The 57,671-nt window shown below is 47.2% G+C and carries 50 protein-coding genes and 1 pseudogene; 22 read left to right on the plus strand and 29 right to left on the minus strand.

Annotated features, from left to right (window positions below; translation table 11 throughout):
* Window positions 1-7 precede the first annotated feature (7 nt).
* The 6 genes from VM802_RS32455 (at window position 8) to VM802_RS27975 (ending at window position 6,191) form a co-directional block, all read left to right on the plus strand.
* Entirely contained in the window at window positions 8-160 is a 153-nt protein-coding gene (locus tag VM802_RS32455) for a peptidoglycan-binding domain-containing protein (RefSeq protein ID WP_414647136.1), read from the plus strand.
* Window positions 135-479, plus strand: coding sequence for a His-Xaa-Ser system protein HxsD (gene hxsD, locus VM802_RS27955; protein ID WP_325536986.1), 345 nt, complete (start codon window positions 135-137; stop codon window positions 477-479). Before VM802_RS32455 ends, hxsD begins: the two co-directional genes overlap by 26 nt.
* A gap of 25 nt (window positions 480-504) precedes the next feature.
* Window positions 505-2,010 (plus strand): His-Xaa-Ser system radical SAM maturase HxsB, encoded by a 1,506-nt coding sequence (gene hxsB, locus VM802_RS27960; RefSeq protein WP_325536988.1) that lies wholly within the window; start codon window positions 505-507, stop codon window positions 2,008-2,010.
* Window positions 2,010-3,134: a His-Xaa-Ser system radical SAM maturase HxsC gene (gene hxsC / locus VM802_RS27965; protein WP_325536990.1), complete on the plus strand. Its 1,125-nt coding sequence runs from the start codon at window positions 2,010-2,012 to the stop codon at window positions 3,132-3,134. The genes hxsB and hxsC overlap by 1 nt, the downstream gene beginning before the upstream one ends.
* 203 nt (window positions 3,135-3,337) lie before the next feature.
* A complete protein-coding gene (locus tag VM802_RS27970) occupies window positions 3,338-4,585 on the plus strand; it encodes an acyltransferase family protein (protein ID WP_325536992.1) in 1,248 nt (415 codons plus the stop codon).
* Window positions 4,586-4,733: 148 nt separating this feature from the next.
* On the plus strand, window positions 4,734-6,191 hold the full coding sequence (locus VM802_RS27975; RefSeq protein ID WP_325536994.1) for an amino acid permease: 1,458 nt from the start codon (window positions 4,734-4,736) through the stop codon (window positions 6,189-6,191).
* A gap of 388 nt (window positions 6,192-6,579) precedes the next feature.
* Here the strand turns inward: VM802_RS27975 and VM802_RS27980 are convergent, their stop codons facing one another.
* From VM802_RS27980 to VM802_RS27995, 4 genes are all read right to left on the minus strand, one after another.
* The gene (locus VM802_RS27980) at window positions 6,580-7,407 is read right to left on the minus strand and encodes a class I SAM-dependent methyltransferase (RefSeq protein WP_325536996.1); all 828 of its coding nucleotides are present in this window, start codon (window positions 7,405-7,407) and stop codon (window positions 6,580-6,582) included.
* An 83-nt stretch (window positions 7,408-7,490) separates the two neighbouring features.
* Window positions 7,491-8,201 (minus strand): 2OG-Fe(II) oxygenase, encoded by a 711-nt coding sequence (locus tag VM802_RS27985; protein WP_325536998.1) that lies wholly within the window; start codon window positions 8,199-8,201, stop codon window positions 7,491-7,493.
* 15 nt (window positions 8,202-8,216) lie between these two features.
* Window positions 8,217-9,068, minus strand: coding sequence for a methylated-DNA--[protein]-cysteine S-methyltransferase (locus VM802_RS27990; RefSeq protein WP_325537000.1), 852 nt, complete (start codon window positions 9,066-9,068; stop codon window positions 8,217-8,219).
* Between the two features lie 13 nt (window positions 9,069-9,081).
* A complete protein-coding gene (locus tag VM802_RS27995; RefSeq protein ID WP_325537002.1) occupies window positions 9,082-9,399 on the minus strand; it encodes an Ada metal-binding domain-containing protein in 318 nt (105 codons plus the stop codon).
* Window positions 9,400-9,646: 247 nt separating this feature from the next.
* Between VM802_RS27995 and VM802_RS28000 the strand changes: the two genes are divergently transcribed.
* The 3 genes from VM802_RS28000 to VM802_RS28010 all read left to right on the plus strand — a co-directional run bounded on the left by VM802_RS28000 (window position 9,647) and on the right by VM802_RS28010 (window position 10,513).
* The gene (locus VM802_RS28000) at window positions 9,647-9,811 is read left to right on the plus strand and encodes a class I lanthipeptide (protein ID WP_325537004.1); all 165 of its coding nucleotides are present in this window, start codon (window positions 9,647-9,649) and stop codon (window positions 9,809-9,811) included.
* A gap of 29 nt (window positions 9,812-9,840) precedes the next feature.
* Window positions 9,841-9,999, plus strand: coding sequence for a class I lanthipeptide (locus VM802_RS28005; RefSeq protein ID WP_325537006.1), 159 nt, complete (start codon window positions 9,841-9,843; stop codon window positions 9,997-9,999).
* A 322-nt stretch (window positions 10,000-10,321) separates the two neighbouring features.
* Window positions 10,322-10,513: a pinensin family lanthipeptide gene (locus tag VM802_RS28010; RefSeq protein WP_325537008.1), complete on the plus strand. Its 192-nt coding sequence runs from the start codon at window positions 10,322-10,324 to the stop codon at window positions 10,511-10,513.
* 58 nt (window positions 10,514-10,571) lie between these two features.
* Here the strand turns inward: VM802_RS28010 and VM802_RS28015 are convergent, their stop codons facing one another.
* From VM802_RS28015 to VM802_RS28030, 4 genes are read right to left on the minus strand one after another with little or no spacing between them, the layout of a single operon-like run.
* Window positions 10,572-12,506, minus strand: coding sequence for a lanthionine synthetase LanC family protein (locus tag VM802_RS28015; RefSeq protein WP_325537010.1), 1,935 nt, complete (start codon window positions 12,504-12,506; stop codon window positions 10,572-10,574).
* Window positions 12,503-13,390, minus strand: coding sequence for a thiopeptide-type bacteriocin biosynthesis protein (locus VM802_RS28020; RefSeq protein WP_325537012.1), 888 nt, complete (start codon window positions 13,388-13,390; stop codon window positions 12,503-12,505). Before VM802_RS28020 ends, VM802_RS28015 begins: the two co-directional genes overlap by 4 nt.
* 1 nt (window position 13,391) lies before the next feature.
* Window positions 13,392-15,980 carry a lantibiotic dehydratase gene (locus VM802_RS28025; protein ID WP_325537014.1) on the minus strand — a complete coding sequence of 863 codons (2,589 nt, stop codon included), beginning with the start codon at window positions 15,978-15,980 and terminating at the stop codon, window positions 13,392-13,394.
* A 21-nt stretch (window positions 15,981-16,001) separates the two neighbouring features.
* Window positions 16,002-18,206, minus strand: coding sequence for a peptidase domain-containing ABC transporter (locus VM802_RS28030; protein WP_325537016.1), 2,205 nt, complete (start codon window positions 18,204-18,206; stop codon window positions 16,002-16,004).
* A gap of 112 nt (window positions 18,207-18,318) precedes the next feature.
* Between VM802_RS28030 and VM802_RS28035 the strand changes: the two genes are divergently transcribed.
* From VM802_RS28035 to VM802_RS28050, 4 genes are read left to right on the plus strand one after another with little or no spacing between them, the layout of a single operon-like run.
* Window positions 18,319-19,731 (plus strand): DUF3526 domain-containing protein, encoded by a 1,413-nt coding sequence (locus VM802_RS28035; RefSeq protein ID WP_325537018.1) that lies wholly within the window; start codon window positions 18,319-18,321, stop codon window positions 19,729-19,731.
* A 1-nt stretch (window position 19,732) separates the two neighbouring features.
* Window positions 19,733-21,157 (plus strand): DUF3526 domain-containing protein, encoded by a 1,425-nt coding sequence (locus VM802_RS28040; protein WP_325537020.1) that lies wholly within the window; start codon window positions 19,733-19,735, stop codon window positions 21,155-21,157.
* Window positions 21,158-21,166: 9 nt separating this feature from the next.
* Window positions 21,167-23,365, plus strand: a complete 2,199-nt coding sequence (locus tag VM802_RS28045; protein WP_325537022.1) for a TonB-dependent siderophore receptor — start codon at window positions 21,167-21,169, stop codon at window positions 23,363-23,365.
* A gap of 12 nt (window positions 23,366-23,377) precedes the next feature.
* On the plus strand, window positions 23,378-24,073 hold the full coding sequence (locus tag VM802_RS28050) for an ABC transporter ATP-binding protein (protein ID WP_325537024.1): 696 nt from the start codon (window positions 23,378-23,380) through the stop codon (window positions 24,071-24,073).
* 36 nt (window positions 24,074-24,109) lie between these two features.
* Here the strand turns inward: VM802_RS28050 and VM802_RS28055 are convergent, their stop codons facing one another.
* The 4 genes from VM802_RS28055 to bsh all read right to left on the minus strand — a co-directional run bounded on the left by VM802_RS28055 (window position 24,110) and on the right by bsh (window position 30,958).
* Window positions 24,110-24,778 carry a hypothetical protein gene (locus VM802_RS28055; protein ID WP_325537026.1) on the minus strand — a complete coding sequence of 223 codons (669 nt, stop codon included), beginning with the start codon at window positions 24,776-24,778 and terminating at the stop codon, window positions 24,110-24,112.
* A 91-nt stretch (window positions 24,779-24,869) separates the two neighbouring features.
* Complete coding sequence (locus VM802_RS28060) at window positions 24,870-26,270, minus strand: RagB/SusD family nutrient uptake outer membrane protein (protein ID WP_325537028.1); 1,401 nt, start codon at window positions 26,268-26,270, stop codon at window positions 24,870-24,872.
* Window positions 26,271-26,286: 16 nt separating this feature from the next.
* Window positions 26,287-29,352 (minus strand): SusC/RagA family TonB-linked outer membrane protein, encoded by a 3,066-nt coding sequence (locus VM802_RS28065; protein WP_325537030.1) that lies wholly within the window; start codon window positions 29,350-29,352, stop codon window positions 26,287-26,289.
* Window positions 29,353-29,845: 493 nt separating this feature from the next.
* Window positions 29,846-30,958 carry a bile salt hydrolase gene (bsh, locus tag VM802_RS28070; protein WP_325537032.1) on the minus strand — a complete coding sequence of 371 codons (1,113 nt, stop codon included), beginning with the start codon at window positions 30,956-30,958 and terminating at the stop codon, window positions 29,846-29,848.
* A gap of 463 nt (window positions 30,959-31,421) precedes the next feature.
* On the opposite strand from bsh, the gene ligD reads away from it, so the two are divergent.
* Entirely contained in the window at window positions 31,422-34,109 is a 2,688-nt protein-coding gene (gene ligD / locus VM802_RS28075) for a DNA ligase D (protein WP_325537034.1), read from the plus strand.
* A gap of 31 nt (window positions 34,110-34,140) precedes the next feature.
* On the opposite strand, the gene VM802_RS28080 is transcribed toward ligD, so the two are convergent.
* Window positions 34,141-34,395 carry a hypothetical protein gene (locus VM802_RS28080; RefSeq protein WP_325537036.1) on the minus strand — a complete coding sequence of 85 codons (255 nt, stop codon included), beginning with the start codon at window positions 34,393-34,395 and terminating at the stop codon, window positions 34,141-34,143.
* 148 nt (window positions 34,396-34,543) lie between these two features.
* On the opposite strand from VM802_RS28080, the gene VM802_RS28085 reads away from it, so the two are divergent.
* From VM802_RS28085 to VM802_RS28095, 3 genes are all read left to right on the plus strand, one after another.
* Window positions 34,544-35,434, plus strand: a complete 891-nt coding sequence (locus VM802_RS28085; protein WP_325537038.1) for a helix-turn-helix domain-containing protein — start codon at window positions 34,544-34,546, stop codon at window positions 35,432-35,434.
* Window positions 35,435-35,576: 142 nt separating this feature from the next.
* A complete protein-coding gene (locus tag VM802_RS28090; RefSeq protein ID WP_325537040.1) occupies window positions 35,577-35,801 on the plus strand; it encodes a tautomerase family protein in 225 nt (74 codons plus the stop codon).
* Window positions 35,802-35,812: 11 nt separating this feature from the next.
* On the plus strand, window positions 35,813-36,559 hold the full coding sequence (locus VM802_RS28095; protein WP_325537042.1) for an SDR family NAD(P)-dependent oxidoreductase: 747 nt from the start codon (window positions 35,813-35,815) through the stop codon (window positions 36,557-36,559).
* Between the two features lie 161 nt (window positions 36,560-36,720).
* On the opposite strand, the gene VM802_RS28100 is transcribed toward VM802_RS28095, so the two are convergent.
* The 12 genes and pseudogenes from VM802_RS28100 to VM802_RS28160 all read right to left on the minus strand — a co-directional run bounded on the left by VM802_RS28100 (window position 36,721) and on the right by VM802_RS28160 (window position 49,145).
* Window positions 36,721-37,164, minus strand: coding sequence for a heme-binding domain-containing protein (locus VM802_RS28100; RefSeq protein ID WP_325537044.1), 444 nt, complete (start codon window positions 37,162-37,164; stop codon window positions 36,721-36,723).
* 21 nt (window positions 37,165-37,185) lie between these two features.
* Window positions 37,186-37,821, minus strand: coding sequence for a DUF3347 domain-containing protein (locus VM802_RS28105; protein ID WP_325537046.1), 636 nt, complete (start codon window positions 37,819-37,821; stop codon window positions 37,186-37,188).
* A gap of 140 nt (window positions 37,822-37,961) precedes the next feature.
* A complete protein-coding gene (locus VM802_RS28110; RefSeq protein WP_325537048.1) occupies window positions 37,962-38,414 on the minus strand; it encodes a DUF3347 domain-containing protein in 453 nt (150 codons plus the stop codon).
* A 30-nt stretch (window positions 38,415-38,444) separates the two neighbouring features.
* Window positions 38,445-39,659 (minus strand): efflux RND transporter periplasmic adaptor subunit, encoded by a 1,215-nt coding sequence (locus tag VM802_RS28115; RefSeq protein WP_325537050.1) that lies wholly within the window; start codon window positions 39,657-39,659, stop codon window positions 38,445-38,447.
* A 17-nt stretch (window positions 39,660-39,676) separates the two neighbouring features.
* Window positions 39,677-40,882, minus strand: coding sequence for an efflux RND transporter periplasmic adaptor subunit (locus VM802_RS28120; protein WP_325537052.1), 1,206 nt, complete (start codon window positions 40,880-40,882; stop codon window positions 39,677-39,679).
* Window positions 40,860-42,113: a TolC family protein gene (locus tag VM802_RS28125; RefSeq protein ID WP_325537054.1), complete on the minus strand. Its 1,254-nt coding sequence runs from the start codon at window positions 42,111-42,113 to the stop codon at window positions 40,860-40,862. Before VM802_RS28125 ends, VM802_RS28120 begins: the two co-directional genes overlap by 23 nt.
* Window positions 42,097-45,339: pseudogene (locus VM802_RS32460) on the minus strand (efflux RND transporter permease subunit). The gene VM802_RS28125 and the pseudogene VM802_RS32460 overlap by 17 nt, the downstream one beginning before the upstream one ends.
* 75 nt (window positions 45,340-45,414) lie before the next feature.
* A complete protein-coding gene (locus VM802_RS28140) occupies window positions 45,415-45,774 on the minus strand; it encodes a heavy-metal-associated domain-containing protein (RefSeq protein WP_325537060.1) in 360 nt (119 codons plus the stop codon).
* 156 nt (window positions 45,775-45,930) lie between these two features.
* Window positions 45,931-46,335 (minus strand): HYC_CC_PP family protein, encoded by a 405-nt coding sequence (locus VM802_RS28145; RefSeq protein ID WP_325537062.1) that lies wholly within the window; start codon window positions 46,333-46,335, stop codon window positions 45,931-45,933.
* Window positions 46,336-46,531: 196 nt separating this feature from the next.
* A complete protein-coding gene (locus VM802_RS28150) occupies window positions 46,532-48,118 on the minus strand; it encodes a discoidin domain-containing protein (protein ID WP_325537064.1) in 1,587 nt (528 codons plus the stop codon).
* A gap of 323 nt (window positions 48,119-48,441) precedes the next feature.
* Window positions 48,442-48,621, minus strand: a complete 180-nt coding sequence (locus VM802_RS28155) for a hypothetical protein (RefSeq protein ID WP_325537066.1) — start codon at window positions 48,619-48,621, stop codon at window positions 48,442-48,444.
* A gap of 17 nt (window positions 48,622-48,638) precedes the next feature.
* On the minus strand, window positions 48,639-49,145 hold the full coding sequence (locus VM802_RS28160; protein WP_325537068.1) for a VOC family protein: 507 nt from the start codon (window positions 49,143-49,145) through the stop codon (window positions 48,639-48,641).
* A gap of 214 nt (window positions 49,146-49,359) precedes the next feature.
* On the opposite strand from VM802_RS28160, the gene VM802_RS28165 reads away from it, so the two are divergent.
* Both VM802_RS28165 and VM802_RS28170 read left to right on the plus strand, forming a co-directional pair.
* Window positions 49,360-49,863 (plus strand): cupin domain-containing protein, encoded by a 504-nt coding sequence (locus VM802_RS28165; RefSeq protein ID WP_325537070.1) that lies wholly within the window; start codon window positions 49,360-49,362, stop codon window positions 49,861-49,863.
* A gap of 180 nt (window positions 49,864-50,043) precedes the next feature.
* Window positions 50,044-50,892 carry a universal stress protein gene (locus VM802_RS28170; protein WP_325537072.1) on the plus strand — a complete coding sequence of 283 codons (849 nt, stop codon included), beginning with the start codon at window positions 50,044-50,046 and terminating at the stop codon, window positions 50,890-50,892.
* A gap of 58 nt (window positions 50,893-50,950) precedes the next feature.
* Here VM802_RS28170 and VM802_RS28175 read toward each other — a convergent pair whose 3' ends face one another.
* Both VM802_RS28175 and VM802_RS28180 read right to left on the minus strand, forming a co-directional pair.
* Entirely contained in the window at window positions 50,951-52,069 is a 1,119-nt protein-coding gene (locus VM802_RS28175; protein WP_325537074.1) for a Gfo/Idh/MocA family protein, read from the minus strand.
* A gap of 60 nt (window positions 52,070-52,129) precedes the next feature.
* Window positions 52,130-52,957 carry a GDSL-type esterase/lipase family protein gene (locus VM802_RS28180; protein ID WP_325537076.1) on the minus strand — a complete coding sequence of 276 codons (828 nt, stop codon included), beginning with the start codon at window positions 52,955-52,957 and terminating at the stop codon, window positions 52,130-52,132.
* A 199-nt stretch (window positions 52,958-53,156) separates the two neighbouring features.
* Between VM802_RS28180 and VM802_RS28185 the strand changes: the two genes are divergently transcribed.
* Together VM802_RS28185 and VM802_RS28190 are read left to right on the plus strand one after the other, a co-directional pair.
* Window positions 53,157-53,558, plus strand: a complete 402-nt coding sequence (locus tag VM802_RS28185) for a nuclease A inhibitor family protein (protein WP_325537078.1) — start codon at window positions 53,157-53,159, stop codon at window positions 53,556-53,558.
* A gap of 41 nt (window positions 53,559-53,599) precedes the next feature.
* Window positions 53,600-54,961: a DNA/RNA non-specific endonuclease gene (locus tag VM802_RS28190; protein WP_325537080.1), complete on the plus strand. Its 1,362-nt coding sequence runs from the start codon at window positions 53,600-53,602 to the stop codon at window positions 54,959-54,961.
* 148 nt (window positions 54,962-55,109) lie between these two features.
* Here the strand turns inward: VM802_RS28190 and VM802_RS28195 are convergent, their stop codons facing one another.
* Both VM802_RS28195 and VM802_RS28200 read right to left on the minus strand, forming a co-directional pair.
* Complete coding sequence (locus tag VM802_RS28195) at window positions 55,110-55,550, minus strand: DoxX family protein (RefSeq protein ID WP_325537082.1); 441 nt, start codon at window positions 55,548-55,550, stop codon at window positions 55,110-55,112.
* A gap of 308 nt (window positions 55,551-55,858) precedes the next feature.
* The gene (locus VM802_RS28200) at window positions 55,859-56,674 is read right to left on the minus strand and encodes an AraC family transcriptional regulator (protein WP_325537084.1); all 816 of its coding nucleotides are present in this window, start codon (window positions 56,672-56,674) and stop codon (window positions 55,859-55,861) included.
* A gap of 313 nt (window positions 56,675-56,987) precedes the next feature.
* On the opposite strand from VM802_RS28200, the gene VM802_RS28205 reads away from it, so the two are divergent.
* Window positions 56,988-57,521 carry a YceI family protein gene (locus VM802_RS28205; protein WP_325537086.1) on the plus strand — a complete coding sequence of 178 codons (534 nt, stop codon included), beginning with the start codon at window positions 56,988-56,990 and terminating at the stop codon, window positions 57,519-57,521.
* Window positions 57,522-57,671: the final 150 nt, after the last annotated feature.

Consider the following 57,671-nt stretch of genomic DNA (forward strand, 5'->3'; position numbering starts at 1 on the left):
AAGAGATATGTTCGTAACAGGGTACTTTGGCGTTCAGACCGAGCAGATTGTTATCAAGTTTCAGCAGGACAATGAACTAAGACCTAACGGAGTCGTTGACAGCAAAACTTTAAACGCCATAAGGGCCAGAATAAATGGAAATTCATCAAGACAACAATAGGCTCTATCTGTCCGTAGATGCTGCCATCTATACCGAAGCAGTCATTTTTAAATGTCTGTATTGGTATACAAATACATTTGAAGTTGACATCTGCCAGGAGCCTGCGACAAAATTCAATATCACCCTGACACCCAAAGCAGCATCTCCTGAACCAGAGTGGAATACTATCCAGGCAAAGTTAAAACAGGACCTCATCGACTTTAAACTAAGGCAATTAATAAATAACGAAACCCAAAATATCAGGGAACTTATTATTGCAAAGGCATTCGCTTACTATGAGCAGGAAACTGACGCGGAAGATATGAATACAGCTACGTGACTCTGCTATTAATCCGTATGAAATAATGATGAATATCCCTCAGCACACCGGCAGCAAAAACCGAAAGTTTAATGATTATTCATTTTATGAGAAATCATCAAACTATTATTTACTCCCCTTCAAATTTCATCGTCTTCCTATAGACAAAGAAGTCATTGTTAATGAATTTGGAGATTTTCTTATCGTACCTACGGGAACAGTAGCAAGGATTGTTTCCCGGGAAATCCTCACGGACGATCCAGCCGATGTTGAACTGGTAAGGGATCTGATCTCCAACTTCTTTATATCTGAGACGCCAATTCCTTCCTTGCTGGATATTCTCAGCACACGCTATCGTACTAAAAAATCATTCCTCGATCACTTTACTTCACTACATATCTTCGTCATCAGCCTGAGATGCGAACATACCTGTCATTACTGCCAGGTATCCAGGGTTACGTCAGACAAGGGTAAATATGACATGAGCCGGTTTCATATTGATAAAGGTATTGAGATGATGATGAAATCACCCAGCCCTCATATCACTATGGAGTTCCAGGGTGGTGAAGCGTTACTGGCATTTGAGAATATTGTTTATGCTGTTGAGAAAGCTAAAAAAGCTGCCATGCAACAAGGTAAGACTATTACCTTTGTTATCTGCACCAATCTTGCTTTAGTCACGGATGAAATACTGGATTTTTGCCATGAGTATAAGATCCTGATATCAACCTCCATTGATGGTCCTGCATTTATCCACAATAAAAACCGGCATAAGGCCAACGCAAACAGCTATCAGCTTGCAGTTGAAGGTATCACGAACTGTAGGAACAAACTCGGCGCAGAGCATGTATCCGCACTTTTAACTACTTCTGCTATATCACTGGAACACCCAACAGAGATTGTAGATGAATATGTGAAGCTGGGATTTAATAACATCTTCCTGCGGCCAATAAGTCCATATGGATTTGCACTGAAAAGTGAGACTAAGAATAAGTATGAAACCACCAGGTTTGTCGAATTTTATAAAACAGCATTGGACCATATCATTCAGTTAAACCTGGATGGCTATTTCATCAGAGAAGATTATGCTACTATTCTTTTAAAAAAGATGTTGACCCCCTTCCCTGTTGGATATGTGGATCTTCAATCTCCTGCCGGTATGCTCACGAATGTAATTGTATTCAATTATGATGGGGACATTTACGTTTCGGATGAAGCAAGGATGTTAGCAGAAATGGGAGACTTTACATTTAAAGTCGGCACTTTGGGAGAAACCGGCTATCAGGATGTTTTCTATGGAGAGAAAGCATCTGTATTAAGTGAAGCGATGGCGAATGAATCGTTGGCGGGATGTTCAGAGTGCGCCTACCAGGCATATTGCGGAGCCGATCCGGTTTTCAATTACGCCACCCAGGGCGACATATATGGTTACAGGCCATCCAGCTCTTTTTGTCAGAGAAACATGAGCATCATCACACATCTGATCACATTGATGGATAGTAATCCCAGGATAGAAAAAATATTCAGAAGCTGGATAACAGGTAAAAACTGATGATACTAAAAACCAAAGGTGTTCCGGTTGGGATCGAACGCCCCATAGCGGGCAGTATTACCTTCCATAATGGAAGCGCAGGTGACATTCTGATTATGGAGAACGGGAAGCCGTCACAACCTGGTAATTACAAAGCCCTTCTTACCTCTCAGGGACAATTAGAACACCCGAACATTCCGTATGTACATTCGGTACCGGCATTTAATCACCTGTCAGAAGGAGATATTATTATTATCAATAGTGATGGAGTTATTACCACTGCTTACCGCGTGAACTCGCGTCATAATTTTCTCTTATTCACGGAACAGTGCAACAGTAATTGTCTTATGTGTTCCCAACCCCCTAAGATTAAAAATGATATTGAGTATCTGTATGAAGTACATTCACAAACGATTCCACTAATTCCCAAAGATTGTGTCGAATTAGGCATAACCGGAGGAGAGCCTACTCTCATGGGGGATAAATTCTTTAAACTATTAAGCCTGATCCAGGCGGAGCTTCCCAACACGGAAGTGCATTGTCTGACAAATGGGAGGTCATTCAGTAATCCTCATATAGCAACACAACTGGGCAATATGTCATTCTCAAAGCTGATGCTGGGCATCCCTGTTTATGCTGACTATTATGCATTACATGACTATATAGTACAGGCCGATGGAGCTTTCGAACAAACCATACAGGGCTTATATCACCTTGCCAAAAACAGTGTAAGAATTGAACTCAGGATTGTATTACACCAACAAACTATCCCACGGTTGCTTAAGCTCGCTAAATTCATTTACAAGTATCTTCCGTTTGCCGAACATGTTGCTTTTATGGGGTTAGAGCATCAGGGATATACCCCGTATAATATCGAAAAACTCTGGATTGACCCGTTGGATTATCGCCATGAACTGACTGAGGCGATGTCTTATCTTTCAGATTTTGGTATGCATGTATCTCTCTACAATGCGCAGCTATGTGTTACCCCGCAAGAGTTATGGCCGTTCTACAGGAAATCTATTTCTGACTGGAAGAATATTTTCCTTGAAGAATGCAGCAAATGTTCACAACAACATTCCTGCGGCGGCTTCTTTGCATCGAATACCCGGAAGCAGAGCAGAGGTCTGAAAGCATTCTTATAGTCCCTGATAACAGCGGCATCAACCTGATATTTTCTCTGTCATTATTGGCTGATTAAAAGACATTAAGTACATTTATATAATCGGGTATACGATATGCCTGCCCCTGATTCACTATAACCGTCCAGCCTCATTTATCCTGCCTGCATTTAATCATTTATTGAAAACCAACCACACTGCTGTGTAACAGTAGTACTATCTTTGTTATGAAAAACCTACAGATCTTCCTGACGGAAACGTCTATGACCGCCACTTCCGGCGAAAGTCAGCTTACATCAGCAAAGCCACCTGCTTCCATGAAGGTGTATTTCAAAAACCTGAATGCCATACGCTTTATAGCAGCGGTATTGGTAGTGCTTTATCATGCGCATAATTTTGTTGTCAGCAGCGGCGCATCTTCCTGGCCGCTGCTGGGCCATGTGCTCAAAGACGCGGGTAGAATGGGCGTGAACCTCTTCTTTGTGCTGAGCGGTTTTCTCATAAGCTATCTGCTGTTGCGGGAACAGAAAGAAACGGGATACGTCAACCTGAAGTATTTTTATCTCAGGCGGATATTAAGGACATGGCCGTTGTACCTGGCATTCAGTATTACGCTTACCTTGCTGGCTCCTTATGCACTTCAGCTGATCGGGCAGGGACCTGCTGTTACTCCCTCAACCCTGCTTACCAACCTGGTGTTCGTGTTACTCTTTGCCGTGAATATACAGCTGGCCTTTTTTACCTATAACAGCGGCATACCGGAAATTACCTGGTCTGTATGTGTGGAAGAGCAGTTCTATTTAGTGTGGCCGTTGCTTTTATCCTTATTCAGGAAAAGACTGATGCTGCTCTTTGCGCTGATGTTGGGCACTGCGTTGCTTAGTAATATTGTCAATGTGCTGGCGCCTGTATTTTTCAACATCAGCACCAAAGAGATACTGTATATTAACTACCAGTTGCTATTCGATAAGCTGGGGCTCTTTGGCGGCGGGATGCTGGCCGCCTGGCTGCTAAATGGAAGGAGGCTGCACACCCCTTTCTTTACTGCGGTTCTGCGCAAACCGGTACAATGGCTGATGCTTGCATTGATGGTATCGATGGTCTTTTCTGTTATACGCATTCCGGCGTTAAGTAAATACTATTTCGACAACCTTATACAGGCAGGGCTTTTCAGTTATCTGATGTTGATGGCGGTATCCCCCCACAGTATCCTGAAGCTGGAACACCCGCTGCTCAAGGCGCTGGGCAGGATTTCCTATGGTATTTATCTGTTTCACACAGCGGTGTGTAAAGTGGTGCTGATGCTGATGCTGAAGGCTTGCGGCAAAGGCGCACCAGCTATAGTGTATGAGCTGCTGTATCCATTGGCAGCAATCATATGTACCTGCATGCTGGCGTATGTTTCCTATGAATTGTTCGAAAAACATTTCCTGAAGAGAAAGATGAAATACGCCGTAGTTCCTTCGCGGATGTAGCATGCTATGCAGCATTTACGCAGTATAGCCGCAGGAAACAGCATATGACCATAGGTGTTTTAAATTGAAAAAGCTGGCCGGCGATGGCCAGCTTTTTTATGAAAATTAGTCTAAGTTTACATTTTTAGAGAAACTAATACATTTTGTTTTGACATCTAGCGAACCAACATTGGAACCAACAACCGAAAAAGCCAACGACCAAAAGCTGAAGAGGGGCTTACAGAATAGGCATATACAGCTGATTGCGCTCGGCGGAGCTATAGGAACAGGCTTATTCCTGGGCATTGGTCCTGCAGCTGTAGTGGCAGGACCCTCTGTTATACTTGGTTATGCACTGGCCGGGATCATTGCTTTCTTTATCATGCGCCAGCTGGGCGAAATGGTGGTAGAAGAGCCGGTATCCGGCAGTTTCAGCCACTTTGCCTATAAATACTGGGGAACTTTTGCCGGTTTTGCCTCCGGCTGGAACTACTGGGTGCTTTATATCCTGGTAAGCATGTCGGAGCTTACCGCCATTGGTATTTACGTCCATTTCTGGTGGCCGGAGATCCCGTTGTGGGTATCCAGCCTGTTTTTCTTTGTTGCTATCAATGCCCTGAACTTAAGTTCCGTAAAGGTGTACGGTGAAGCTGAGTTCTGGTTTTCCATCATAAAAGTAGTGGCCATTATCGCGATGATCTGTTTTGGGGTGTACCTGTTGATCAGCGGCAGCGGTGGTCCGCAGGCCAGCGTAGCCAATTTATGGAACGACGGCGGATTCTTCCCGAAAGGGCTGCTGCACAAAGATGCGCAGGGCAAATATGAAGGTTTGTTCTCTGCAATTGCGCTTATTATGTTCTCATTCGGCGGACTGGAACTGATCGGTATTACTGCAGCAGAAGCAGATAAGCCGGAGAAAACCATACCCAAGGCAACTAACCAGGTGATCTACCGTATCCTGATCTTCTATGTGGGTGCACTGATCATCTTGTTTTCGCTTTCTCCCTGGAAGAATATTACCACAGACAGCAGCCCGTTTGTGACAGTATTCGAAAGCCTGAAAGGGTTCCAGTTCAGTCTTTTCGGTAAAACCATCTACTTCACCAGCCTGATCGCAAATGTGCTGAACCTGATTGTATTGACGGCTGCAGTTTCCGTATACAACAGTTGCGTATTCAGTAACAGCCGCATGTTATATGGCCTGGCGAAACAAGGCAATGCGCCATCTTTCCTGTCGAAGCTGAATCATAATCATGTGCCGGTGAATGCTATTCTCATATCCGGCTTGTTTGCAGCCATCTGTATTGTCGTTAATAAACTGATGCATGAAAAAGCACTGGAAACGTTGATGTCGCTGGTGGTATCATCATTGATGATCAACTGGCTGATGATTTGTGTGGTGCATCTGAAATTCAGGAAAGAGAAAAAGATAGAGCAGGTTCACACCAAATTCCCTTCTTTCCTCTATCCGTTATCTAACCTCATCTGCCTGGTGTTCTTAGCAGGTATATTGATACTGATGTGGATCACCGGTATGAAACTACCGGTGGCATTGATTCCCGGCTGGATTGTATTTTTATTTGCCTGTTATTTCATTTCAAAGAACAACAGGCAACCTGCTGCATAAGCTCCTGATAACTCATTGTTCACCGGGGACGCTATTGATGCGTTCCCGGTTTTATTTTGCCCATACCCGTCGGCATATTCGCCTACCTTTGATCAACACGTATCCGACCTTCTGACCAATATTACAGACATATCAACCTTTGACAGCAACTGATATCGGCAGAACTTCGCACCGTTCCTTCAGGGATGGGTGAATACAAGAGGAATGCGGCTCCTGGACTGTGATCCTCGTAATTAGTTTGATTTTTCTGATGAACGAAGATTAGATTAGGATTGATAAACACAAAAGACCCGCTAAGCAAATGCGCTTAGCGGGTCTTCGCTTCGATATAAATCAAAACTTAATCTTCGTTCATCAGAAAAATCAAACTAATCACAAGAATCACAGTTCAGACATTCTTCGCTACGATCATCATATGCGGGCTAATGGCCAGCATTTCAGCATGATTCTCCGTAGCCTTCAGGAGATCGAGCATTTGCTGCTTTTTAACCGGATCTGCTTTGCTTTCAAAATATTGGCTATCCAGCCAGATTACCCCTTCCACAGCGAAAGTGTCGATATGATGCAGCCTCGCTTCTGTAATTTCTTCGGCCAGTTGGGAAGGTCGGTGGTAGTAGGCTTCAGGCAATATGCCAGCCCAGTTTTGCGGCGCATTATGCCTGCCGGCAGACAATTCTTCCAGGCACATCTTCAGGAAAGCTGTATCATGAATATGACCATTGATAAGTCCTACCAGTGTAGAGGCGGTATAGTTAATGGCAAACCCCAACAGTATACCTCCTGGTTTCAGTACACGGCGTGCTTCCTGCAATGCTTTGATCCTGTCTTTCCTTTCTTGCAGATGATACAGGGGGCCATGCAAAAGCACTACATCAACGGATGCATCCGGCATGTCCAGGTGGCGGGCTTCTCCGAGGATGGCCTTAAAAGGATACTTCCTTTGTTTAGCCGATCTTTTGTTTGCCTGTTCTATGTGTTTGGGTACGGGATCAAAAAGATACACGTCATGTCCTGCTTTGGCGAGCCATGCGGAATAAACACCGGGACCGCCGCCAATATCTGCAATTACAGCTTTTCCCGCAGGCAGGAACCTGCTTATCAGGTCCTTGTTACGTTCAAACTCCAGTGGTCCCAGCCCTACCTCAAGCCTTATTTCTTCATAAGTGCCGGTATAAAACTGTTCAATGGGCTCACTGACTAATCTAGCGCGCTTCATATCTGTTTATTATACAGCGCAAAAATGTGAATTTTCCCTCAAAAGAGCAAAGGAAAGAGGTCATAGTTTCTTTGCGGGAAACACTATTGTCCGTCATGAAAGATGATACCCAGGCTATGTCTGCTGCCGCTGTGCAAGGGACTTACGCCATGTTTCATGCTTACCCGGTAATAGCCCCTGGATCCTTTTACAGGGCGAAAGTTGGTTGTGAAGATGATCATATCGCCTTTGCCTGGTTTCAGTACATTGGCTTTTGACTGTGCGCGTGGTATCTGTTCGGTGATGACAAATTCACCGCCGGTAAAATCTTCATCCGGCTGATCGAGTATGAATACGATCTGCATCGGGAAATATACTTCTCCGTAAAGGTCCTGGTGCAGCGTATTAAAACCGCCTTCACCGTATTTGAGTATGAGTGCGGTGGGTTTCGTTTGCCCGTGATTATTACACAGCTCTTTCATTTCAGCGTGTGATGCCGGGAAGCGTGTTGCCAGGCCCAGCTCAGTCATCCAGCGGTTGGCTACCGGAACGATGTATGGGTATACGCCTTCACGCAGCTGGGTAATCAGTGGTGGAAGCGGGTAGCTGAAATATTTGTATTCACCTGCACCGAAACGGTAACGCTCCATGTTGATGGTCTTGCGATAGGTATTGTCTGCGTTGTAATCCTCCACGAATGCATCACATTCTTTAGCCGTGAGCATGTTCTTCACTATAACAAATCCATCACGGTGAAGGGTTGTTGTAATTTGCTGCCAGTCTTTTTCTTTCAATCGGTCTGCTATTGGTTTCATGTTGCGCTGTTTATGTTATTGCTTTACTCCTCTCCTTGCGGCTTCCCAGCCAATGATAGCACTCTTTCTCAGAGCCCCCCAGTGATACTGGCCGATGTCGCCGGTAGCTTTGATGACGCGGTGACAGGGAATCAGGAAGGCCACGGGGTTGTGACCTACAGCAGTGCCCACAGCCCTTGATGCGCCGTCGTACCCTGCTTTCTTTGCCAATGTGGAATAAGTGGTAAGTCCGCCAGAAGGTACTGCCAGCAGGGTTTCCCATACCTTGATCTGAAAGTCTGTACCCTTCAGATGTAGTTTGATTTCATCGAGCCGGCTCCAGTCCTGGCTGAACACAAAGAGAGCATTTTGCTGGATCATATCCACAATGCGGTTGTAAGCAGCATTCGGGAAGATAGCTTTTAGCTTTGCAAAGGCAGCATCTTCACCTTCATCCACGAAGGCCATATGACAGATGCCTTTTGGCGTGGAAGCCACTATCAGCTGACCAAACGGGCTGTCGGCGAATGAGTAGTTGATCTTCAGCAATGCCCCGCCGTTCTTGTACTCACCCGGTGTCATACCTTCCACTTTAATGAAGAGATCGTGTAACCTTCCTGTGCCGGAGAGGCCGGTCTCCAGGGCGGTATCAAACAGGGAAGCCCCCGTGTTCTTCAGTATTTCTTTGGCGTGTTCCACGCTCAGGTATTGCAAAAACTGTTTGGGAGTTACGCCTGCCCATTGCTGGAACATCCGCTGAAAATGGAACGGGCTCAGGTGAACATGCTGGGCCACTTCTTCCAGTTTAGGCTGGGATTTAAAGTTGTCTCTAAAAAAGCCTATCGCATCAGCGATTCGTCTGTAGTCAAGTTCCTGTTGCGTTTCCATATCATTTTCATTTTTACAGTACAAAATTACGATGGGCATCATCAGCGGAAAACCCGGTTCTTGCGTTATCTGCAGTTTGTTGCTTCCAGACCTTGTATTTTTCCGGTAAACAGGCCCCGCAAGGGCGATAGCCGGCAACAAGCGCCTCCTGTTCATCTCTGAAAAACATACGATTATCCGGCTTCATCCGCTTACCAGCCTTGCAGGTAAGCAGGCCGTATATCTTTGAGGGCCGGTGACCACCCAAAGTAACACCTCCTGTGCGGATCAGGCTTCGCACCCGCTTACCTCGTTCTTCAGCACTATTACCAAGTTCAGTATGATGATACATATTCGCACTTTTATTACAAAACAACAGTAATGCCGTAAAATGTTCAACCCGTTTTTTGCGGAGGATGACGGTTGACAAGAAAAAAATCGATGGTTGTTACTTTTTTAATAAAATCATTATATATTTATTCAATAGATCGTGTGAGCGAAAAACTGTCTGCTTTTTGAGTTAACGCTATTAAATACAGCCAGATTAAGTATTCCCCAAGATATATCCAATTGATTCTCTAAACCAAATCAAGAAGTCCATGAAAAAAACAACAACCAAAAAGCTGGCTTTAGGCAAAATCAAGATTGCAAGCCTGACACAAGAAAAACAACAAAAACTAAAAGGTGGCGTGGGCTACTCTCAACCTCCCTTAAGCTGCATCCCTTACTCCGAATGGAGAACATGCTGGTGCGCTGAAGCGTAAAATCTTTATCTAATCTAAACCTCGATTCCATGAAAAAAGTAACCGAAAAAAAACTGACGCTAGGCAAAATTAAACTCGCCAGCCTTACATCAGAAAAACAAACTCAACTGAAAGGTGGCGTGGGCTACTCTCAACCTCCTTTAAGCTGTATCCCTTACTCTGAGTGGAGAACATGCTGGTGTGTTTGATCATTCCGACATTGTAAGATAAAATAAATATATACCTGTGAGCTTCCCTGTTTTGCCTGCAATGCAATACGGCTAAGCATCACAGGTATTTTCATTTAAGCCTCCTCCACTTTACACGCTACTTTCCCCATTCTCCTTTATATCCCTCAAAAAATAAAACCTAATAGGAATCATCATTTCCGGTCATTCATCCAGAAATAGGGAAAATTTCTTCAGATATTTTTTGCAACTATGTTGCAAATATGTATCTTTAAAAAAGTTGCAACAGGGGAAAGCCGAAACCCTAGTAACAGTAGGCATCAACAACAAAAATTATTATTCCATGAAAAACAATTCCGAAAGAATCAAGCTTAACCTGGATGATTTACAACTGGAAAGTTTTGTAACCAGCATCGACAGTGAAATGGCCGCACGCCTTTCTGGGGGTGTGGGAAGTCAGGCACACCCTACCCACACACAGCCCACAGATACAGAACATAATCCACCTATTCGGTGCACTACAGTGATCTGCTAGTATACTGATACCAGTTCCGGCAGGATGCAGCGACGTTGAGGGCTGCATCCTGCTTTTTTTAACATGGCAGATAGCTGACGATCCGGCATTTTATCAGCTCGCGCAATTGCAGCAATACCTTCGTCCCTAATGCCTGACGCGCTTCTTCATCAGTAGTTTCCCCCAGTACCTCATCACCTATCTCCTTCATCAGCGTATAGCCGTCGCAGACATGATGTAACCTTTCAACTATCATCTCCGTAAGCCTTCCTATATGCATTTCCCGGATACCACCCGCCTGCGTTTCCAGCAACACAGCGTACATCTCCTTCCCACCGGCATCGTCCCTGGCAGGTTTCAACGGATCAAACACCGTATGTACGAGGCGCATATACTTTGTCACAGTGAAGCAGGAGGCCAGCAACGCCTCATCTGCAAAGGCTGCAAGACCCGCCGCCGCTTTGTCCAGATAACTGTTCATCTTGTAATAGCATAAGCGTCCCTTGTGCTCCTTCCAAATACCGGTTAGTAATTGTTCATAACTAAAAACATGTTTTGCTAATGGTTGGTTGCTGTGATCCAGTTGTCTAATGGCAGCCGCCAGCATCTGTTCAAAACCATCAAGACTCGCCACAGTAACTGGATTCGGTGTGATATCTTCCTCCCGGAGCAATGATAATGTACGTGGATAATATTTTGAAAACACCACCTCTGCAACCTGCGCAACACTGTAGCAACCATCAGGCTTCATAGTGGCAACAGGCAATTGCACAGCCAACACGTGCGGTATGGCTCCGTCTTTCAGCAGGTAAGCAAGCGTATATCCAATACCCGCGAGGCCGGACAATAACCCCATATCTTTAGCACTGGCCGCAATAAAGCTGTTGCTGACACCCGACCGCTTTATAAATGCTATCGCATCGACAATGATCTCCCACGCAGCGTCAATGAGATCATCCCTATGGAAATATGCCTGCGCCTGTAACAGGAATGGGATCATGCCGGTGTAGCCACTGCACAATGTATAATCTTCCCGTTTCGTAGCCATATCCTGCAGACAACGGTCTATGCAGTTCATACACTGCAACAGGTATTGAGGTCCGCCAGTGACCCGGTAGGCAGAAAGCCTTGCAAGTCCAATGCCTGCGGCGCCGTGCGCCCAGGAATTCACCTGCTTCATCTCCGGCCAGAATACCTCCGGGTTCCAGGTGTGTGCGCCGGGAAGGTTATAGCGATGTGTACCCAGGCGCAGATCCAACCAGTTAAGGCTTGTTTCATCGTAGTATTGCATCTCATATTCGAGTGCCGCTTCCGCCAGCTGTATCAAGCCATCATATTGAAAATAGCTACCCACCTGCAACAACGTATAGGCAATACCGGAGGCGCCATGCGAAAAACCTGTCAGGCTATCAAAAGCCAGCTTGTCGTGGTCCCACTTAATGCCCTGAACTGAGATACGGGCATCTGCCAGCAGGATGTTCAACAGGCTATTAACAGCAACCCGCATATCTTCCTCCCGCGTATAATGATAGAGCAGCGTAAGCACCAACAGGTTACCGGAAACGCCGCTCAGTATATCCATCTCAGTGAGGCGTGTGGGCATTTCGTTCACGTGCCGGCGGGCGAGTTGCAATGCATCCGACAACCAGGTGCTGTTTCCTGTAACCTCATACAGTCGGATGCAACAATAAACGATACCGGCCACACCAGTATAAAAACAATAGAACCTGGGGCTTATACAATAGTCCTCCTGCAATACCCTGCGAACCGTTTGCTCAGCCAGTTGCAGATCCTCGTCGCGTTGATCCAGTTCATATAAAGCGAGAAAGAATAAGGCAATGCCACAGCTGCCGTTGAAGATCTCCGGAAACTCCTTTTCCGGAAATTCTCCCGTGGCCCGGTCATGGTGTGGCGTAGTCCAGAAAGGACCATGCTCATCGGTTTTCATGGCAGCAAGCAGGTCTGTCTTTATTTCGTATAGGTGCTGCCGTAATTGTTCCTTTTCTATAATCATAAGAATAAGCGGTGTTGTGAGAAAATATACGCCAGGCAGGCACGGGTGCAATACATGATATAAGCTTCCTCCGGGTTCTCAATGCCCAGGCGGTTGTGGGTCATATGCATCATGCTGGCGATGGCGACTGTCAGCTGTTGAAAAGTAAGTCTGCTGCCGTCATAGGCATCCATTATTTTTTTATTCTCTGAGAGATAGTACTGTAATGACGGTGAAATACTCTCCTCCTCTGCCGAATACCAGAAATCCGCTACCGCTGGCGCCAGCTGCGGCTGCCTGTCGTAGGTAGTTTTGAAAGCACTCAGCCATCTTTCCTTTTCTTCTGCATTCTTCATTCCCGGATAAAATACCTTCAGCCAGTCTTCAACAAAATAATCGCATATCATCAACAGTTCTTCCGGCGGCCTGCCCGTACTCTTTAACAACAACATATGTTGCTGTATAGCCTGTACTTGCATGGAAGCAGGTTTGTTGCGGGTATTGCAGAGCCATTCCATCACCACCTTTGATGATACCACAAAATGCCGTTCTGCCCATTGCAACGTATAGTCATTGCCATATCGTATCACTTCCGGCTCATACGGCATCCGGTATACCGATTCATCCTGAAGCCAGTCGTGACGGCGTTTAGCTGCAGGCGCCGGATGCGCATGAAAAAACCGGGAAGCGCAAGCGTGCAGGTGACGCATCGTATCTTCCGGGCATGTCGTATTCATACGCAGACGCACATGATCACCGCCTTCCGGGTAACGAATAAAAAAGAAAGGCGCCTCGTTATCCAGCAGCATTGCATACTGCTGTACAAAAGGCGCCACGCACTCCGTGATCAGCAGGTTGATGCTGCCTGAATAAAATATATGTGCCGCAGTCCAGGTATAAGTCATATCATCTGTATTTGTACCATTGCAATAGATATTCCTTTACCACATTGCCGGAGCGGGGATCGGGCAATACTTCTTCGAAATAGATATAATCGCCGGCGCGCGTCAGCAGTTTTCTGAATAGTACGATCATCAGTGGCTGATAAAAGAAAATGATCTGTGGCTTGTAGTCATCATCCGTCCCCACTTTGCCGGTGTTTTTAGATCTTTTGCGCAGGAACAGGAATACTTGTTCCGGCAATCCGTTCTCAAGTCGCCAGCTTTGCAGCCGGATGAAATAATCCAACTCCGTTTCATGGACAGCCTGCTGCGGTATGGCAGCTGTTTTCACTTGCCAGGTCTTTCTGCGCAGTACCAGCTGCTGCGCATATGTGATACGCGGCCAGCTGTACATCTCCTTGCCATCAACCGGATGCAGCTGCTCATAGCAGGTATCCACAATCTTCACAAAGGCACTGAGCGAAGGGCGGACATCCGGGTTAAAATGTGCCAGCAAACGGTAAAGGTGCGAGCGATTGAAAAAAGATTCGAGGCTGAGATCATAGGTGTATACCTGTTGTGCGCCATTATATAGTACGAGCGTCCCGGAATCAGGGCTATAGCGCACTTCCAGCATAGTGGCCGGCAATCGCTGTTCTTGTGCATAGATATTGTTGCCACCGGGCATACTGATCTCATGTTGCAACAACGGCGGGTGCATATTGGCATTGAAGCTGGAGGCATCGTTCAGTTCTACCATGACCGCACTGCTGTGCATCCGTGTATTAAAGCTGGCAAAGTGCGCTGCCACTTCCTTACCAAACAGTGAGAGGAACCGGCCATTCACTTTGCCCATGCCCGGCAGCACAGCATTGATTACGGCCTGCTGCATCCCGTCTTCTTCAAACAGTTGTACAAACAGACCCCGTGATTGGGAACAGGTATCCGCAGGTATATCCGGAAAAATCTGCGGGTCAAGATGAATCTCGCAGGAATCCGTATCGAGGACTGATTGCAACCGATGCATGATTTCGTTATGCCAGTCGCCCGTTGCCGCCGTCATGTCTTCCCTGGTTTCCAGTTGCGGCTTTTTAACGTGGTAATAATAGTCTCTGTAAAAATCGAAAATCTTTATACTGGCATCTTCGCCGTACTGTTTCAGGAAGAAGGAACACATGCTATCACGCTCCGGCTTCAGATGGTCCAATGGAGAAAGGCTGTGTAGCAGGGTTTCAGCCGCCTGTGTAACAGGCAGTATCGTCTCTTCCGGTAGCGATTCTGCTTCAGGTGTGTAACAGTCCTCATAAAAAATCTGCCTGCCTGTAAAATGGTGATGGGCGAACTGCATCGTATGCAGCACTTTTGGCGGTTCATTGTTCATTGCTCTTTCTGTTGTTATGGGGAGTCCCGCTCCTTCCTGCAACGAACCGAACACACCGTTCACCAGCTCTGCTGTTACCGTGAGTATTACTGCGCGTTCTGCGGCGGCCGCATTCGTATAGGCGTTCCTGTAGTCATGCAACTGGTAGAAAAGATCTTTTATCCGGATCACCTCTTCAGGCGCCGGATGTATATTTTCCAGGAAGCTCAGTAGCCGGCTACTCCAGTCCTCCTCCATCCCCGATACGCCGATACCCGCCTCCAGAATACCGGTGGCGGCCATTTTCAACAGGTAGTCTTTTATAGCGTCCCTGTCAGCATCTTCAATTGCATCAGATAAGAACGTCACCATTTCCGTCAACGTGATACCATCCTGCTGCTGCATAATCAGCTTATTGAGCGCGGTAGCCGGTAGTTGCTGGAAAGATTCAACATTCATATAATTGATGAAGAAATGAAACTTCCCGGTATCTGCTGTTGCAGTAATATTTTTTGAGATGATCAGATGATTATTGAGCACAGGATGACGGCGGATGATAGCCATAAGATAACCGAAGATGCTGTTGTTCAGTTTGAGACGGCTCACCGGCGTCTGCGTTGCTACATTCTTATCGCCCAATGTCATCAGCCCGGTATAAGTGAAGGTGCTGAAGGGCGATGTCTTGAAACTCATACGCGTCAGGTAGCGTAGGAGGCTGATCTCCATTTTATGATCCTTCTGCTTAAACAGCGATGGGTCTTTTCCCGTAAAGTACGGTAGCTGCTCCAGCAATACAGGACTTGAAAGCAGAATCCCCTTTTGTAACGACTCCATCCCAGCCATATTCTGTAAATCCCTGCGGTGACTGCTCATCAGAGCATCGTAGGCCCGCCTGGTTTCGTGTAGCCATGTGCGTACTGATGTTATCTTTTCGCCGTAGATAGCAAAAGCTTCGCGCAGGCCATCATCAAAAAGAGTCTCCAGCTCCGGAAGATGACCTGCGCCCGGCTCTTTGTTATTGTACACTGCTCTTTTCAACTGTATTAGTTTCTGGCGCAACCGGTCATCTTCCAACCGGCCGGCCAATTCGAAAATCCGGTCACAGAGCCGGTCCCGGAGGCTCTTTACTACGTTTTGTTCTTCCTGATAACGGTGAAAGATCATTTCCGCATCCGCCAGTGTCCAGTGATCCAACAGGCGACTGTCAAGCGCCGCATATCTTACCAGGGAATAAGGAAATACAGTAATACTCATGCATATTGGTTTACAAGGTTATCATTTGCCCAGCTCCAGCTGATTCCTGATCAGATGATAGTAACTGCCGTGCGCGGCGGTAAGCTCCGTATGTGTGCCCGATTCCACGATCTCTCCTTTATGCATCACAATGATCTGATCTGCATGTTTCACTGTGCTCAGCCTGTGTGCCACCACGAGGACGGTTTTATCTTTAAAGAATTTATTCAGGTTATTGACGATGGCCAGCTCATTGTTGGCGTCAAGCGAATTGGTGGCCTCATCCAGGAAGATGTAGGAAGGATTGCGATAGATCAGCCGTGCAATGAGCAAGCGCTGCTTCTGCCCTTCACTAAGACCGTATCCGTCTTTGCCGATGACGGTATTATAACCGAAAGGCATCGACAAAATAAATTCGTGCATATTAGCCATAGTAGCAGATTCATAAAGGCGCGCCTCTTCTTTTTCTGCAATACCTCCATAGATGTTATTGGCAACAGTATCACTGAAGATATAGCCATCCTGCATCACTACTCCGCAGCGGCTACGCCAGTCATCAGCGTGTATACCACCGAGCGGTTGACTGCCAACAGTGATGTGGCCTGCAACAGGTTGATAAAATTTCAGCAACAGTTTGAGCAGCGTGCTCTTGCCGCTGCCGCTCATTCCCACAATAGCTGTGACTTTACCGGCAGGAATAGTGAGGTGCACATTCTTCAGCACCAACGGATTGAATGTGTTACCATAACGAAAATTGATGTTATTCAACCGTATATCGCCTGGTGTCGCCGGTATCTCCTGCCTTGACAATCCAGCATCTTCTTCCGGCTCCAGGTATACCTCTGACATGCGTTGGAGACTGAATCGCGTGTTTTGTGCGGCCCGCACAAAGTCCACCAGCTGGATCACCGGCGTATTCAGCTGGCCGCAGATATAAGTGATTGCCAGCATACCGCCAAGACTGATGTGCTCATTCACTACCAACATGGCCGCAGTGAATGAGATCAGCACATTCTTTATTTCATTGATAAAGGCGCCTACGCCCTGCATAGACTGATCAAGCCGCAGGCTTTCCAGCTTGAGGCCGTAAGCTTGCTCCTGCAGTGATTCCCAGGCTACCTTCTTCTCCTCTCCGCTGCCGGTTAATTTTATCTCCTGCATGGCATAGAATACCTCCAGCATCAGTTGCTGATTAGCTGCCAGTACTTTGAATTTTTTCTGATCCAGTCCCTGTCTTTTTTGCTGAAAGGAAACCGACCATAGAAGACTCAATACCGCACCGGCCAGAAACAGCAGGAAGATTCTCCAGTCGTAATACAGTAACACCACACCAAGTACCAGTAAGGTGAGTATGGAAATAACAAAGCTGATAGCAGAGCCGGTAAGAAAATCTTCCACACGCTGATTATCTGTTACCCGCTGCATGTTATCACCCGCCTGGCGGTTATCGAAAAACGGAAATGGCAGCCGCATGAGCTTTGTCAGGAAAGTACGCAGCAATGAGATACTTGTGCGGGCGCCTATCTTCGATAACCAGCGGGCGCGCAGGAAGTCCATCCATGTTTTGCCGATAAACAGCATCAGTTGTCCGAGGCAGATGAGTAGTAATATGTTTACATTTCTCTCCCGGATACCTTTGTCCGCAATCAGTTGCGTGAGCACCGGAATGAGCAGGGAAAAGGCGCAGGCCATGGTAATGCTGATAAGCAGCGGCCATATCGCTTTGCGGTGTTCACGCACATAGGGTAGCAATGACCAGAGGGAGGCTTTGTTGTCATGTTGGTTTTCTAACTCTTCAAAAACGGGCGTTGTTTCCAGGAACAACGCCCTGCCTGTTTCGCGTGCTTCATTTGTTTGCCATGATTGCATAAAATCCTGTCGCTTTACACGGACGATGCGATCCAGCGACGGATCAGCCACAGCGGCGCTGTTGTGGTCGATGTCTACCAATACTACGTAGTGGTTTTTTTCCCAGTGCAGGATGCAGGGCAGCGGCGCCTTTTCTGTGAGCGTCGACAGCGGCAATTCAGCAGACAATGACCTCATGCCAAGTTGTTCCGCTGCCGCCGCAAGACTTGCCAGTGTAGTCCCTTGCTTACCGATGTGACATATGCGCCTGAAGTAGGCTATGGGAAATGATTTCCCATGATATGCCGACACCATTTTCAGGCACGCGGGGCCGCAGTCCATGGAGTCGGCCTGTTTATAAAACGGGAAACTATCGTGATTAAAAAAACGTGTAGCCATGCGCATTATCCTCTTTTCATCGGGTTACTCGATCATTTTTGCAACATTGTTGCTAATATCAGTATTTATTTGCAACTTCGTTGCATTATAAAGGTATTTTTTTAGCAACAAAATGGGAAAGGTCTATATAACCCTTATCAGTAAAGAGTTACAGGTACTTTACCGCAGCAGGGTATTGATACTGGCGGCTATTATTATATGGACAGCTCTGTTGGCGGCCTGTCTCTTTTCGTGGCTGCAATACCGTCAGGCACAGCACACCCGGGAGCAGGCCAACGTGTTGTTCCAGCGACAATGGGGGCAGCAGGTACGGAATCCGCATGACGCGGCCCACTTCGGCACCTACCTCTTCAAACCACTGGATCTGCCGGCAGCTTTCGATCCGGGGCTGAATGACTATGCCGGTACCACGTTTCGTATAGAAGCGCACATGCAGCATGAAGTAGACTTCAGCCAGGCCCAGGGCAGTGATGCCTCTTCGCGCTTCGGGTTGTTCAGTCCTGCGATGGTTTTGCAACTGATCGTACCGTTGCTTATTATGGCCACAGTGTCTTCATCTGTGACATCGGAGAAAGAAGCAGGTACTTACCGCATGCTGCTGATGCAGGGGCGTTATCCGCCTGCTATATTGTGGAGTAAGGTGATGGCAGGTTATATCGTATTTGCCGGCATCCTGTTGCCTTTCTTTGTGATGATGTTACTATCGGTCATATCTGCGGGTAGTGACTGGTGGCTACGCAGCATACTGATCACGGCGGTGTACCTGTTATATTACTTATTGCTCACCGCTATTGCCACCGGCATCTCTGCCCTGAGCAAAGATTCCCGCGCGGCGATGCTGACTGCACTTATCTTCTGGCTATGTACAACTATCCTCCTACCGAAGATAGCGGCAGCACAGGCAGAGAAAAAATATCCGGTGATGTCCAGGTCCGTATTTGAGGATAAGACGAGACAGGGCTTCCTGAAAGGACTTGACGGCCATGATCCATATTATGAAAGAGCTGATCGTTACCTGAAACAACTACTGCAACAGTACCATACCGACAGTGCCGGTCAGTTACCAGTCAACTCATCCGCATTAATCATGCAGCAGGGAGAAGATTACCAGGAAAAAGTTTTCAATCATTATTATAAAGAAGTCGAAGAGGGGTTTTCACAGCAGCAGTCTTTCCTCGACAAAGCAGGCCTGCTGGATCCCTTCATCAGCCTGAAACGCTTTTCCATGTCGATGGCCGCCACTGATTATTATCATCATAATGAATTCTACCGCCAGGCCAGGACGTACCGGAACAAATTCATCCGCACGCTGAACCTGGAACTGGCCAGGCATCCTGATCACGGCGATGGGGACTACAAGGCTGGTCCTGCTTTCTTCCAGCATATCCCATCATTCCGGTATCATCTACCGGATATACGAACGGTCATCCTGCGGCAATGTACTTCATTGCTTACCCTGGGATGCTGGACATTGCTGGCTTTTGTCGGATTATACTTCATTTCAAAACGATTGCTGATCCTTTAATATGTCTCTGGCCACTACTATATTCAGATTTGAATTCAGACAATTATTACGTCAGCCTTCACAGCTGATTATGCTCGCCTTTTATATCATCATCAGCATATACAGCCTGTATGCCGGGCATGCCGTGATCAGCAGGCAGGCAGCGGGTCTTGATAGTCTGCATAAGAATAAGGCTGCGTTGCAACAGGAGCTGCACAAGCGCTTTCATGAAGACACCAGCACCCGCGCCGGCAAGAATCTGGCGGCCAACGCAGGTGTTCCCCAAGTGGTCGAGTTCCGTAACCCGCCTTATGCCACTCATCCGCCACACAGGCTGTCTATGCTGGCCATAGGACAACGTGACCTCCTGCCCTCTTATGATCTTGTGAGTTCGAAGCACGAGATTGTGACACCTCCCAATGCGGAGTTCATCAATGCAGAGAAACTCGCGGCGGGTAATTTTGATCTGTCGTTCGTTATCATCTATCTGTTCCCTTTGCTGGTGATGGCCTGGAGCCATAATTGTTTATCAAAGGAAATGGAGAGCCGTACAGACAAACTACTGGCCATACAGGGCGCATCTATGCGGAAGATCGTGTATTACAAGCTGTTGTTTCGTTTTATTGTTATTGCGCTCATTATTTTCCTGCTGAGTGTTCCCGGTTTCGTTCTTACCATTCCCTACAGCCGTATGAGCATTACAGATGTATTGCTATGGTTATATCTCGCATTGATATACCTTTTGTTCTGGTTTGCGCTCTGCTGGCTGATTATCGGCTTCCGCCAGTCATCACACTGGAATATATTATGCACATTGGGACTATGGCTGCTTTTTGTAATAGTGATACCAGCAGCTATGAACAGTAGCGCCACGCTGATAGCGCCGCCGCCATTACATTCCGAATTGGCGTCTGCACAGCGTGTATGCAAAGAGGAAACCTGGGAGATGCCTGTACCTGCCCTGATTGACAGCTTCTATCAGCGTCATCCCGAATACCATCATCTGCGGCAAACGGGAGATACTGCGGAATTCGGCAACCGCCGCTTCATAGCCTATACAGATCTGCTGGGCGCACGCCTCAACAGGATTATGCAAGCACATGATAAAAGCATGCAACGCTATAATAAAATACTGCTGCGTGGACTTTACTTCAATCCGGTAACACAACTGCAACACTTATTATACGCCAATGCAGAATCCGGACTGGCTAACTATAACGATTACACTATGCAGGTAAACATCTTCCGGGAAAAGTGGATCCGGTTTATGAACAATTATCTGCTGTTTGACAGAAGATTTAAGGAAGAAGAGCTGGACAGCCTGCCTCGCTTCAGTTTCAGCGGAGACGATGCCAAGACCCGAAAGATACTCATTGGCAGTATATCCGTATGGCTGATGATCATCATCATTATCGCCACAGGCAAATTAACACATCCCGGATACTAATTATCAGACATGAATACATTCATTTACACAGCATTGTTGCTTGGCCTGCCATCTGTGCTGGCAGCCCGGCAAAGTATAGATACCAGCATGAGATACCGGCAGCTGCAAAGGATAGAGGTATTATCGCAGCGTGCGAAACTGTTGAAAAAAGACACTCTCTCCTCCTCTCTCAAAACACAACAGCGGCTGCTGGAAATACCGCAGAATATTATCAGCATTTCTTCCGAGCTGCTGCAGCAACAGGGTGGTCTTCAGCTGAAAGATGCCGCACGCAACGCCAGCGGCGTATACTTTGGTTTCAACAGCTCGCTCTTCGACCATTCCTCCTCTATCATGATGAGAGGCTTCAATGCCACCACCACCATCAATGGTATGCCACGCCGTGGCAACTATGGCGCGCTCCTCGATGATCAGACACTATTTGAAAGCGTGGAGGTTGTGAAAGGCCCTGCGGGTTTTATTAATTCTGTAGGGGAAGCCAGCGGTACGATCAATATCAACACCAAAACGCCAGGTAACCGTATGCTCAATGCAGAGATCTCCGGCGGGAGCTTCGGGCTGGCGCGCATAGCCATAGATGCGGGCACACAGGCAAAGGAGAAAGGATTCTCATTCCGCATCAATGCAGTGTATCAGCATATGGGGTCTTATCTGGATGCCATCAAAGCGGATAAATATGTCATCGCCCCTGTTGTGAAATATAATTTTAGCAAGCGAACTTATATGCTGGGAGAATATGATTTTATAAGAGGGGAAACACGCAATGGCACTGACATTACAAAGATACGCTCCGAAGCGGATGCGATGCACGATCGTTTAGGTTTCAACTTCAGCGCGGGGAAGGGATTACCCGCCGCCTACCACCAAACGCAGGTAGCGCGGCTCCTGTTTAATCATGCTTTCAGCAACAGCTGGCAGGTGACGGTGCAATCGCTGTATAACCGGGCGCCCTACAGCTCCTGGAATATGCTGTCGTCTGAAACGTTCACCGGCGTTACCTTTCAACCCGACGGGAAGACAGACAGACTGGCCATGCATGCCGCCATTGGGGGAAGAACATTTGTGTCGCAGGCTTTCGTGAACGGTAAATTCAATACTGGTATACTACAGCATGCCATCCTTGCTGGCGGCGACTTCACAGCCAGCAGGGATACGTTGGCAAATGAATTCGGGTTATATACCTTCCCTTTCTTCAGTGACAGGATTGACTACACGGTACCAAGGGATTCCGTTGGTATCATCAACCCCGCGCGCACCAGCCGTTTTCGTTACAATACAGATTATGCTGCTGCTTTTGTATATGATAACATTAAATTCAATCCACACTGGATACTGACGCTGGGCTTACGGCATACCTGGTTCAACAGTAAACAAACCGCACGCGCAGTCCCCACCAGGCCAGCCAAAGAAACGAAGATCTCACAAAATGCATTTTCTCCACGCGTTGCGCTGACATGGATTGCGGACAGCTCCATGTCTGCCTACTTTTTGTATGACCAGTCGTTTGTACCGCAAAGCGGATTGAAAGCCAGTCCGGATATTAACCCTGAGACCAGGAAGCCGGAAGGCGTGCCGGTAGATCCACAGCGCAACAATAACCTGGAGGTGGGTATCAAAAAGGAATGGGCTCATGGGCGCCTGCTGACCAGCATTGCCGGCTTTCATACCATCAAGAGAAATGTACTGATAGCTGACCCGCAAAATGCATCCCTGGGTTACAAGCGACAGGTAGGAGAACAGACCAGCGATGGTATTGAAGTGGATGTACTGGGAAATATACTGCCGGTACTGTCGGTATCTGCCAACTATACTTATGTAAATGCACGCATCACCAGGGATACTGCCGGTTCTCCGCTGATAGGCAATAAACTTCCCGGAGCGCCGCAACAAATCATCAATACATGGGTACAATACAGCATACCACTGAAGACCAACAGAAGTCTTGCTTTCAGCCTGGGGCAAACGACGCTGATAAAACGTACCACATACACCGACAAATACCTCCCCGACTATACGAAATTCGACGCCGGTATCTGCTTTACTACACCGAAGTACTATGCAAGGCTGATTGCTGACAATATCACTAACAAACGTTACATCAGTTCCGGCGATATCGGCCGTGATTACCCTCTTCCTGATACAGAAAACTACTTCATCATCGAAGGAGAGCCCGTTAACTTCAGGATTACCGTCGGTATAAAACTTTAAAATATCATCACCATGATAGAAGCTATAGCACTCACTAAAAGATATAACGGGCATACTGCGCTGGATGACCTCCACCTTAGTGTGCCTGCCGGCGAGACATTCTGCTTGCTTGGTCAGAACGGCGCCGGAAAAACCACTACTATCAACCTTTTCCTCGGTTTCCTGAAAGCCACTTCCGGTAAGGCTTTCATCAATGGTAAGGAGGTAAACCCTGATGATGCAGAGACCCGGCAACATATCGCCTATATCCCTGAAGTGGTGATGCTCTATAGTTATCTTACGAGCATAGAAAACCTGGATTTCTTTAGCCGTATTGCAGGATACAAGTATAGCAGGCAACAACTGGAGACCTTCCTGATACGGGCGGGTCTTCAGCCCAACGCCTTTCACAAGCCTGTAGGTAACCACAGTAAAGGGATGCGACAGAAAGTAGGTATTGCCATTGCACTGGCCAAAAATGCCGGCGTCATCTTCATGGATGAACCCACGTCCGGTCTTGATCCCAAGGCCACCAGCGAGTTCAATGAGATCGTACAATCTTTAAGCAGGCAGGGCAAAGCCATCTTCATGGCCACGCACGACATCTTCAATGCTGTGACCATTGCCACCAGGATAGGTATCATGAAACAGGGGAAACTGGTACATATTATCGAAGCACGAAGCATCAATGCAGAAGACCTGCAGAAGCTGTACCTGGAAACGATATGAGGGAATTGAAATTGGGGTTAAACAGCAATCGTAAACTTACAGTCCATTGTAATAGGCTACCAGCTTGATCAGGTCTTCATCATTCTTTACATTCAGCTTGTTGCTGCGGATGTATGCTTCCAGTTCGGAGTTTTTGTCGCCGATAGCCTCCAGCACAGCGCGTTCACTTTTCTTGATATTCACAGGCTGGCCGTCTTTAGCAATGAAGTAATTGATGTTTTCGTCTATTTTGCGCACGGTGGTGGCGGAGCCATAAGGTTTGTCTTCACGCAGCACTTTTACTTTTCTTTTCAGCAGCTGTACTTTACCATCCGCCAGTACTTCATAGTATGATTGTGCCGTAGCGCCTTTCACAGGTTTGTAACCGCTGCGGAACTGCTGTAGATGATTATCTTTAAGATCTGTGATAGTAAACGCCTGGGGAAACTCTGCAAAGTAAATAGATTCACCTTGTTTACCTTTGAACAGCGGAGCATCTTCTACCATGTCATATTTCAGCATCAGATCTGTGAATGTTTTGCCTATTTTCATCTGGATGGAGCCTTTAGCCCATTCATCCTGAAGATAGGGCGTGCCTTGCACATCCACGTATTTGGATTCGCGGATAGGTTTACCATCCACACCATCCATATATATCTGTGCATGAGCACTGGTTCCAGCGAGGCAGCCTGCTATTACCAGGCTCGTAAGAAAACGGAATTTCATAAAATCAGTTTTAATCAGGTTAAAAGCGGAACGCTGCAAACGTATATGGCTGCAGCGTTCCGGTTGTTATCAATTCAATGCCTGGCTGTACTTATTTTGTATAACCGTCGTTTTGAGTCATGTTGGGGTTGGCATCCCTTTCTGTCTGCGGGATAGGCGATACACGGCGATAATCACCGTAGTTAACCGCCGTTCCTCCGCCATTCACGAGGTTACGTTTCAGGCGGTTGAGGTCATGAAAACGGTCTCCTTCAAAAGCAAGTTCCTTGCGTCTTTCAGTGATGATATCATCCAGCAACTGTGTACCTGTGGAAGTATACTTCTGGTTAGGATCACGTTCCGCCATAAGCGTATTCAGGTAGCCCTGTGCTTTGGTATCGTCGCCGGTACGGTTAGCTGCTTCGGCTGCGATGAGCACCATTTCAGACATACGCAACACTTTCTTGTTGTCATAATCTTCAGAAATATGCTGGTATTTGTTTACGATCAGCGCTCTCTGTCCACCTCTTTTACCGTCGATGATCAGGGCTTTTCTTACGTCTGTAGTACTGTACAGGTCATAGAGCGGCGTAGTGCAGAGCAGATCGCCATAGCCAAGCTGATTGTACATATTACCCAGTTCGTCATTACCGTTGTTGTTCACTGCATCAGCACCCACTTCAAAGAGTGTTTCCGGAGTAGTAGCCGATGGAGAAGCTTCCGCCCAGTAGCTCGCAACACGGTCTTTTTTCAACAGCACTACGCCGCTGTTACTGATCACATCTTCCGAGTATGTAAGCGCTTTGGCATAATCTCCCATATATAACGCTACTTTGGCCGCCAGGGCGCGGGATGCATATTTGGACATACGCGTAACCGGGCTGCCCTCCTGTGTAAACAGTGGATATGCAGCATCCAGATCTTTTACGATCTGCTGGTATACTTCCTGTACTTTATTACGGGCAGGTTTGGCATCACGGTCATAGTGCAGTACAATGGGCACGCCATCGGAAGCCGGAGCATCTGTATAAGGTTTACCAAATGTTCTGACAAGGTTAAAATATACCAGTGCACGCACGGTCAGTGCTTCCGCCTTGTACTGTTTCCCCAGGTCATCATTAGCAAACTTTTTGTCTACACCGTCAATAACGTTATTGGCGCGCAGAATAGTTTTATAGGCATCCAGCCAGTTAACGGAGTTCGTTGCATCTGTTACCGTCACAGAATATTTGAACTGAGGAATGTAACGACCTGAGTTCTTCACGGAAACCGTGGTGTTATCTCCCATCAGATCACCGATCACCGGAATGGAGCGGCCATAGAAATCTGTTTCTGTAAGACTGGCATAAACGCCGGTCATCGCGTTTTCCACATCGGAAACGCTTTTGAAGGCTTCATCCGTAGGTACGCTGACATACGGCTTCAGGTCCAGGAAATCTTTGCCGCAGGAGCCCAGTAAACCCATTGCGGTAAAACCGGCGACTGCTGTATATAGTTTGATTTGTCTTTTCATCGTTTAAACGTTTATGTTATAATCCCAGGTTGATACCCACTGTATAGATCTTAGGCATGAACACTTCCAGGTTAGACTGGCTTGCGATGCTTGCTTCAGGATCTGAAGTGATATTCTTGTCTTTCACCCATGTCCAGATGTTTGTACCTCTTACGTACACACGCAGGCTGGAAATTTTGGCGTGATTGAGCCAGGCCTGGGGGAAGGTATAACTCAGCGTAACGTCTCTCAGCCTGATATAATCACCTTTATACAGGAAGCGGCTGGACATTTCATTGGAGTTTTTGTTACCATTGAACACATACTTGGGTACATCGGTTTCATCACCAGGTTTCTGCCACCTGTTCAGCTGGGGAGCCATTTTATTGAATGCACCCGCAAAGCCATCACCCTGCAGGTATCTGGCCCAAAGATCCTGAACGTAGTTACCGAAGTTGTAATACAACAAACCATCGAGGCTGAAGCCTTTAAAGCTGAAGGTAGATCCAAAGCTACCAAAGTATTTCGGAGAAGCAGAACCCAGCGCTACACGCTTAGCCTGTGAATAACTATTCGTAGTCTCTTTATGGGTATCATCTTTATACCAAAGTGCATCTCCGTTTTGCTTATCTACACCAGCCCATTGGCGAACGTAGAAAGTCTGGTAGTCGGAACCCACCTGACGGATAAATTGACCACTGATCTGTGGCAGGCTGCTGGCCAGTGATACCACTTCATTTTTGTTATGCGCAAAAGTGAAGCTCGCATCCCAACGGAAATCACCAGCTATCACCGGTGTACCGGATAACGTGATCTCAATACCTTTGTTGCGGATAGAACCAATGTTAGTCAGATAATCCTGGAAACCGGAAGTTCTTGACAGCGGCTGTTCCATCAGCAGGCTCGATGTTGTTCTGGTATAGTATTCCACAGAAGCATTCAGGCGGCGTTTGAACACGGAGAAGTCCACACCTATGTCAAAAGGTTTGTTCACTTCCCATGTCAGGGCATTATTACCGGCAGAAAGCGGAGCGCTACCCACAGCGCCTTCATAATTGAAGTTGTAAGCGTTATTTTTGGTGTCGGTACCTTTACCATAACCATACAGGGATCTCCATACATAGTCAAACAGGTAAGTACCGAAGTTAGCATTACCGTTCTGACCATAGGAGGCTCTCACCTTCAGCTGATCCAGCCAGCTGATATCTTTCAGAAAATCTTCCTGATCTACGTTCCATGAACCACCCACAGACCAGAAGTTACCGTAGCGGTTGTCGCTACCGAAACGGGAAGATCCGTCCCTTCTGAAACTACCAGACAGTACATACTTGCCTTTGTAGGTAACATCACCGAGGGCGAGTACAGAAGCGAATGAATAGTCAGAACCACCGGCACTGGCTTCAGTAGGCCTGGAACCAGCAGCTCCCAGTTGTACATCCAACCTGGAAGGCAGATTACGGGTTTCTGTAGTGGAGAAAAACAGTTTTGATTTCTGTGCTTCATAACCCGCTTTCACGTTTACTACCCACTGGTTATCTTTTTTAATATCCCAGCGGTAGTTCAGCATATTAGTCCATACCCAGTTGAAGTAACGGGTATAGTTCACAGTGCTGATACCGTGGTCAGCGAAACCATCACCATACAAGGGATTCTGATAACCCAGCTCTTCCAGGTTGTTATAATCCACACCGTATTTGGTGGTGAACTTCAGGTTAGGCAGGATTTCATATTCACCCCATATAGAACCGATCGCTTTCAGTGTGCTGTTCCTGTTGTTATCCATTGCAGCAATAGCTATCGGGTTGAAAGTACCACCAGGGCCAAATTCAGCATTTGGATCACTGGAGAAATTGGGGGTACCATCAGGTTTGTAAGGAGAATAGTGAGGCAACAGGAAATACGCTGCCAGCACAGGGTTGGCGAAGGTGCCTCCGTTGGTAGGTCCTCTCTGACGGGATGAAGAAGCGATCAGGCTTGAACCGAAGGTAATACGATCGTTGAGTTTGTGTTTGATGTTGAAGCTTCCGCTCACCCTGTCGAATGAAGAAGCGATCACCGTACCTTCCTGTTTGAAGTAACCACCGGAAACATGGAACTGTGTTTTGTCATTACCACCGTCTGCAGAGAGATTGTACTGCATTTGCTGACCAGTACGGGTAACAACATCGAGCCAGTTGGTATTAACACCATTGTTGCTACCAAAGCTTTCATCCACATCTTTCAGGGCGCTTGTCATGTCAGCATCGAAGCCGGCATTCACAAAACCTTCTGCGGTGAGGTTGCGCCATTCTGAAGCGTTAAGCGGGCGGTTGGCATCACGCAGGATAGGTTTAGCAAAACCATATTCTGCGTCTGCCCTGATACGGGTTTTACCTGCTTTACCACCTTTAGTGGTAATAAGTATAACGCCGTTGGCTGCACGGGAACCATAGATAGAGGAAGATGCCGCATCTTTCAATACGGAAATACTCTCAATATCATTCGGGTTCAGACCTGCCAGTGAGTTGGCAGTAGTTGTGTTTCTTGACAGATCCCCGGCGTTGATGGGCACACCATCCACTACAAACAGCGGCGCTGCACTGGAGTTGATAGAGCCGATACCGCGGATACGGATCTGCTGAATGGCGCCAGGCTGGCCGGAACCGCCGAGCGACTGCAAACCGGCTATTTTACCCTGCAGGATCTTATCCACAGATGGCAGCGGAATGTTTTCCACCTGCTTACCTGATATCTGCGAAATAGCCCCGGTTTGCGCGAGTTTTGATTGTGTACCATAACCAACCATTACATACTCTGTCAGTCCTTGTGCAGCCTGGCTGAGTGATACGCTGAGGTTGGAAAGACCGCCGATGTTCTTTTCTGTAGTCTCATAACCTAAGAAAGAAAACACGAGGACTTTTGCATTCTCTGGCACATTGATCCGGAAAGTTCCATCAGCAGTGGTAGAGGTTCCGTTGTTAGTTCCTTTGACTTTGATAGACACACCAGGTAAAGGAGATGCGTTGGCATGGTCAGTTACTTTTCCTGTTAGGGTTCTTGTTTGGGCTTTAGCACATACTGTGACAGCAAGCAAGAAAAGCCACAGGAGTAGCTTTCTTTTCATAAGCAATTTAGTTTTTGGGTTGATTGATTGCGTTACAAGCGGATAAATTACGAAAAAAAACTACCGCCTGAAAATTGCAATGATTTTTTCTATGTCATTGCAATGCAGCAGATATTGTTTTTTCTGTGCAAAAGAAGAATCGGATAAGTGTATGAGAAACGACGTTTTCTTTCCTCTTTCTGTTGTGAATCAAATATCTAAGTATATAATCAACAGGCGCGAAAATTGTTCCAACAAATACAAAATCACAATCATTAACAGTGAAATAATGTATCATTCTGACAAATGAAAAATCATCATTTCAAACTTATCAAGAACATCCCTGCAACAAAAAATTGTTTTCATTGAAAGCATAAATGATATTGTATTATGATGAAGATGTGCAAATACCCTCTACCATAAGCTAAAAGACTGCAATATTATTGCATTGTGTACTTTCCCTGATGCCTGAACGAAAATCCCTCCGCCTAAAAAACGGAGGGATTCCCGGGATTTATTTCCTCTTTTTAGTGGAAGATTTCAAGACCGTTCCGGATGTCAGGGTTTCTATGGACTGTGGTTCGTCCATATCGAAGGTGATAATGTTTTTACCGTTGATATTCATCTTCATCAGGTCTATCACCTGAACCTCCCTGTTGCGGTAAGTATGGAAATAGAAACGCTTATTCTGAAGATCACTGGCGCTGGTCCATAGTGTATACTCATGCTGAGTTTCATTGGCATTGCGCACAACGCCTTTGGGAATATCAAATGCATTGAGGATATGAAAAGCCTGGTCTACCGCTTCTTCTGCATTTTCTGCAGGCACACTGCTCTGTGAGTATGCTACTGCACGTACAAACCGGGATGGCGGGGTGAAGTCGCCGGGCAACCCCAGCAGTCCACTGCCCAGTCCTGTCTGTTTAAAAGCAATCCCTTCCAGTGTTGCGGGTGGTACATCCACCGGTGAGAGATTCACATAGTTGCGCAGATTCGTCATGTGCCAGTCGAACGTAGGCGAATTCGTAAGCACTCCTAATGGATTATCATATACATGCAACTCTCCACCTACATATTCGATTACTATAGCGTTACCCTGCGCGTCGTGCACATTATAATGAAGCGGTACGGGAGTAGGGCTGAGTTGTGCTACCACAGCCTTATTCACTTTTATGCTACCGATGCCCTGCTTCACTTCCTCCACATTGGCAAAGTTAGAAAGCAGCCAGCCTACCACGTCCACACTGCTAATGGATTTGGATACCTCTGCTGCCGGGACATCCTGATAACCAGCAAATCCCGCCAGGTAAAAGGCGCCGGCGCCCAATCCCTTTTCATTGACACCATCCATGATAATCTCTTTGCCTGCCGCATTCACACCGGCAAAAGCATACTTCGATTTCCACGCCATGCCGTTCTTGTTGTTATCAGCACCAAAGGCCATGAAAAGATAGCCGCGGGGAACAACAACGGCTGTTGAGGGAAGGGGAATACCAAATTCCAGTGTGCGTGCATATACCACCGCGCCGTTCTTCGCCTTTAAACGGATACCGGTACAGGAGTAAGACCGGGAAAAATTAAGCATGGACAAAAGAACGATGGAACAACAAACGATTAACTTTTTCATATCTGGGTTTTGTTTAAATACAACTCATGGAAAGTTTATTGCTGACAAAAGAAAGGGGATTCAATTTACAAAGCACGGGGCCGAACATCCGGGGGCTGTAACTCACCGGGGATAACACTTGCCAGAACATGACAAATAAGGAATAACAAACGATACACTATAGTCTGGAGCATCCGGCTTAATTGGTTTATCAATCTTTTGTGGCTAATCTGTTGCAAGATAGGTAATAAATAGGTAAAAGCGGTCAGGAGTTAAGTCTTACCGAACCGGTCATCGGTAAAATGCCGTATTTTGCTTCTGTAAACCGGATACACATCTCAGGCAATACGTCAACACCGTGCAGCACTTTCATGGAACTACCCTGTCTTTGCGCACGGTACGGCTTAGATAATCATGCGCTAAACACCACGACGGCAAAGGGGCTCAGTCAGTATAACATCTCTTCAGCATAATTTTCTTCATCATGAGTTTAGAAAAGTACAAGCAGAAAAGATCTTTCAGCAAAACGCCTGAGCCTACAGGCGGCGCCAGCCAGAACCAGGCACTGCACTTTGTAGTGCAACAGCACCATGCCTCTCACCTCCACTACGATTTCAGGCTGGAAATGCGCGGGGTACTGAAAAGCTGGGCCATCCCTAAAGGCCCCTCACTGGACCCGCAGATAAAACGACTGGCCATGATGGTGGAAGACCACCCCTACGACTACAGACAGTTTGAAGGTGTAATCCCGGAAGGTAACTATGGCGCCGGGACTGTAATTGTATGGGACGAAGGCTCCTACACTTCCGATGAAACAACGGCTACGGATAAACGGCAACAGGAAAAAGCATTGTTGCGCAGCTTAAACAGTGGGGTACTTAAATTCACCCTCAATGGCAAAAAACTTAAAGGCAGTTTTGCGTTGGTGAAAACCGCCGGCCGTGGTGAAAATGCCTGGCTACTGATTAAGCACAAAGACAAATACGCCACCACAAAAGATATTACTACGAAGAACAAATCTGTGGTTTCCAACAAAACACTTGACCAGGTGGCTCGCAATCCTCAACAGACCTGGCAAAGCAACCGGGAGGAAAAGATTACCAAAACATCTTCCCGTAAATCATCGACAGAAAAAAAGTCAGCGGCGGAAAAAACATCCACCGGCAAAAACAATATCAGCGCTGAGATCGCAGCTCTTGTAAAAAAAGGGAAGACCGCCCCTATGCCCAGGCGCCTTAAACCCATGCTGGCAACACTTACTGAGCGGCCATTTGATAAAGATGACTGGATATACGAAATAAAATGGGATGGCTACAGGGCTGTAGGTTATCTCAACAATAGGGAAGTGGAATTGCTGTCGCGCAATCAGCTTTCATTCACGGAGAAATTCAGCGTCATCGTAGCAGCGCTGCGGCAATGGAAAGTAAAAGCTGTTATAGATGGGGAGATTATAGCGCTCAATGATAAAGGTAACCCGGATTTTCAGGCGTTGCAGAACTATTTGCAGCTAGGCAAAAGTACCCACCTCGTCTATTATATCTTTGATCTGCCCTGGTATGAAGGGAAGGATCTTACCGGCCTGCCGCTTGCAGAACGCAAGCAGATACTGGCAGCCATCATTCCTGAAGGAAATAAGCTGATTTCTTTCAGCAACCATGTAGAAGGCCAGGGTACTGCTTTCTACAAAGCGGCCATCGCCAAAGGGCTGGAAGGCATTATGGCCAAAGCCGCCGACAGTAGCTATATCACGGGACGCCGCACCGACAGCTGGCTGAAAATAAAGCACAACAAAAGAACTGAAGCCATTATCTGCGGCTACACGGAAGGCAGAAAAACCCGTAAGCATTTCGGTGCCCTGATACTGGGCAAATACAAAGGAAAACAGCTGCAATACATTGGTCATACCGGCGGTGGCTTCAATGAAAAACTACTACGTGAACTCTTCAGGAAATTCCAGCCACTGATTACCAACAAGCCGCCTTTCAAGGTAACACCCAAAGCCAATATGCCAGCTACCTGGCTGAAGCCGGAGCTCGTATGTGAAGTGAAATTTTCGGAAGTAACCAATGAGGGCATCCTGCGTCAGCCCATATTTCTGGGAATGCGCGAAGACAAGCGCGCCGCCGGTGAAAAAGATGAAAAAGTAGTACCACCGCCTCTCAAAGGAAAGAAAGCAACCGCCCGTACCCAAGCCAATACCGCTGCCGCTGATAAGAAGAAGAAAAATTCCGGCCAACCTCTCCCCTTCCTTCCCGAAGACGAACAGCAGGTAGAAACTAAAATGAACGGACACCTGCTGAAGTTCACAAACCTCAACAAGGTATACTGGCCTGAGGATGGTATTACAAAGCGGGATATGATCAACTACTATGCAGCTGTGTCAGATTATATACTCCCCTATATGAAAGACAGACCGCAATCACTGAACCGCTTCCCTGAAGGCATTCGCGGCTTCAGCTTTTACCAGAAGGATGTTGCCGGCAAGGTAGCCGACTGGATTGAACGATTTCCCTACGTCAGCGAATCCGACGGCGACGCCAAAGAGTTCCTGGTTTGTAAAGACGTGGCGACGCTGCTGTATATGGCCAACCTGGGCTGTATTGAGCTGAACCCCTGGCACAGCCGTGTAAACAAACCAGACAATCCCGACTACTGCCTCATCGATCTGGACCCCGACAACAATCCCTTCAACCAGGTAATAGAAACCGCCCTGGCCGTAAAAGAAGTGCTGGATAGTATTGGGGCCAACTCGTTCGTAAAAACATCCGGCGCTACGGGCATGCATATATTAATTCCACTGGGTGCAAAATATAGCTTTGACCAGTCGCGCATGCTGGCGGAACTAATCGTGGGTGTAGTGAACAAGCACTTGCCAAAAACAACCAGCGTGCAACGTGCGCCGGCCAAACGTAAGGGCAAGATCTACCTCGACTTCCTGCAAAACCGGCAGATCCAGACCATGGCGGTAGCTTATTCGCTCCGGCCCAGGCCGGGCGCCACCGTATCCGCACCGCTACACTGGGAGGAAGTAAAAAAGGGACTGAAGATAAACGACTTCAATATTCATAATATGCTACAACGCCTTGCTTCAGAAGGCGACCTTCTGAAAGGAGTACTGGGTAAGGGCATCAATATGCACCGGGTGCTGGCTAAGCTGAAACCATTATTGTAGCATTTAGCCACCAGCTTTCCGCCGCTGAATGCTAACAGCTACTTTTAATTGCCTGCCACATCTGTTGCACGATATAACCACCCTCCATTTCTGTAAGCTTGGGTGAGCAGACAAAACTGTCATCTTCTGCATCCATCAGTACCAGGTGATCGGGAACCTTGTGTTGAAACAGTTCACCGATATTGTCGTTCAGGATATAGTATACTTTGTGTCCATTGTAATTTTCAGGCTCTACCCGCAGGGCGTACAGTTCGCCATTGATATTCACGTTAATTTGCTGGGACATATGTGGTGTTTTAAGAAAATGGCCACAAGTATCATGCGGGGGTTAGCGGTCTCTGTCAAAAATCCAACGGAAATGTTCAAAAGTACAATCATCGCTTTTGCATAATCTGTAAATTTACAGCGCATATCCAGTGTCAAAGTTTACGAACATGTCGAAAAACACAGCGCCCATATATAGGATCGGTCAGCATTGCAGCGATGAAAAAATTCACCGGTATTTTAAGGTAACGTCCTTTGATGTGGTGTCATGTACACAGGCGGAGTTCAAAGAGCATCACGGCCACGAGTACTATGAGATCATCTGGCTGAAACAGGGCAAAGGCATACACCTGATAGATGGAGTGGCTTATCCTTATGATGGCGCCGTGATATACCTGCTGGCGCCCGGACAGATGCATAAACTCCAACAAGCAGAAAAGACTACCGGTTATATATTGAAATTCCTGCCAGGCATTTTCAGCGACGCCCGCGATTCAGATGAGTACCTGCTGGATAGCTGCCTGTTTGATAACATAGACGCAGCCCCCATGCTGAAGCCAGCACCGGAAGATATATCGCTTTTTGAGAACCTGTTCAGTATGATGCAACTCGAATTACAGCGCGATGGTATGGGACAAGAGAAAATTCTACCCTCTTACCTTAAAATACTGTTTACCCATCTGATGCGACTGAAACCTAACCAGGCATGCATTGAAAATCGCATATTCGGTATAGGCCATGATATGTTTCGCAGGTATAAAGTAGAGATAGAAAAAAACTACCGCACGTTGCATCATGTACAGGATTATGCAGATCTCCTTTCCACGCAGGCGCGGAACCTCAATATTCTGTCGCGCAGGTTTGTAGGCCGTTCCGCCGGAGAACTGATCACAGACCGGATTATGCTCGAAGCCAAACGTTATCTGCATCATCAGTCGCTCAGCATGAAAGAGATTGCCTTCTCACTGGGTTTCGACGATCCCGCCTATTTCAACCGCTTCTTTAAAAAACATACAGGCGTGGCGCCGGGTCAGTATAAGTTACTGGAGGTAAGGGGCTAGGTAAAAATAGACCAGGTTGAAAAGCCTGCGGCACAAAATCCCTCCGGCTTTTTCTATTTGATCCAATAAAGAAATATCTTGTTCAAAAGTACAATGCAAATGCTCCCGCGTCCATTTACCGGAAACGTCCTATGGCAGAACTTTGTATTATAAAAGACAATACAAAATGCCATACGTAAAAATCGAAATCACGCGCGACGGTGTTACAAAAGAACAGAAACGTGCGCTCATCAAAGGCGTTACCCAACTGCTGGTGGACATTCTCCACAAACGTCCCGATCAGACCCATATCGTTATCCAGGAAATTGATACTGATAACTGGGGTTTTGATGGTGAACAAACAACCGAATTAATAAAACAATCCTAAAGTACAAGACGATGAAACAATTATCAGTGATCGTGACCGGTGCTTCCACCGGTCTTGGCAAAGCAATTGCCCGCCTGTTCCTCGATAAGGGACACCGCGTAGTGATCAATTCAGTGAATGAAACCAACCTTCGCCAGGCCGCTACAGAACTGGGACACAGCGAACGGCTGACAGCTATCGCCGGCAACATCGGTGAGAGAGCCGTAGGTCAACAGTTGGTAGAGGCCGCAGTACAACAATATGGCAGACTGGATGTATTGGTGAACAATGCAGGGGTATTCAGTGCAAAACCTTTCCTGGATGTGGAAGAAGAAGACCTGGACCGCTTTCTGGATATTAACCTGAAAGGCACCTTCTTCACCTCACAGGCAGCTATCCGCGCCATGCTCAATAATGGTGGCGGCGCTATTATCAATATCGGCACAGTGCTGGTAGATCATGCTATTGCCGGCTTCCCATCCACTGCACCAATTGCCAGCAAAGGCGCTGTTCATGCCCTCACCCGCCAGCTGGCTGCCGAGTTCGGGAACCGCAATATCCGGGTGAATACCATTGCTCCCGGTATCATACGCAGCCCTTTACAGGAGAAGAACGGAATCACAGATCCTAACAGTCTTGCAGGCCTGCATCTCCTGAATCGTATAGGCGACCCCGTTAATATTGCCGAAACAGCTTACCTCCTCGCGACCAATGACTTCATCAGCGGCACCACCATCAATGTAGACGGTGGACATGTAGCAGGACATACATTAGCGTAGGTTTCTCGCAAAGGTGCAAAGGGAGCAAAGTAGCAAAGGATATTTTTAAGTTTGATAAGACTATTTAGTAGTCCCCAAAATATATTCGGACTATAAAACAGTTCTTTGCTAACTTAAAAATATCCTTTGCTACTTTGCTCCCTTTGCACCTTTGCGAGAAACTACAAGACACTGTCTGTCCAGTTTATGATAGCTTTCTTCTGTGCCGCTGTCAGCCTTGCTTTGGGATGTGCTAACGTATAAGACCATAGCGGCATTTCCCCTTTATCTATCTGTTTCTTTATACTTTTGAGTTTGCTCCGTTGCCGCTTCGTTGAATAGGAAGCATACTCACTGAAGTTTAGTTCTTTTTTCCCATCACGGATATGCATGGCCAGCCACCATCCGAAAGGTTGCACCTGCGCATACCAGGGATAATGCGTGCTATTGCTGTGACAGTCGTAACAGGCATTCTTCAGGATGGTGTGCACACTGTCGGGCATTGTATACATTGTAGTGATATCGCCTCTATCTGCCTGAACGCTGCGGTTTTCAGCAGGTCTTACAAATTGTATCAACACTACTACGGCCAGCAGTATCCATAAAATGATCCGGAACTTCTTCATAAAAAAGTTGTAATCGGTGTTTTATTTGATCTCTTCTTTCACAACACCACAGTCAGGCATTTTGTTACCGAAGTAGGGGTTCTTCACTTCCTTCGTTTCGCTTAACCACAGGGCGCCCTTGTTGTTATCATACATCGGGCAGAAGTCATGATATAGCGGCTGACCGCCACCATAGGCTTTTACCAGTGCATATACGTCTTCGCTCATTTGTGCAAAGTGTTCCCGCTGGTGATCAATGTTGCCTTCATTTTTACCGATATGTTCCGCATGCTCTTTCAGGTCTTCTTCATTTTCGGTGTATACTTTCTGCTGTTCGGGCGTAAGCGCCGATTTATCCAACTGTTGCATTGCTTCGGCCATTGCTTTACCATTGCTGGCAGCTTCTCCTGAGTTGTCTGCCGCCAGCCCGTTTTTGATTTGCAGGTAACGGGCTACTACTGTTTTTAGCGACGCGGCCACTTTCGGATCTATGTTGGAAAATTGCGGCTGCACAGCTGTGGGAGGCGTGTTATCGCCTACGGCTTCTGCTTTGGCAGTCTCTCCGGCAGCAGCGGTGGTACTGTCATGTTCATGCGCTTCATGAGATGTGTTACCACTGTTGCAGGCAGTGAAAGCTATAGCAGCAATGACCATCGTGGTAATAAAGAGTCTTTTCATGTCGGTATTTTTTAATGATAGAAAAATGCTGATGTCTTATTTAATCGTCTCTTTCACTTCCCCACAGGTTTTCATGGACTCTCCGAAGTAAGGGTTCTGTATGGTCTTATCATCGCTGAGCCAGAAAGCGCCTTTATCGTTCATCGCCATCGGGCAGAAGTCGATGTACAAAGCCCCCTGTTCATACCGGATTTTTTAATGAGGGAGATGATTTCATTGCTCAATGCAGCATAGGCTGTGCGTTGCGCTTCTATATCCGCAGTGGCAGTAATTTTTGCGGCAGCGGCGGCAACGGCAGCGGCGCCTGTCATTTCCGCGGCGCCGGCTGCTACTGCATTAGCAGAGAGCCGGGCTGTTTTCACATCGTCATTGATCAACGCACGGGTCAACTCCGCATATTGCATATAAACAGCATTCAGCCTGTCGTCTTTCAATAATATACCTGCTGCCGGTATTACAGTATCTGCCGTCATAACCATTTGCTCCTCTTTCCCCGCAGGTTCCTGTTCTCTGTTGCTTTTACGGTTACTGCACGCTGCCAGGAAAACTGCGGCCAGCATGGATAAGATGGTAATTGTTGAGAATCGTTTCATTCTGTATTTTTTGTCAGGAAGATGATTGATTTAATGATGATGCGCGGTAACCGGGTCCGATCCTTTCTTGAGTATGTATTCCGAATACAGGAGATAAGCGCCTGTCACCACTACTTTATCGCCATCATTCAGTCCGTCGGTGATTTCCACGGCGTCAGCATTCTCCATACCGGTAACGACTACACGCGGTTCAAATTTACCTTTAGCAGTTTCCAGCCATACGTGCGTGCCTTTACCATCCCTGATCACGGCGTCTACCGGAAGACTCAGGGCATCGCCTTTACTTTTTACCGGCAGTAGTATATTGGCTTGCATACCTGGCTGCCAGCGATTGTCGGGGTTAGTAATGGTTCCGCGCAATTGCAGTACCTGGCTGCTTCCCTGCAAGGCAGGGCTGATAAACTGTATGGTCATGCGCTGCGGCTCACTCTCCCAGCCGGCTACAGTCACTTTCACAGACTGGCCGACATGCACCGCTGACGCTTCTGCCGGATATACATCGGCTTCTACCCATAGCTGGTGGTAGCCTTCCACACGCATCACGGCGCCACCTTCTGCTACATACTGGCCTTCTGCTGCACTCAGTTCAGACACCACGCCGCCTACTGTAGCCGTATAGGTTACATAGGGGCTTACTTTCTGCGACTGCACCAGCTGATTGATCTGCGCTTCGCTCTGATCATAAAGCGAGAGCTTCTGCCTTGCGGCCTTTTCTATCTGCCTGAACCGCGCATCGTCAGGAAACTGCTTCACCTGTGCTACGGCCAACAGATACTCCTGTTGCAGGGAAGCCAGCTGCTCAGAGTAGATCTTATATAAGGATTGACCCTTGTTTACTTTCACACCTGTTTCCTTTACGTACAATACTTCAATGCGTCCTGGTACGCGGCTGGAGATAACAGCCGTTTTCTCCGGGTCTGTTGCCAGCCTGCCATTCAGTTGCTTGTAGTCTGACAATGCACCAGCACCTATTGTCACGGTGGTGATATTGGCGAGCGCAATCTGGTTATCACCCAGTGTCAGCGATACCTCTTTATTGTTCTTATCGAATGGTACGAGGTCCATGCCGCAAATGGGACATGTGCCCGGCTTGTCCTGCACGATCTGCGGATGCATCGGGCAGGTATAGGTCTGCTTTACTTCCGCAGCTGCCGTCTTCGTTCCGCTGTTCTTACAAGCTCCCAACAGTATTGCCGGGGCCAGCGAAACAAGCGCTATTGTCTTTATAAAATTCTTTCTTTCCATAATCGCTGTTGCTGCATTTAACTGGTTTTGATAAAGCTCTCACTGTCTACGAGGTAAGATGCATTGGATGCCACTTTCCAACCGCTGATATTCGTTTTCACCTGTATCATCCCTTCTGCCTGCGCACCGGTTTCCACGATAACAGGAACGTATACACGTCCTTCCTGCCGGAACACCACCGCTTTATTACCGGAGCGCCACACAGCCTTTTCCGGCAGCCACCAGCCGCCTGGATATACGACTGGTACACTGGCATTGAGCAGCTCCCCTACTTTCAAACGCGTACCGCCGAGATATACCCTTGTCAGCATAAAGTTGACACCGTTACGAAACACCGGCTCTATCAGCCCTATACGCCCGGATTCCATGGCATCTTCTTTATTCACCGGAAAGAACAACAGCTGCTGCCCGTTTCTGATGTAAGCGGATAACTGTGCCGGGAAGGCAAATTCAGCTACCAGGGCTTTTGCCTGGTAGATAGTGAAGAGTGACTGACCTGCACTTACATACTGACCTTCACGGAGCAACACCGGCGTGGCGACAGGAGCAGCGGGAGCTGGTGTGGCTGCTCCTGCCGATGCGCTTCCGCCTCCCATACTACCCATGCCATCCCCTCCTGATGCAGATGCCGCGGCAGTACTAGCCACCGCTGCGGCAGCGGCTGTCTTCTCCAGGATATAGCCATCACTGTTACTGTATACCGGTACGCGGTAGAGAATGTTGCCCGTTCTCAGCACCTGATCCACCTGGCCCGGCTGCATGCCCAGCAGCAGCAAACGCTGTCTGGCTGAGGGAAGCATATCGGGGCTGGCATGTGCTACGTATAGGAGCTCCCGTTGTGCCGCTGCCAGATCCGGTGAATAGATCTCCATAATCAGCTGACCCTGTTTCACGGGCTGATAGTTATACTTGATCAGCAACCTTTCTATACGGCCACCGATACGGCTGGCAATGCTGGTCTGATTACGGGTGTCATAGGTGATCACGCCGTTGGCGGTAGCGGTAAAGATACGTGTGCCGCTGTCGGCCGTGATGGCTGGAATAGTGGCCACCACACGGGCATTCACAGCCCCTGTCAGTCCGGTAACGGCACTGTCGATGGAAGGCTCCTTAGGCTGATGATGCCCGGCATGCTGCGGCTGCGCTGCTTTATTGCGGCAGGCGGCAACGCCCACGAGCAGCGTGATACCTGCGAATATGCTAACGATATAACTGTTTCTCATAATCCACGATCATTTCATAGAGTTTTAATTTTTCATCCAGCACGTTCGACTGCATCATAGTGAGCGCCTCCCAGGAGTCGATCACATTGGACAGCGCCATTTTATTTTCCTGGTAGTTCAGGAAGTTGGCGTCCAGCGTCTGTCGCAGCGCAGGGATGATCTTTGCTTCCATCGCGTCAATGCGTTGCTGCATAGATTGTATCTCGTAGTGCATACCGTAGAGCATCCCCTGCGTTTCCTGCAACATGGCCGCTCTCTCCTTCTCCATTGCCTGTACATTGTATTGCATAGCTTTGACACCAGATTTATACATCTTCGACGCCCATGGCACAATTGGTATGCTGATCATGCCCATAGCGCTGAAAGCTTTTGGCATCATGTCTCCCAACGGCGACATATGATCAAACCTCACCCTGAAGTCCGGCTTGCGCTCTTTTTTCATACTCTCAATATTCAGCGCCATAGAACGGATGCTTTCATCCATCTTCACTACATCTTTTCTCACAGTGGCCAACGCTACGGTGTCATAAGAAGAAGCAGCATTGAATACGGGCTGGTAGGCAGTATCTATTTCAAACTGCTGGTTACCGGGTGCATTCATCAGGCTGTTGAGCCATGATCTTGCTTTGGCAATCGTACCTTCCTGCATGCGGATCATATTGCGGTTGTCATCGATCTTTGCATTAGCCCTGAATACGCCGCTCAGCTGCGATTGATTATAAGGGTACCTGATCTCTTCAATCTTCTTCATCGTCAGCATGATTTTCTCATTCTCCTTCAGCACATTGATGCGCTGTTTTGCAATAAGCCAGTTGAAGTACAGCCGCTTAGCCTGTGCTTTCAGGTCGTTCAGTGTTATGTCGCGTGTTGCCTTCTCAATATTACCCTGCGAAGCGATGTATTTCCTTTTTGCATTGAGTTTGGCCGGGTTGGGAATATCCTGTTCCAGCTGCAGCATCAGGCTGCCTTTATCGCGTTCATCCATAACGGATTGACCGGGATAAGGCGTCATGAAAGTGCCCACCCCAACCATCGGGGCCATCCAGGCGGTGGCTGCATCTGCAGCGTATTTATAACTTTCTGCTTTCAGTGTGTAAGACTGTAACAATACGTTGTTATGGTCCACACGCAGCAGGATGCTGTCCAGCGGCAGCACAGGCGTTTGAGCCATCAGCCTTGCCGGCGCCCATAACAGCATCCCGCTTATTATATATCTAGTGATGTACTTCATGAATTTCCAGTTTACCGTACCTGCGTAATTCGTATTCTTTCGTCATTAAAAATATCAGTGGCGTTACCAGCAAAATGTGCGTAGATGAAGTCAACACTCCGCCGATCATCGGCAGCACAATGGGCTTCATCACATCTGTACCAACACCGCTTGCCCACAATACCGGCACCAGGCCAAAGAGAGATACACACACTGTCATCAGTTTAGGCCGCAGGCGCTTGGCAGCACCATAGATTACATGTTTACGCAGGTCTTCTTTTGTAATCGTTTCGGAAGAATTACCTTTTTCTTTGACCAGCTGTTGCATGGCATCGTTCAGATAGATAACCATCACGATGCCGGTTTCCACCGCAATACCAAAGAGTGCAATGAAACCCACCGCCACAGCCACCGAAAGGTTCACACCCCAGAAATAGATCATATAGGCGCCGCCGATCAATGCAAACGGCACGGTGATCAGGCTGAGGAATGCTTCACGGATGGAATGGAAAGCGAAATAGAGAGAGAAGAAAATGATTACCAACACCACCGGCGCAATCCACATCAGCGTCTGCTCGCCACGGATCAGGTTTTCATATTGTCCGCTCCATTCCAGGTAGTAGCCTTGCGGCAGTATACCTTTTGCTTTGTTCATCTTGCCGATGGCCTCACTCACCGTACCTCCGAGATCACGGCCACGAACATTGAACAGCACAGCGCCACGCAACATGGCATTTTCAGATGTAATCATCGGAGGGCCATCGACAAACTTCACATCGGCCACAGAGGCCAATGGTACTTCGCCGGAGGCGGCAGACATCAATGGGATGCGTTTGATTTGCGCTACGCTGTTGCGGTAATCCTGTGCCAGCCTCACACTGATAGAAAAGCGCTGACGCCCTTCGATGGTGTTGCCAATAGAAGCGCCGCCCAGCGCAGATTCTACGGTCTGATTCACATCATCTACATTGAGACCATAGCGGGCCAGATCTTCACGGCGCACGTCAATACTGAGGTACTTGCCGCCCGTAACGGGTTCTACGTAGAGATCCGTAACGCCGGGAGTACCTTCCAGTGCCTTCTTCACTCTTTCAGACACCGCTGCAATCGTATCCAGGTTCTGCCCATACACTTTAACACCCACGTCTGTACGGATACCGGTTGCCAGCATGTTGATACGGTTGATGATGGGCTGTGTCCAGCCATTCACCACACCGGGGATCTGGAGCTTGGCATCCAGCTCATTGATGATATCTTTCTTTGTTTTGCCCTCGCGCCATTGGGAATGCGGCTTCAGCATGATGATGGTTTCTATCATACTGATGGGCGAGTTATCTGTAGCGGTAGCCGCGCGTCCTGCCTTTCCAAGTACCTTATCCACTTCAGGAACAGACCTGATGATCTTGTCCTGCACCTGCAGGATGCGCTTGGCTTCTGCGTTGGATACATCCGGTAGGGTAACCGGCATAAATAATATGCTTTGCTCGTCGAGAGGTGGCATAAACTCGCTACCCAGGCTCTTCAGCAGCGGTATCGTAATCACCAGTGCTATCACGTTGATGGCGATCGTAGTTTTGCGCCATTTCAGTACGCCTTTTATAATGGGCTCGTATATACGCTCCAGGAACCTGTTCACCGGGTTGACGTTATCCGGTCTGAATTTCCCTTTCATAAAGAAAGAGATCAGCACGGGCGCCAGGGTGATCACCAGCAGCGCATCGACAATCATAATGAATGTCTTCGTATAGGCCAGCGGGTGAAATAACCTACCTTCCTGCCCCGTCAACATGAACACCGGCAGAAACGAAGTGATGATAATGATAGTTGCAAAAAAGACCCCGCGGGATACCTGTTTGCTGGATTGTTCTATCACTTTCAGCCGCTCTTCTTCTGTAATCCATTGTGGTGATTTCTTAAATATATTTTTCAGCCAGTTCATGATCTTATTATTACGTTATCCTACGTTTTCATTTTTCCGCTGCCAGTCCGCATACCTTTCTGCCAGGTGCTTATAGGCATTTTCACTCATGATGATGCCATTATCCACGATCACGCCGATAGCCAGCGCGATACCAGTAAGCGACATGATATTGGAAGAGATGCCGAATGCATTGAGCAGGATGAAACTTGCTGCCAGTGTAATGGGGATCTGTATGATGATACTGAGTGCGCTGCGCCAGTGGAACAGGAAAATGATCACCACAATCGACACGACAATCATTTCTTCTATCAGCGTATGTTTGATGGAATCAACAGATTCCCTGATCAGCGCTCCCCTGTCGTACACGATGTCGAACTTCACCCCCTGCGGAAATCCTTTCGCCACTTCCTTCATTTTCGCCTTCACTTTGTCTATCACGGCAGCAGCGTTTTCGCCATAGCGCATCACCACAATACCACCTACGCGCTCTCCTTCCCCGTTCTGGTCAAATATCCCCAGCCTGGTTTCACCGGTCATCTGCACGGCTGCCACGTCGGCTACACGAATGGGAATGTTGTTCTGCGTCTTCACGGGAATATTCTCTATCTCGGCCACTGACTTGAGGTATCCGGATGTTTTGATGATATAGCCGATGTCGCTCATTTCAAATTTGCGGCCACCGGATTCGTTGTTATTCGTACGGATGGCGTTGATCACATCTGCTACGGAAAGGCGGTAATACAATAGTTTGTTTGGATCTACCGTGATCTGGTATTGTTTCTGGAAGCCGCCAAAGGAAGCGATCTCACTCACGCCTTCCACGTTCTGCAACGCAAATTTGATGTACCAGTCCTGCAAGGCGCGCTGCTCGCCAAGATCCATACCGGGAGCGTCCAGCGTATACCAGAGGACGTGTCCTACCCCTGTGCCGTCAGGCCCCAGCTGTGGTGCTACGCCGGCAGGCAATGTACGGGCAACAGTGCTGAGCCTTTCCAACACGCGCTCCCTGGCCCAGTATATATCCACATCATCATTGAAGATGACATAGATAAAGCTCATACCAAACATAGAAGAGCCACGCACATACTTGATTTTAGGAAGCCCCTGCAGATTGGTCACCAGCGGGTATGTCACCTGGTCTTCTATCAGTTGCGGGCCACGCCCCATCCATTCAGTGAATACAATCACCTGGTTTTCCGACAGATCGGGGATGGCGTCAATAGGGTTTTTCTTCACTGCAAAGATGCCCCAGGCAAATAACGCCGCCGACAGCACCAGCACAATAAACCGGTTGCGCAATGACCATTCAATAATTCGATGTACCATATCTGTTCTTTTCAGCCCCTCCCCGCCCCGCGTTATGCGGTGGGGAGGGAAATATTGGTTTATGATGCCGTGCTGTTAATGATGCGCGTGTGCGGGAGCCGCAGCAGCGCCGCCTTTGCGGTCGTAGTGACAACAGCCGGGAAGGGTGTTGTAGGTGCTGTCTGCGGCTTTCTCTTTATCTGTATCATGACCGGATGCCGCAATCTTTTTCTGAATAGCATCCGTGGAGGTCTTTGCCGCATCAAAGGTTACAGCCATCGCTTTGGTATCCTTATTCCAGTCTGCTTTGGAAACACCGTCAACAGTCGCTGCTTTCTCAATTCTCTTTTTGCACATGTTGCAGTTACCATATACCTTGAAAGTCCTGGTGTCTGATTGTGCGAATACCTGTACGGCGCCGGCCAGGATAGCGGAAAGGAAGAATATCTTTTTCATCTGAAATTGATTTTAAATATTGTAGCATGCGTCAAGGCGCCGCAATCCGTACGGACTTATGCCGCATGACGCTGGTTGAATAATGTATGAGATGTATATATTGAAGATGATGGCGCAGGAATGCTGTGCAGCATGCGCCGGGGAGGGCGTGTGGAATCAGATACGGAAGGTACAGTTCATAATATGTACAGGCACGTGGCTACTTCGTGGCGGCGCAAGGCCGGTAGGATATTCCACGGCCAGCGGCACGGTGTGCGGCTGTGCAAATTCAATAAATGAAACGGGCGTTGCTATCGCTGCCGCCTGCATCAGCCAGCTGACGTGAGCAGCCGCCTGTTGGTCTTTCTCCAGCTTTACGGTCTTATGTTCATCGCGACAGCATTTCTTGGCGCACATCTTACTATGATAGCTGCTGGCGCCGCATTTCTCGCACTTCTTCACTTTGGCATTCCATACTTCTACTTCCATCAGCTTCCCCATGCAATAGTGCATGTGGATAGTGGCGCCGGTGGAGGTAGCCACATAAAACAAAGCAAGTATGAGTGCGAGTGCCTTTTTCATTTGAATGCAAGATAACGTCAACCCGGAGAATGGTTGTTATATAATTTTGAGGTTGTTTTATATTTTAACAGGCAGGCAAAAAAAAATCCAGGTACGACTACCCGGATTGGTATTCATGAACGGTACGCTCTAATGTACCGTTAGCCAGAAGCTGTTCTATGCCACAGCTGCTTTTATCCAGCCTTGCGTAATATCTTTAATCCTTGTAGGTGCCTACTTCACACATAGCTGCAAACTGTTGTCCGTCGTAAGACGATTTCATATTCAGCTTAAAGTAGCGGAAGTTTTTCACGGCAGACCAGGTAATATTCTGTGGATTGGTGCTGTCCAGTAATACGAAACTACCCAGGGAAGTCCAGCTGGTGCCATTGTTACTGGTCAGGATTTCAATATCCTTCACCCTGCGGCTGCTGCGCTGGGTAAATGTGAATCTGTTTACATCCAGTTTTGCACCCATATCGATGGAGATCCAGTGCGGATACACCGCCGCATTCGACGACCAGCGTGAATGCCAGTAAGTGCTGGCGGAGCCGTCTATAATGTTGGCCGCCGCGCCGGGTTCTGCGGAAGTTTCCTGGGAGCTGTAGCCGGTTACTGTCCAGGATGATTTATCATACACAATCTTATCGCCAAAATCTATCACAGGAACATCATTCACAAATTTATAGTTCGCGGTATACGTAGTGATACTACCATTTTCGTGGCACAACCGCATGGTAAATTCATAACCCATATTGGCTTTGGTTCTGAAATCACTGAGCGGCATTTTAATATAGAAACTGTCGGTACCAATGGGTTTAGACGCGAAGGTGACAGAGTTGTAGCCACCATTGTCGCTGCCATCTGTCTTGCGGTTATAGTAGGCGATATTCTTCACCGCTATGTTAGCAGAAAATTTACCGGTTACAATAATGCTGGCAGATATGCTGTCATATCTCGCAAACACTTTGTTCACCTTACCGCCGGCGTCAGCATACCAGTCTCCGCGCAGGCTGCCGCTGAATACCTGACAGTTGGCCAGTATAGCCGCATCAGCAGGCGACAGATAAGTGGGTGATTTACCATAAGTACCGTTTCCATAACCCATAAGTGTGGTGCCATACAATATGTTTTCAGATTGCGCGCCGCCGTTGTGTGGCAGATTGATGCCATGTCCCAGTTCATGCGCCAGGCCGCCGATCCATTTGGTAGAGAATTTGTCATCAGGCTTGCCCAGGTTGATCGTATCCAGCCCGGTGTAGTCTAAAGCGAAACACCAGCGACCAATACCATAGAATGGGCCACCACTGGGATCTCCGTTGGCGCCGTAGGAATAAGTCGGGATGATCACAATAGTATGTTCGCTGTTTCTTTCCAGCGGATGCGATGCGAAATAGGTATTCACTTCCGTCTGTACAGCTCCTGCTCCACCATCATAGGGATAGCTGGCTTTTCCCAGCTGCCCGCGAATAATGGATATTTTCAGTCTGCCCGCAGAGTCAGCCGGTAATCCAAGCGTAGTATTAGTATATCCCCATCTGGTCATCCATTGGGAAATAAAGTGTTGCGTGTACAGAAATACGCCGTTCAGCCGTTGTTTGAAACCAGGTACGGTATCTAGGTCTGACGGAATAAAATAAACAACGTTCAGGGTGTACTTGCCTCCGGCAATAGCGCCTGCCGCTATAAGTTCTGTTTTGGCGTCAGAGCCTTTTCCAGGTGTAACTTCAGGCGGTCTTTTACAACTTACCGCTGATACAATAACGGCAATAAGAAGTAGGGAAAAAACATAGATTCTGGTCATATCATTCTTTTTGGATAATGAATTACGGTCAGATATCGGTTTTGCTGATGATGATTAAAGCTTCAGATTTGGTTGTTCACTACAGGTCTTTAAAGGATATAACAATACTCCCCTGCTGATATCAGCTATAACAGGTATTGCGTGCATCCGGCGCTATGTCTTTTTTTATATTTTTAGACTAAAGTAAACGGGATTGATAAAGGGCGATTAGTCACTGTTTTCATTGCTCTCTCCAAATATAATGAATAGATAAATATCGAGGTAATACTTTTTTAATCTTTATCTGACTTATATTAACCTAAAAGTTCGTATAACCGGTATAGTTATATTTTCTGCACGCGTTTCTTACAGGCATCCAGTCCTGCCGTCAACAGGGTTCTAATGACAGGATTACTTATCATTGCTTCATTCTTTATTTCAATATAACGGGATATCTTCCCGGTTCCCTGCGGATCAGGGAGTTCGGCGCCTTTGTAGGAGCCCCGTTTCAGTCTGTCACCCAATAACCATTAGCTGTAAATTATTTATTATAGGCAGCTTCCAGTACCTTAATCTCCAGTTTCTTTGATTGTAACACGGCCGTCATCACATTGTTATACTGTTCTTCCGTAGCGCTGTCAAATATTTCTTCCAGGTATACGGGAACAATCTGCCACGACAGCCCGAACTTATCTTTCAGCCAGCCGCACATTTTCGAATGCTCGTCTCCGCCTTCGCCCAATTTGTTCCAATAGTGATCAATTTCTTCCTGGTTATCGCAATAAACAATAAAGGAGATGGCCTCATTGAACTTAAACACCGGTCCGGCATTCAGCGCCACAAAGCCCTGGTTCTCCAGCGCAAAGTCGATGGTCATAACGGTGCCTGCCGACATACCATGAACCTCCTCACCTACGCCGGTATAACGCATTATCTTGCCAACACTGGAATTTTTGAAGATGGAAGTATAGAATTTTACTGCCTCTTCGGCTTCCATTGCAAACCAGAGACAGGAGACTATTTTCTTGGAGATGATTTTAGTAGCCATAACGATTGATTTAATTATTTACTCAAAGATAAACCGGAACGCTAAGGCAAACAGGGTGCAAAGACGACAATATGCGGGGTTATTGCGACTATTAAGCCAGTTACGTATTTATACGGATTTTTAAACCACTTGTTCCATTTCTCCGGCAAAACATTTTTCTTTGCGCTCCAACAAAACGGATACCTGACCATATCATATAACAAGACTTATTACCATGCTTAACAGATCCAAACTGGAGGCCATCTTAGCCGCCAATCCGATGCCAGCTCAGCTTACGGCTGCAGAGCGCAAAAGAGTTTATCGCAGCGCTGCACCTGTCAATTTCCTGCTTACTTCCAAAGAAACCAACAATGCGCTTGCTATCATGGAAGGCACCGCTGTAAGAGGCGCTGAACCACCCCGGCATGTGCATCAGCATGAAGATGAAACCTTCATCATCCTGGAAGGTGAAATGGATTTCTATATCGGCGAGCAGCTGGTAACAGCCATAGCAGGCGATGTTGTATTTCTGCCCAGACAGATACCACATCATTTTGTAGTGAAGAGCGAATACGTAAAGAACCAGATCATTATCTCACCCGGTTCCTTCGATCAGTATTTCTGGTACCTCTCCGCCCCATTTAAAGAGGGAGACAAAACAGGGTCCGTTCCACCAACTCCGGAAGAACTGAAAGCCTGGAAAGAACTGGTAGCGCTGTTTGATGTGACGTTCCTGTAAATCAATCATTATTAGTGCGTGGATGATTAAAAAAGAGCAATGGCATCATCATGGCATGCTTTTGTCAGTTCTTTTTGAATAAAACCTGCGCAATATGAGTACAATAACAGCGAACATAGCCGTTGCCAACATGGCAATCGGTACAGGTGAATTAATGGCTCACTTTAAAAAACCATCATTATGAAATCCATGCTCATCCTTACAGACTTCTCTGAGAATGCTTTCCGTGCGGCTGAGTATGCATGTCAGCTTGCTATTCCGTTACAGATCGGGCACGTGATCCTGTATCATGCTTACCAGCCTTTCATTGTGGCTACCGACCTGCCTGCGAACATTCCGCCCAACGATCAGGAAACCTACGCTGAAAATATGGAAGCACTCGGACTTCAGCACGACAGGCTGCGGTCTGTATTGCCACAACATATAAGCATTGAAATGCAAGCAGAGAACAGTGTGCTGCCGGAACGCATCAACCAGTTATGTAGAGAAAAAACAGTAGAACTGATGGTAATGGGCGCCTCCAGCAAAAGCGGAATGGAAAAGTTCCTGACCGGCAGTACCAGCTCGCTGATGGTAGAAACCAGTGAAGCTCCGCTGCTGATAGTACCTCCTGACGTACCGCTGGGTCATACTCTCAGCGACATCATTTTCACTACTGACCTGGAAGATCCGGCAGCGCTCTCCGTGCATCAGCTCTATAAATTCCTGGACGTTTTACCAGCAAAGCTGCACGTAGTAAATATAGCGCCCCAAACCGGCGAACAGTATTCCCCACAGACACGTGATGCAATTGATGCCATGCACCGGATATTTGAGAAGTATAATGCGGAGTTTCATTATGTAGATAAAGTGGATACCCCTGATACTACAGCAGGTATCCTCGACTTTGCGGCTCAGTATCGCGCATCACTCATCATTGCTGTTCCGAAGAAGCACAGCTTTGTGTATGACTTATTTCATAAAAGCGTTTCCAAAACACTGGCGAAAAAGTCTGATGTTCCATTGCTATACCTGCCTTCCAGGCAGTGATATTGTTGAAATTTCGCCACTGTAGAGGAAGTATTCTCCACACAACGGACCTGGGCGTTCACACCTTCAGGTCCGTTCTCTGTCCTGTTTTCACGGCTTCATAAATAGCAGCAATAATCTTCAGGTCTCTCAGCCCTTCTTCTCCATCCACCGGCACTATTGGCTGTTTGCCATCGAGGATAATGCCTGCCATTTCATCCATTTGCACTGTTTGATGTGTACGGTGAGGAAGATCCAACGGGCCGCTGCTGCTACTACCTTTGATAGGGCCGTAACCAGATGCGGGCATCAGCTCCGCAAACCCTTTGTCGCCGTTGAGAAAGAAGCGGTCGAGGTTATTCATGTTATAGGTAGAGAGGCAGGAAGCTACCGCTCCACCCGGAAATCCCAGTTGGAACTGAATGGTTTCATCTACGCCTTGCTTAAACTTTACCGGATCTGTTTTGATCTCCTGTGCCGATACCCATACAGGTTCTTCGCCAATCATGTACCTCGCAGCGTTGATTGCATAGATACCGATGTCCATGAGCGAGCCGCCGCCAGCCAGTTCTTTGTTTAAACGCCATTGCGTAGGGTCACCGATCTTAAAACCGCTAAGGCCCTGGAAGAAGAGGATTTTGCCCAGTTCTCCCTTCGTTCTTCTGTTGATAATCTCCAGTGTATTGGACTCAAAATGCATCCTGTAGCCCACCAATAATTTTACGTTGGCCTTTTTGCAGGCATCAATCATCTCGCGGCCCTGCTTTGGGTTCAGCGCCATCGGTTTCTCGCAAATCACGTGCTTGCCTGCCGCCGCAGCGCGCAGCACATTGTTGTGGTGCAGCGCATTGGGCGTAGTAACATACACAACGTCTATGTCGGGGTTATTCCTGATGCTATCGAAATTCTCGTAGTTATAGCAGTTCTTATCCGGTATATTAAATCTTTGTTGCCAGTCTTTGATCTTTGCTGGCGTGCCACTCACCACGCCCACAAGCCTGGCCCTGGCAGAAGACTTCATGGCGTCAGCCACACGGTTGGCATAGCCACCCAGCCCCATCAGGGCTACCCTTAGCACAGGCTCTTCTGTGGCCATTATCATATTCTCCCTTTCGTGTGCCCATCCCCGTAATGACAGGAAAGGCAATGCTGCAGCAGAAAAGCTGATTTTTTGTATAAAGTCGCGGCGGGAATTCATAACAGTATATTTTAGGTTGATGATCTGTTACGGATAATTACATAGGACTCCTACGCTACATCATCTGACAAAATTCTTTCCAACAACTTCCCGGAAAGCGGTTCTCAACCGGTCTGCCCATATTTCATATCCCCGTTCTGTGGGATGGACAAAGTCGTACATCAGTGTTTTGCTGAGTGATCCGTCGGGAGCGAGGAAATCATTATCCATGTTGATCAAATGAACGTGCTCCTTCTTTGCGAGGTCTTTCAGTAAAACATTCGTGTCATTTATCAGCTGGCGGGGCGCTTCACCTGCATATTGGCCCCGTGGCAACAACGCCATCAATATAATTTTTACGTGCGGAATTTTAGCGTGTATGCGGCTGATAATGTGTTGAATGCCTTCCACAATTTCAGGCGCTGTGTTGGCACGGGCATTCTTTGTTCCGCTGGTGTTGTTCGTTCCTATTTCAATTACCACTACGCGCGGATGAAGGTGGTCCAGCTCTCCGTGATCAATGCGCCACAATACATTCTGCGTGCGGTCCCAACCAAAACCCAGGTTCAGCACACGCCGCGATCTATACAGGGAATCCCATACACGGCTGCCATTGGCCTTGTGCAATTGACCGGCAGCATCCCTGAATAATGGATAGCCTCCCCAGAAATGCGTAATGGAATTGCCTATCATCACAATTTCCGGATTGATAGAATCCTTGATGCGCAACACTTCTGCATGCCTCGCCCACCAGTCGTAGTTATCGTATTCCAACCTGGATACTGGTACAATGGCCGTATTTACCGATGTGTCAGTAACAGCACAGGCACTTACATCAGTGGTATATAAAAGAAAGAAACAGGAAAACAGCACCGGTATAACACCATGATCGATGATTCGTCTGGACATACATTTATTTTACGTGGAATCCCTCTCTGACACTAGCCAGAGAGCAGTATAATAAATCTAATACTTTAAACCGTAAAATTATAATGTTCTTTTTTTCTAATTTAATTATTAAGCAATTGTTATCATTACTTACGGGATCATACCGATCAAGTAAGAATATCTAATTTCACTTTTTCGAAAACTGCTTCTTTGAAAATTTATGGAAAAAACCGCTTTCTTAGAAAAACTGACGGATAAAATCGCCGGCATTTTATACTTCAGCGAATCAGAGTACCCGCTTACCATTGAGCAATGGGGCATATTACCGGCAGCAACGTTACCTGAAAAAATAGCAACACTGAACGTCGTAGAGCAAAATGTTTTGAGACCCGTAAATGCAGATGATTTTTTTAACGAGATAGAGAGAACCGCCGATCCGAATGACAAACCGATAGTCGAGAACGCACAGAAATTCAAAACGCTTTACCAGTTCCTGAAAGAAAATCTTTCCAACATCCAGGTAACCCGTGTGGAAACAGGCGCCAGTATCCCTGTTTACATCACCGGCTTTCTGCCCGATGGTAGCTGCATCGCGCTGCAAACCACGTCGATAGAATCATAAGCAACCGAAAACCGTTTCCCATAACCCTTAAAAAATGAATCATGAAAAAATTCATCAGGCAGGTGTGTATCATCTGCTTTGCAGGATTGTTGTTTTCATCCTGTAAAAAAGAACTTGACATTACACAACCACCGGTAAATGTTCCCCATCAGGCAAAGACTGAGCTGAGTACGCTCCTTACTGAAAATTTTGAGACTGGGAGTAAAGCATCTTACGCATCGGCTTCTGTAACGCTTTCCAGCGGCTCCTGGACATTTGATGACGCATTGCTTGGCACGTTGTCTACAGATCTCAAGAATGGCACTAAATCAGCACGCATCCGTAACACCGGAAGTCTTACGACCAACTTCAACATCACCGGCGGTACCGGCACTATCACTGTAACAGTGAAACACGGCACCTTCAGCTCAGATGCTGACAGCGACTGGGAACTATGGACTTCATCAGACGGCGGCTCTACCTGGCAGCAACAGGGTAACACCGTGACTACTTCCGGCAGCCTCCAGACCGCTACCTTCAGTTTTGCAGCCACTTCCAGTCTGCGCATCTCTATCCGTAAAGTTTCCGGTGGCAGCAGCCGTATCAACATCGATGATATCAGCATTACTGCTGGTGGCACTGGTGGTGGCGGTGGTGGCACCCCTACCGGCAACGACGACGACAACATGCTATTGGGTAACCCCAGCAGCGCGGTTGCCGATGCTTACTACGAAGAGAACTATCTGATGGTGAAAACCTACTATTCATTATCGTATAGCCGTAGCCGTGCAATCCCCAATTGGGTGAGCTGGCATATACAGAGCACCGACCTGGGGACCGCTTCCCGCTCTAACGATTTCAGAGCCGACGCTACCCTTCCTTCCGGATGGTATCAGGTACAGAACAGTAGCTACTCCGGTTCCGGCTTCGACCGTGGTCACAACTGCCCTTCTGCCGACAGAACCTCTACCACAGACGCTAATTCTGCCACCTTCCTCATGACGAACATGATGCCACAGGCACCCAATAACAACCAGAAAACCTGGGCTAACCTGGAAAACTATACCCGCAGCCTGGTGAATGCCGGCAACGAAGTATACGTGATCTGCGGCTCCTATGGCAAGGGCGGAACCGGCTCACTTGGTGGCGTTACCACTACTCTTGACAACGGTAATATTACTGTTCCTTCCAATATCTGGAAAGTAATCGTTGTAATCCCCAACGGCAACAACGACCTGAACAGGATCTCCGGCAGCACCAGGGTAATTGCTGTAAACACGCCTAACAAAAACGACATCAATACCGACTGGACAACCTACAAAACCACGGTACGCAATATTGAAAGCGCTACTGGTTATAACCTGCTTTCAAGCCTGCGCCCGTCGTTACAGGACTCACTTGAAACTAAGGTCGATAATCAATAGTAATGTTTCACGCAAAGCCGTGTAAGTAGCGCAAAGAAGCAAAGTTTTTTTTAAGTTAAATGAAACTGCTTAATAGTACCCAATAATATCTCGGAATGAAAAACAGTTCTTAGCTAACTTAAAAAAATCCTTTGCTTCTTTGCGCTACTTACACGGCTTCGCGTGAAATTATCCGCTCCTCCAGCAATTGTATCACGGAGGCAATACATGCCACCAGTAGATGAATCCCTGCCATAATATTATCTCCGGCAATCAGGTGGGAGATGATCGTAACTCCCGCCCAGGCATACACGCCGTAAACGGTAATACACCGGTAAGCTGGCACCAGTAGCCCCAATGACATCAGCATTTCAAACCATGCCGCCGGAAATCTCAGCCACAGGGGAAAATCCCACCCATCCATGCTACGGATAATTGCATCACTGCCAAATATGCGGGTAATGAATGCCCCGGTGAAAGCCATTGCCAGCGCTACAGACAACAGGTGATACAAAACAATACCGGCAGTGGTAACAATGGGCGCCCATCTGCCGCGATGAAAAAAATGCCAGGGCGCTGATCTTACTTGAAATCGTCTGATTACAATCATATCCAGATACGGTTAAGCTGTTACGTAGCATCTCTATTGAAGGCAGTAACAAAAATGAAGCATTCTTACATAACAATCGCAATGCACAATTACCTGACTCTTTGTCCTTATTATCCCGCTTAATTTACGCAGGCTGCCGCCACGACAGGGAGAGGGCAACAGTGGTTAACACCGGGTAACAAATACTGGTTCTGAGTTTGATATTATTCAGCCTGGTTGTGCCGGCTATTCATCCTGTTCACGTTAAAGTTGAAACAAATTTATCGGGCAACCTATTTTTTGTGTTATCAATTAGCATAAAATTATTATCATTTTGCAAATTCCAACCGATAGTCCGCCGGTGAGTATCCTGTATAAGACTTGAAAAAGCGAACGAAGTTGGAAGGCGCCGAAAAGTTAAACTGGTAGCTGATTTCGGTAATGGTTTTATTACCCAGCAGCAATTCACTTTTGCAGGCTTTGAGTAGTTCGTTCTTAATGAACTCGCCTGCTTCTTTCCCGAACACTTCCTTGCACAGTTTGTTCAGCCGGTTCCTGTCTACCCCCATCATGGAAGCATATTCATTCACGGTTTGTTTTTCCCGGATATGTGTACCTACCAGGCGCTTGAGCCTGAGTGCCGCTGTATTGGTATACAGATTGGAGGTCAGGTTGTATTGCCCTGCGTATTCCCTGTTCAGCAATATCAGCAGCTGGTAAAGATAAGAACGCAGCAGGTGCTGGCTGTCGTCATGAAAATAATGAATTTCATCCTTAATCTGCTCCACTAATTTTCTGAACAACGTAACCTTTTCCCTGCTGAGGGAAATACTGGGAGGTTTGTCAGCATTACCGAAGTAATGAAGCCGGTACAGAAACAGGTTGTCTTTCATAAAGCTTTCCATGAAGCTGTTCACAAACGAGATGGAAAGTGTGGTCATAGTGACAGGGAACAGCCATTGCCTGGGCTTTGCAGGAGGGAACAGCAGTACTGTTCCGGCCTGAAAGCGTAATCGTTCACCGTCAATAATCACCTCACCTTTACCGGAAAAGAAAAAACTGATCTCATAAAAATCCGGCACTTGTGGTTTGCTGAAATCAACACCATTCTTTATAAGATCTTCAAAACGCACACAGTCTAACAATAGCTCCTTTTTATATTTACTTTTATAATATGTAATTTTCTCGGACATGATTAACAAACCTCTAATCTATGTTACATAAAATAATGAAGGATTCCAAACGTCAACCATCAGGCCGACGCGCTGAAGGTTAATCAGCCTGATATTACCGGTGCGTGCAAACAGGGGATATAGGATGTGCCTGTGAGGGCAGAGGGGGAAGGTTTTCTGATGACGCCCAACGGGCATTCTGCGTGCAACTTACCGGTATTTATCATTTTCGTCTATTTTTGTCAACCAGACACTTTTACTGATATTCAGAATTAAATCAAAGAAAATGAATAAGATCACCTGCCTGACGGCGATCCTGCTATTTGTCATTTCCTCATTTATATCAGCCAGTGCTCAAAGCTGGAATATAAAAGATGGTTATAGTATTCAATTCTCCGGGAAATATGCCTCCGGATCATTTAAAACACTCAAGGGGAAAATAGAATTCAATCCACAGAATCTGTCAGCGGCAAAATTTGATGTAACAATTGACGTATCCTCTATCAATACTGGCATTGGATTAAAAGACAGGCACGCCCGTAGTGAAAAATGGTTTAATGTCGGCAAATACCCGGCGATACATTTTGTGTCTTCTTCTGTAACTAAAACCAGTACAGGTTATGAAGCCAAAGGTGAACTTGACATGCATGGCATCAGAAAACCCATTACCATTCCGTTTACCTTTGCCCACAACGGCAACAATGGCATTTTCAGCGGCGCCTTCAAGGTAAACAGAAGCGATTTCGGACTTAGTACAGCCAAAGGCGATGAATCAGATTTCACTTCGCTGGACATAACCGTTCCCGTGGTATCAAAATAATAACGTGTGACTTGTTTCGTTAATGTCATTCATCAAATCTGGATAATTCGTCATACTCGCAAATTTTAGATTTCTACAATCAGGGTTCAGTGCAAAGTTATCCCGGGGCTGGTTACAGGTTTTATCATTTGGGGTAAATACATTATCATT

It is taken from the genome of Chitinophaga sp., assembly GCF_035538455.1.
Lineage (GTDB): Bacteria > Bacteroidota > Bacteroidia > Chitinophagales > Chitinophagaceae > Chitinophaga.

What these genes read in the sequence shown, in the direction of transcription:
- VM802_RS32455 (WP_414647136.1), top strand. Translation starts at nt 8, where the DNA reads ATGTTCGTAACAGGGTACTTTGGCGTTCAGACCGAGCAGATTGTTATC.
- hxsD (WP_325536986.1), top strand. Translation starts at nt 135, where the DNA reads ATGGAAATTCATCAAGACAACAATAGGCTCTATCTGTCCGTAGATGCT.
- hxsB (WP_325536988.1), top strand. Translation starts at nt 505, where the DNA reads ATGATGAATATCCCTCAGCACACCGGCAGCAAAAACCGAAAGTTTAAT.
- hxsC (WP_325536990.1), top strand. Translation starts at nt 2,010, where the DNA reads ATGATACTAAAAACCAAAGGTGTTCCGGTTGGGATCGAACGCCCCATA.
- VM802_RS27970 (WP_325536992.1), top strand. Translation starts at nt 3,338, where the DNA reads ATGAAAAACCTACAGATCTTCCTGACGGAAACGTCTATGACCGCCACT.
- VM802_RS27980 (WP_325536996.1), bottom strand. Translation starts at nt 7,407, where the DNA reads ATGAAGCGCGCTAGATTAGTCAGTGAGCCCATTGAACAGTTTTATACC.
- VM802_RS27985 (WP_325536998.1), bottom strand. Translation starts at nt 8,201, where the DNA reads ATGAAACCAATAGCAGACCGATTGAAAGAAAAAGACTGGCAGCAAATT.
- VM802_RS27990 (WP_325537000.1), bottom strand. Translation starts at nt 9,068, where the DNA reads ATGGAAACGCAACAGGAACTTGACTACAGACGAATCGCTGATGCGATA.
- VM802_RS27995 (WP_325537002.1), bottom strand. Translation starts at nt 9,399, where the DNA reads ATGTATCATCATACTGAACTTGGTAATAGTGCTGAAGAACGAGGTAAG.
- VM802_RS28000 (WP_325537004.1), top strand. Translation starts at nt 9,647, where the DNA reads ATGAAAAAAACAACAACCAAAAAGCTGGCTTTAGGCAAAATCAAGATT.
- VM802_RS28005 (WP_325537006.1), top strand. Translation starts at nt 9,841, where the DNA reads ATGAAAAAAGTAACCGAAAAAAAACTGACGCTAGGCAAAATTAAACTC.
- VM802_RS28010 (WP_325537008.1), top strand. Translation starts at nt 10,322, where the DNA reads ATGAAAAACAATTCCGAAAGAATCAAGCTTAACCTGGATGATTTACAA.
- VM802_RS28015 (WP_325537010.1), bottom strand. Translation starts at nt 12,506, where the DNA reads ATGATTATAGAAAAGGAACAATTACGGCAGCACCTATACGAAATAAAG.
- VM802_RS28020 (WP_325537012.1), bottom strand. Translation starts at nt 13,390, where the DNA reads ATGACTTATACCTGGACTGCGGCACATATATTTTATTCAGGCAGCATC.
- VM802_RS28025 (WP_325537014.1), bottom strand. Translation starts at nt 15,980, where the DNA reads ATGAGTATTACTGTATTTCCTTATTCCCTGGTAAGATATGCGGCGCTT.
- VM802_RS28030 (WP_325537016.1), bottom strand. Translation starts at nt 18,206, where the DNA reads ATGGCTACACGTTTTTTTAATCACGATAGTTTCCCGTTTTATAAACAG.
- VM802_RS28035 (WP_325537018.1), top strand. Translation starts at nt 18,319, where the DNA reads ATGGGAAAGGTCTATATAACCCTTATCAGTAAAGAGTTACAGGTACTT.
- VM802_RS28040 (WP_325537020.1), top strand. Translation starts at nt 19,733, where the DNA reads ATGTCTCTGGCCACTACTATATTCAGATTTGAATTCAGACAATTATTA.
- VM802_RS28045 (WP_325537022.1), top strand. Translation starts at nt 21,167, where the DNA reads ATGAATACATTCATTTACACAGCATTGTTGCTTGGCCTGCCATCTGTG.
- VM802_RS28050 (WP_325537024.1), top strand. Translation starts at nt 23,378, where the DNA reads ATGATAGAAGCTATAGCACTCACTAAAAGATATAACGGGCATACTGCG.
- VM802_RS28055 (WP_325537026.1), bottom strand. Translation starts at nt 24,778, where the DNA reads ATGAAATTCCGTTTTCTTACGAGCCTGGTAATAGCAGGCTGCCTCGCT.
- VM802_RS28060 (WP_325537028.1), bottom strand. Translation starts at nt 26,270, where the DNA reads ATGAAAAGACAAATCAAACTATATACAGCAGTCGCCGGTTTTACCGCA.
- VM802_RS28065 (WP_325537030.1), bottom strand. Translation starts at nt 29,352, where the DNA reads ATGAAAAGAAAGCTACTCCTGTGGCTTTTCTTGCTTGCTGTCACAGTA.
- bsh (WP_325537032.1), bottom strand. Translation starts at nt 30,958, where the DNA reads ATGAAAAAGTTAATCGTTTGTTGTTCCATCGTTCTTTTGTCCATGCTT.
- ligD (WP_325537034.1), top strand. Translation starts at nt 31,422, where the DNA reads ATGAGTTTAGAAAAGTACAAGCAGAAAAGATCTTTCAGCAAAACGCCT.
- VM802_RS28080 (WP_325537036.1), bottom strand. Translation starts at nt 34,395, where the DNA reads ATGTCCCAGCAAATTAACGTGAATATCAATGGCGAACTGTACGCCCTG.
- VM802_RS28085 (WP_325537038.1), top strand. Translation starts at nt 34,544, where the DNA reads ATGTCGAAAAACACAGCGCCCATATATAGGATCGGTCAGCATTGCAGC.
- VM802_RS28095 (WP_325537042.1), top strand. Translation starts at nt 35,813, where the DNA reads ATGAAACAATTATCAGTGATCGTGACCGGTGCTTCCACCGGTCTTGGC.
- VM802_RS28100 (WP_325537044.1), bottom strand. Translation starts at nt 37,164, where the DNA reads ATGAAGAAGTTCCGGATCATTTTATGGATACTGCTGGCCGTAGTAGTG.
- VM802_RS28105 (WP_325537046.1), bottom strand. Translation starts at nt 37,821, where the DNA reads ATGAAAAGACTCTTTATTACCACGATGGTCATTGCTGCTATAGCTTTC.
- VM802_RS28110 (WP_325537048.1), bottom strand. Translation starts at nt 38,414, where the DNA reads ATGAAACGATTCTCAACAATTACCATCTTATCCATGCTGGCCGCAGTT.
- VM802_RS28115 (WP_325537050.1), bottom strand. Translation starts at nt 39,659, where the DNA reads ATGGAAAGAAAGAATTTTATAAAGACAATAGCGCTTGTTTCGCTGGCC.
- VM802_RS28120 (WP_325537052.1), bottom strand. Translation starts at nt 40,882, where the DNA reads ATGAGAAACAGTTATATCGTTAGCATATTCGCAGGTATCACGCTGCTC.
- VM802_RS28125 (WP_325537054.1), bottom strand. Translation starts at nt 42,113, where the DNA reads ATGAAGTACATCACTAGATATATAATAAGCGGGATGCTGTTATGGGCG.
- VM802_RS28140 (WP_325537060.1), bottom strand. Translation starts at nt 45,774, where the DNA reads ATGAAAAAGATATTCTTCCTTTCCGCTATCCTGGCCGGCGCCGTACAG.
- VM802_RS28145 (WP_325537062.1), bottom strand. Translation starts at nt 46,335, where the DNA reads ATGAAAAAGGCACTCGCACTCATACTTGCTTTGTTTTATGTGGCTACC.
- VM802_RS28150 (WP_325537064.1), bottom strand. Translation starts at nt 48,118, where the DNA reads ATGACCAGAATCTATGTTTTTTCCCTACTTCTTATTGCCGTTATTGTA.
- VM802_RS28160 (WP_325537068.1), bottom strand. Translation starts at nt 49,145, where the DNA reads ATGGCTACTAAAATCATCTCCAAGAAAATAGTCTCCTGTCTCTGGTTT.
- VM802_RS28165 (WP_325537070.1), top strand. Translation starts at nt 49,360, where the DNA reads ATGCTTAACAGATCCAAACTGGAGGCCATCTTAGCCGCCAATCCGATG.
- VM802_RS28170 (WP_325537072.1), top strand. Translation starts at nt 50,044, where the DNA reads ATGAAATCCATGCTCATCCTTACAGACTTCTCTGAGAATGCTTTCCGT.
- VM802_RS28175 (WP_325537074.1), bottom strand. Translation starts at nt 52,069, where the DNA reads ATGAATTCCCGCCGCGACTTTATACAAAAAATCAGCTTTTCTGCTGCA.
- VM802_RS28180 (WP_325537076.1), bottom strand. Translation starts at nt 52,957, where the DNA reads ATGTCCAGACGAATCATCGATCATGGTGTTATACCGGTGCTGTTTTCC.
- VM802_RS28185 (WP_325537078.1), top strand. Translation starts at nt 53,157, where the DNA reads ATGGAAAAAACCGCTTTCTTAGAAAAACTGACGGATAAAATCGCCGGC.
- VM802_RS28190 (WP_325537080.1), top strand. Translation starts at nt 53,600, where the DNA reads ATGAAAAAATTCATCAGGCAGGTGTGTATCATCTGCTTTGCAGGATTG.
- VM802_RS28195 (WP_325537082.1), bottom strand. Translation starts at nt 55,550, where the DNA reads ATGATTGTAATCAGACGATTTCAAGTAAGATCAGCGCCCTGGCATTTT.
- VM802_RS28205 (WP_325537086.1), top strand. Translation starts at nt 56,988, where the DNA reads ATGAATAAGATCACCTGCCTGACGGCGATCCTGCTATTTGTCATTTCC.